Raw genomic sequence first — 57,671 nt, forward strand, 5'->3', positions numbered from 1 at the left:
TCTAGTTCATCTTCGTCAACTAGCGCGTTTTCATCAACTAGCTCGTCAACTTGAGGCTGGTCATCCTCTTTAGGCTCTTCACTGAGAGTTTGTTCTATTGCGGCTTCATCCATTGCAACGTCATCAAGTAATGAGTCAATGTCGTCAACATCGAGTGCATCGTCTAGTTCATCTTCACCAACCAATGCATCTTCATCAACTAGCTCGTCAACTTGAGGCTGCTCTTCAACTTCAGGCTCTTCACTGAGTGCTTGTTCGGTTGCAGCTTCATCCATTGCAACGTCATCAAGTAGTGAGTCAATGTCATCAACATCTAGCGCATCATCATCACTCGCTTCATCTAATAAAGCATCAATATCGTCAGCATCGACCGATTCATCTTCCAGTGTGTTCGATGAGTGTGCTGGCTGTTCATCCGTTTGCACGTCATCAATTAAGCTATCGATATCAAAGTCATCTTCATCGATTAATTCAGCATCAATAGTGCCTACAGGGGTCTCGTCCGCTTCATCGAGTAAGTCGTCAATGTCATCTAAATTAACATCTTCATTTTGCTCTGAGCTGGTAGTATTGTTTTGCTCGTCAATTAGGCTGTCAATATCAAAATCGTCTTCGGCAAGCTCTTCACTTAATGCCGCCATATCATCGTTTTTGTTGCTGTCTTGCGAATCATCGGTGTTGTCGCTGGCGAATAGATCATCAATATCATCCGCACTTAAAATATCGCCTGAAGAGTCGACTTGTGATTGTTCACCTTCTAAATCAATTTCATCGCCTAAGCTGTCGTCATCAGATTGATCAAAATCTTGCTGTAAAAATGCGTCTAAATCATCATCTTCACTGCCTTCTGACTCATCATTAAACACAATATCGTCACTTAAAAGCCCTTCGAGTTCATCTTGATTTAAAACACTGTCATCGTCGTCAAAACTATCATCAATACTGTCATCAAAGATAATGTCATCATCTGGCAGCATATCTTGGTCTAAGTCATCATCTAAGCGAACACTCAGATCATCGTTATCTTCAACGGGGTCAGGAATAAGCGGATCATTATCGACTAGAGGGTCTAACTCATCATTTTCAGTGTAAGTTGGGCTTTGTGGTAGAAACTCATCGTCATCGCTGGCTTCTGGCGCGTTGTTATTTCTTTTTTTCAAAAACAACACAACAGCCGCAATAATAAGTAACGCAGGAATGAACATTAAAGCACCGAGAACAAATGGGTTGCTTAAAATTGACGACACGTTAAGCCCACTGTCCTCTTCAATCTTTTTTGCTTTTTGCTGCTCTATAATCTCATTCTGTTTGGCAATTAACTCTTTAAGTTGCTTTTGAATTTCACTGTCTTGTCCGAGTTGGTCACGAACCGTTTCTAGCTCTTTCGAAATACCTGTTAGCTGTTGTTTTAACTTATTATTTTCGGCAAGAATTTCTTCAACATTATCGACCGATGTTTTAAATTGCTTTTGCAATTCAACAAGCTGCGTGCCTTGCTCAGTTTTGATTGTGTTTATTTCTTGTTTAAGCTCTTGCTTTGCTTCGTCTAAATCGACTTTACGAGCTTGCGTCACCTTTTTTTGCGATTCGTTTATTTCGGCGACTGTTAATGTGCCATTTTTCTTTTTCTCCCACAGCTCATCGTCTTGCTCAGATCGGGCTTTCGCTAGGGTCGGGTTAACAGCACGCATTTCTGCAATAGTCGGAATTTTAAGATACGCGCCATCACGCATGTGATTCAGGTTTTGATCTAAAAACGATGACGGGTTTTTGTCGTACAATGCTTGCATAACCTGATAAATGCTTACAGAGTTATCAGGTCGAATTTTAGCGGCAATACGCCACAGAGTATCAGTCGGTTTTATCGGACCAATTGATCGCCCCTGCGCACCATAATCGACGCCTTTAGGGCCTTTAAGAGTGGAGCCTTCATCAGAGTAAGTCGGTGTTACCACCAAGGCAGACGCTAATATGAAGAGTGTTGCTAAACCGCGCATGCTGATCCTTTATGTTTTAAATGTTAACGCAGCAACGTTGGTTGCTTAAACATCAAGTAATTCTTGCAGAATTGATTCTTAATTATGCTTTCTTGCAAGCTCTATTCCAGCTGCAAACTATAAACCAGTTGGTGAGCAATATCTATTGCAACACGTTGATAGTAAATAGCTTAAATATTAGCGGCTGAGAGACTTTTTTATTGTTATGTTAAGTTTATACGCTTTTACAGCGTATGCGGCAATAATTTGGCACTGAAAACATAAAAAAAGCGGCAATTAGCCGCTCTCTTTACTGAATGACTCAGTCAAAATCATCAGATTTAAAGGTAGTTTGCAATTAGCTCTTCAGCGATTTGCACACTGTTCGTTGCAGCCCCTTTACGCGTGTTGTCACTCACTACCCACATGTTTAAGCCGTGTGGATGAGAAATGTCTGCACGTAAACGACCAACATACACAGTGTCATTACCACTTGCATCAGATACCGCTGTTGGGTAATCACCCAAGTCATCAATCAGTTCTACACCCGGTGCATCATTCAGTAACTGTTTTACATGCTCAAGATCAACTGGCATACGTGTCTCAATATTAATCGCTTCACTGTGACCAAAGAAAACCGGAACACGAACACACGTTGGGTTTACCACGACACTCGTGTCACCTAAGATTTTTTGTGTCTCGTTCACCATTTTCATTTCTTCACGGGTATAACCGTTGTCTTCAAAAGTATCGATTTGTGGGATGACGTTAAAGGCAATCTGCTTAGGAAAAACAGCATTATCCATTGGACGCGCATTCATTAGGTTAGCGGTTTGCTTAGCAAGTTCATCAACGGCCTCTTTGCCCGCACCCGACACAGCCTGATAAGTCGATACATTAATACGGTCAATACCGTATGCATCGTAAATAGGCTTTAACGCGACCAACATTTGAATAGTTGAACAGTTAGGATTTGCAATGATATTGCGGTTTCTAAAATCCGCTAAGCTCGATGCATTCACTTCAGGTATCACTAATGGTACATCGAAGTCATTGCGAAAATGCGAGGTATTATCAATCACCACACACCCTGCGTCTGCAGCAATGGGGGCGTACTTTTCAGAAACATTTCCCCCAGCTGAAAATAAACCTATGTGTGCCTGGCTAAAGTCAAACCCTTCTACGTCGAGTACTTCAATCGATTCACCACGGAATTGTATTTCCTCACCCGCACTGCGGCTACTCGCAAGCAAGAACAACTCGCCAACCGGAAATTTACGATCTTCTAAAGTTTCGATAATTTGACGACCTACTAAACCTGTGGCGCCTAAGACAGCAACATTAAATTTTTGCGACATGTGTTTTCCTCATATGAATAAAGTACTGACTTTATTCGTTAATTCTAAATCCCAGTGCAGCTAAAGCGGCTTCACAGGCACTGTTTGCAGCCACCGACAGTGTATTAAACTCACGTCGTGGCGGGTAATTTTTCCGTAGGCTATCAAACCCTTCTTGATTTAACTTACTACGCAAGATGCCATCATCACGACGAACATCGTAAATAAGGTGTACTAAGCGGCCTATGTCATCTAACGTAAAGGTTTCACCGAGCGAGACAGCATGGCTAATTGGTTCAGGTAAAAAATCTTCCAGCGACTTCAGTGCTGCAACCCCCTCAAGTTCGCACACTTTTTGGTACAACATTTGAGTACCACGGGCTTTTCCTTCAAGGGTATGGCCTGCAATGTGCACACTCGCAAAACGCACATAATTAAGTAGCGGAGTGAGTATATTTGGCTCGTTTTCCCAAACATCAAGCACGCAATCAAGTTTCGCTCCTTGCTCAAATAACTCTAGCAAAGCCTGATTATCGATAACATCACCACGGCTTGCATTAATAAGCGTCGTGCCATCTTTAAGCTTCGCTAAACGTTGTTTGTTTAACATATGCAACGTTTTATGCGGCCCCTGCTTCACCAACGGCACGTGAAACGTAATAATATCGGCAGTGTCAAGAAGGGTATCAAAATCAGTATGTTCTACTAATTCACCCGTCTCATGCTTAGGAGGATCGCAGAGCAATACGTTCATACCCAGTAGGTTTAACTTATCGCGCAGACAACTACCAATGCTGCCTACCCCAACAATACCAATGGTTTTACCTTGCAGTGACTCAGCATTTTCTTGGCATAAAGCATATAAACTACTAATAACATATTCTGCTACAGCAACGGCATTACAGCCCGGCGCACTGCTAAATGCAATATTGCGCTCAGCCAGTAGTTCAGTATCAATGTGGTCAACACCTATGGTTGCCGTACCAACAAACTTCAACTTATCTGCCTGAGTTAATAACGCGTTATCAACATTTGTCACTGAACGAGTTAATAGTATATCAACCCCAGCCAACTGCTCAGGTTGTAAGTTACGGCCATCAAATCGCTCAACATCACCAAAATCGGCAAAGTACTGCTCAACCAATGGCATATTTTGATCTGCAAGAATTTTCATCTGTGTGTCCGAGAAGCAGAAAAGTGGCGCTATTGTAACGAAAATATAGCTATACGGATAGCGTAACTACTTATACAGACTCACGCTTAATAAATATAAAAGGCAAAGAATACAGTGCAGAGTTAGAAACGAAAAAGCCGAGCAAACGCTCGGCTTTGGCAAATACTGGAGAGGTTTAACCTTTATATTTGCTCATTACTAGTGTGGCGTTTGTGCCACCGAAACCAAAGCTGTTAGACATTACTGTATTCAGTTCAACGTCTTTACGCTCAGTAACAATGTTTAGACCTTCTGCTTGCTCATCTAACTCATCAATATTGATAGAAGGTGCAACAAAGTTGTGCTCTAGCATTAACAACGAGAAAATAGCCTCATGAACGCCTGCCGCACCTAATGCGTGACCCGTCATTGCTTTTGTTGCACTGATCATCGGTGAGTTACCGCCAAACACTTCTTGAATTGCGCCAAGCTCTTTAACATCACCAACTGGGGTTGAAGTACCGTGCGTATTTAAGTAATCAATGCCGCCTTCAAGACCTTGCATTGCTTGCTTCATACAACGTACCGCACCTTCACCTGATGGTGCTACCATGTCGTAACCGTCAGAAGTTGCACCATACCCTGTGATTTCAGCGTAGATGTGTGCGCCACGAGCAAGTGCATGCTCAAGTTCTTCAACGACAACGATACCGCCACCACCAGAGATAACAAAACCGTCACGGTTTGCATCGTAAGTGCGCGATGCTTTCTCAGGAGTTTCGTTATATTTAGTCGACAATGCGCCCATTGCATCGAATTCCATCGCCAGTGTCCAGTGAAGCTCTTCACCACCACCCGCAAAGATCACATCTTGCTTGCCAAGTTGAATTTGCTCAACCGCATGACCAATACAGTGTGCAGATGTTGCACAAGCAGAACTAATTGAGTAGTTAACACCTTTAATTTTGAATGGTGTTGCAAGACATGCCGACGTGGTGCTCGCCATCGTGCGCGGTACCATGTATGGACCTACACGCTTCACGCCTTTTTCACGCAGAATGTCAGCGGCTTCAACTTGCCATTTAGATGAACCACCACCCGAACCCACTAATAAACCAGTGCGTTCGTTTGAAACTTGCTCTTCATTAAGGCCTGCATCTTCAATTGCTTGTGCCATTGAAATATAAGCATATGCTGCTGCATCGCCCATAAAACGCATCGCTTTACGATCAACAAATTCTTTAACATCAATATCGATTTTGCCTGAAACGTTGCTACGTAGGTTGTAATCAGCAAACTCTTGGTTGAACGCGATACCACTACGGCCTTGTTTTAATGATTCTAATACTTCTTCTTTGTTGTTACCGATGCTTGAAACAACACCGATGCCCGTAATAACGGCTCTTCTCATGGGTAATTACCTTAGCTCTATACTAAATTGTGTTCTATTTTACGCTGAAAATACACGTTAAGTGGTCAGCTTTCTAGCGTACACATGTACTCTGAATGTGTAGCTTATAAATAACGCCAGACTATTTCAAAGAAAACACGTAAAATAATGAAAAAAAGTTGTAGTTATTTAGTTAAACCATGATCAAAAACGCAAATATACATTTTAATCACCTTGGTACACCCGTCGCCGATCAGTTTGACGATGTTTACTTCTCCAATGACGATGGCTTAGCTGAGTCGCATTATGTGTTTTATCAACAAAACAATATCTCGCAACGGTTACAAAATCATGACCGCGCGCATTTTGTTATTGCCGAGACGGGTTTTGGTACAGGGCTTAACTTTTTAAATACCTGGCAGCAATTTGCTGCTCACCTTGATAGGCAGCATGACAAGCAAGAAGTTCAAAATCAACATGACCTTAGTGTAAATAAAAGTGACAATAGCTCGGTTAGACGCTTGCATTTTATCTCGTTCGAAAAATTTCCAATTAAACGTGATGACCTTGCCCATGCACTAAAGGCGTGGCCTAGCTTACACACATTTAGTGCCCAGTTAATTGCTCAATACCCCATTAACCTTGCTGGCTGCCACAGATTAGAATTTGCCGACGGGCGAGTCGTACTCGACCTTTATTTTGGTGACGTACAAGACAGCATTGATGCCATGAGTTATCCATGTGAAGGCGTTGTTGATGCATGGTACTTAGACGGTTTCGCGCCGAGTAAAAACCCCGACATGTGGCAGCAAAGTGTGTTTAATAAGATGCGTGCAATTTCACGCGAACATGCCACCCTAGCTACGTTCACAGCTGCAGGATTTGTTAGACGCGGTTTAAATGAAGCCGGTTTCGCTATGGCCAAAGCCAAAGGCTACGGCAAAAAACGTGAAATGCTGATTGGCACCTTAACAACACCCACAGAGCAGCAATCTGGCCCTGCGTATTTTTCTCATCATGCAAGTACATTAAATAACGTTGCTGTTATTGGTGGCGGCATCGCCAGTAGTAGTGTGATGTACTCTTTAGCAAAAAGGGGCATTACAACGACACTTTTTTGCCAAGATGACGCACTTGCTATGGGGGCCTCACACAATGTTCAGGGCGCTGTTTACCCGCACCTGCAAGCTAAGAACTCACCGCACAGCGAAATGTTTGCGCATAGCTTTTTATACGCAAAACGCCTATATCAACAATTACTCGATGACGGCTTCGACTACCCTCACCAATGGTGTGGTGTATTGCAACACGCAGTAAAACAGGGCTTGGCTGATAAACACCAAAATTTAGCCGACAAAGCCCTTTGGCCAACTGAATTAATGCGCAATGTCAGTGCGACTGAAGGCGATGATATTGCGGGAGTAAACACAGGCTACTCTGGCGTATTCTTTGAACAAGGTGGCTGGGTAAACCCGCCTGCCTTAGTGACCGCCCTCTTTAATAAGGCATACTCACTCAATCCAATTAAAACCCATTTTAACTGCCATATTGAACAACTTGAAAAAACAGAATCAGGTTGGGTGTTACACACAAAAACACAGCAATTTGGTCCATTTAGCGATGTAATAATATGTGCGGGCGAGCATAGCGACCAATTTAAGCAAACCCAGGCATTGCCCGTTGTAGGTGTGCGTGGTCAGGTATCGCATGTTGAGGCAAGTGAGCAATCCAAACAATTAAAAACGGTGCTGTGTCATAAAGGATATTTTACCCCTGAGTTTCAAGAGCATCACTGCATGGGGGCAACATTTGAGAAAAACTCAAAAAGCCGCGAAGTGAAAGAGCAAGATAACCAAACAAACCGAGAACAACTGCTTAGCTTCTATAAAGACAGTGACTTTGCCACATCATTAGGCGAAATTACCGCAGCCAAAGCAGCAGTAAGATGCAGCTTTATTGATCACCTACCAATGGCTGGCGAGTGGGCGGAGCAAGACGATTATGTCAATGCCTTTGCGAATTTAAGACTCGGAAAACGTTACCAATATCAGCCCTTAGCAAAACCTCAACAAGGCTTGCATGTGCTTACAGGGTTTGGGGCAAGAGGTCTGTGCAGTGCGCCACTGTGTGCCGAACACTTGGTCGCCTGCTTAAACAATGAACCCAGACCTTTTAGCGAACGTGTTAGCCAAGCAATTCACCCTGCTCGCTTTATTATTCGCGACCTAATTCGTAATAAAATCTAAAAAGGCAGGGGGCTAAAAAGTCCCCCTTCTTTTTCAAGCCGATTACAAATTAGTTTAATTTGTCCCTTTAAAATTAAGATCACACCCCAAAGTAGTAAGTTACACGTAAAAGTTAACGCAACTGGAAGGAGTTTGGTATGAAAACCCTAATCATAGGTGCAAGCGGACAAATAGGTAAAATGACCACCCAAAAAATGCTCGCTCAAGAGCATGAAGTCGTGGCATTAGTACGTGATAAAAGCAAATTGACTGACATTGAGCACCCAAACCTGAGCATTGTTGAGCAGGATCTAGAAAATGATTTTAGTCACGCACTTACAGGGGTACAGCAAGTTATTTTTAGTGCCGGTTCTGGTGGTGCAACCGGTGCCGATAAAACCTTGCTCATTGATTTATGGGCTGCGGTAAAAGCAATTAACTATGCAGTTGATGCACAGGTTGAGCACTTTATCATGGTAAGCTCCATTGGCGCTGATGATCCCGATGGCATTGAAAGCAGCATCAAACCTTATTTAGTGGCTAAGCACATGGCCGATGAGCATCTACTACACAGTGGCTTACATTACAGCATAGTAAGACCAGGCACACTCCTTAACGAATCGGCGTCTGGATTATTCACCATAAATCGTCCTGCAACACGCCAAGATGCCGTGATAAACCGAGAAGATGTTGCTGATGCACTGGTTTATATCGCCAGTCATAAACCTGATAAATCGCAACTATTCGAGTTATTTAATGGTGACAAACCACTCGACGAACTATTAGCAGGTAACTAAGCAAACACAAAATAGATTCCCTGCCACGCAAGTTGCAGGGAAAGTAACGTCAGAACTAAACGAAAAATCTGTTTAAATTTATCTGATGAGATACGGTGCAATAGCTTCAAACCCAGCCAAGTGCCTATTGCACCACTCATAATCATCGACATTACAAGCGGCAACCACTGCCAAAATGCAAACCCGACAGCACCATACAAAATAGCCTTTAAAGTATGCTGCACCGTCATACAACTCGAAAATGTCGCGGTAAATTGCAGCTTATTGTAGTTATTTACATACAAACAACTACCAACCAGCGGCCCACTGGCACCCACAAACATCGAAATAAACGAGGTCCAAAGCCCTGCTAAAATGCGCCAAAGCGTTGATGTTTCTCTGATCTTAGGTGTCACACCCCAAAGCAAATAGAGCACAAAAGCTGCCACCACTATTTTCATTAACTCAAGCGGAATAGCGGTGACGATAGTTGACGCTACCAGTGCACCAAAGATTCCTCCCAACGAGAAATATAAAAACATAGCGCCATCGATATGCTTAAAAGTATATAAAAAGCGGTTCGCGTTAGAGCCCAGCTGCACTAAGCCGTGCACAGGGATCACCACACTCATAGGCATCATTGACGCCATAATGACTAACAACATTAACCCGCCACCAGCACCAAATGCAGCAGACACCATCGAGGTAAAACCTGCCAATATAATTAAGATAATTGTGCTGATCGGGCTTAACAACCCCCCACTAAAGAAATCCCAACTTACCAGTTCCATTATCGCGCTTTAAATAGAGTGTTTAGACTAAAATTACCATGGCAAGATAGTATTAGCGACTGTTTGAAACTGCATTTCGACTAAAAGCGGAGAACCCCCTCAGCACTCAAACTGGTCGGACTAGAGGTTTATTTTGTGCAACTGATGGTATATAACTATATCTATAACAAAAGAAAACGATAAAGGCACACCATGACCCCCATAACCGTAAGCACACAAGGCAGTGTTGCTATTCTCACAATGACCGCAGGTGAAAACCGCCATAATCCTACGTTTGCAGAAGCATTTTTAAATTGCCTTGATGGCATTGAAGCTAACTCAGAACACAAAGCACTGATTATTACCTCAAGTGATGAAAAATCGTGGAGTTTAGGTATAGACACCGACTGGCTAATGCCCGCTTTAAAAGCACAAAAATATGAAGAAGTAAGTGGTTTTATGCACGCTATGGATGCCGTATTTAAACGTTTGTTACTTTACCCAATGCCAGTTATTGCCGCTATTAATGGCCATGCATTTGGTAATGGGGCTATTTTAGCGTGCGCCTGCGATTTTAGATTTATGCAAAGTAACCGCGGCTTTTTCTGTTTTCCTGAAGTTGATTTATCGATTCCGTTTTTACCAGGCATGATTGAATTTGTAAAAAAATCGATGCCCTATTACCGCTTTAACGAAATGAAATTGACAGGACGCCGGGTTACTGCAAGCGAGCTTGTTGCAGACCATGTTATCGAACAAGCCTGCCCCGACAGCGAAAGCTTGTTTAATACCGCATTCGAATTTGCCAGCCAGTTCGATAAAAAACGCCCTATATTTGCCGAACATAAAAAGCGCCTTCATAAACACATCATCGAAACGATTGATGTTGAAAACAAACCCATCATCGATGCCGTTCAGTTGGTTGTGTGATTTAACGTGAATAACCCCTTCAGACTCAATGAATAAGGGGTGTATTTTAGGCAATAAAAAAGGCCGCTCTGAGAGCGGCCTTTTATGTTTGGTGGAGCTGGGGGGATTTGAACCCCCGTCCGAAAAGCCTCGACCTTTGGTACTACATGCTTAGTATCGTCTTTTAGTTAACCTTTACAGCTCGGACGAACACGATCTGCAAAGGCGAGGCCGCTTAGTTTTAACGCTTCAACCCCGGCCAGGGTTTCCGTCGCGATCATGTGTAAGGGTGACACTCCAAAATCCAGTCCACAAGAATACATGGAAGGAGCGCTAGCCAGCCTAAGCTGCTAGAGAGTAGTTATCGTCGTTTGCGATTACTTTAAATTGCGGCTTTTTTACGAGGCCAACCGCACCTCGACATGCACCTCGGGCGTCTTGAATTCCGTCGAATCCTAATCAGCCCCTGAATTTGGTATCTCATTCAGAGTGTATGTGAAGTATAACTGAGTAAACCCTTTATACTCAAGGCATTAATCAGGTTATTTTGGCATAACCCCTTTGAGTGCTGAAAAACCAAACAGGAAAAGTCAGTTTTTATACGAATTTTCACATATTAAGCATACAAGTTCTTAACATCATACAAAAGTTGTGCTGAAATGGGAGACGTTGTTACCTCTTCTTAAAACAATCCTGTAGCAACGAAAAAATAATAATAACAGGCCTCTTTTACAGGACTTACTTGATGTCGATGTTTTTGTTCGATGAGCAAAGTGGATATGTATCCTTGTGTGAGCATCCGCGCGATGCTGGCTTTCCCATAACGAGTTCACAACTCATTGAGTTAATTGAGCAATCGTCTTACGCAGACTGTGAACTTGTTGATGCAAATATTGGCAAACTTTTTACACCTAGCAGTCAATATCAAAATCAATCATTGGTTGTTGCAAAAGCCGTTGATGCACATATTGAAATCACCGTTGATGAAAAAAATATGATTGCAGAAGCGAGCCTGACAACAGCACGTGGTGGCAAAGTTGTGAGTATGGATGATGCACAAGCAGCGCTATCTGCTGCGGGAGTTAAGCGCGGCATAAGTCACTCTGCGCTTGATACTTTTTTAGGTCAGCAGTTTAAACAACCTGCTGGTGCGCACTACAGTGCTATTGTTGCGCATGGCCGTAACCCAAAAGATGGGAACGATGCACGGTTTGTCCGATTATGTTCAACAGCACAAGATCGCGTTCTTAGCCCACAAGCCACATCGGGTGGCAAAGTTGATATGCGAAACTTGGGCGCGATTATCACGGTTAAGCCCGGTGCGCCACTTATGCAACGTATTCCTGCAACTGCGGGTGAAAATGGCTTTACTGTATTTGGCGATACTTTACCCGCGCAAGCAGGTAAAGATTACCCCCTAGAGCCCTTTGAAGGGACCCGTCTTGATCCGATGAACAGTAATTTACTCATTGCCGACACCAAAGGAGTGCCCGTTGCACTGCCCCGCGGCATGCGCGTAGACGATGTGTTGTGCTTTCATCATGTTGATATCAGTACAGGCCATGTTGAGTTTGATGGCAGTGTTATCATTAGTGGCGATGTTAAAGATGGTATGTGCGTTAAAGCTACAGGTGATATTACAGTACTGGGATTTGTTGAATCAGCAACAATCGAAAGTAAAAGCGAAGTCACTATTATGCTCGGGGCCATTGGCCGGCACCGTGAAAATGAAGATCACTTTACATGCAATATAAGCGCAACACGCACTATTTCGGTTGGGTATGCACAGTTTTGCCATATTAAAAGTGAGCAAGATCTGTTTATAGAGCGTCAAGCTCTGCACTGTGATTTAAGTGCACGTCGTCTAATTCGTGTCGGTAAAGCGAATAACCCTCGCGGCAAAATTATTGGCGGGAATATTTTAGATGCAATGCGTATCGAAACCGGTGAGCTAGGTGCGCCATCAGGCACTAAAACCCGTGTCTTTATAGCGCAGTACTGGCATGATTTAAGACAAAAGCAACAACAAATCAATGACTTTGAAAAGCTGCTTGCCAGTAAAGCAGCCGCCTTACAACAAGCTCGAAAAAAAGCGAATAAAATAACCAATGCAGCTCAACGTGCGCATTACATCAATAAAATAACAGCCAGTGAACAACAAATAAAAATTAAAACCGCAAGCACTAAGAAAAAGAAATACCTTGTTAAGCAAAAGATTGCGCGTTTGTTGGCAACCAGTCGCTTAAAAGTGAATGAGTTAATGCATCCGGGCGTTGAGCTGAAAATAGCACAAGAGAGTAAACATTTTTCACGTATTTACCCTCCCCACTTAGTGCGATACTTCGAAGGGAAAATTACTCAGTCGTTTTAGCGGCTGAGTCTGGCTTTTCATTCTCTTCAGCTTGCTCTGGCAATGGCCATCCGCCTAGTTGTTGCCAACGATTAACAATTAGACAGAATAATTCTGCTGTGCGCTCTGTATCATAGAGCGCTGAGTGGGCTTGTTTATTATCAAACTCAATACCCGCTGCACGACAGGCTTTCGCTAATACAGTTTGCCCCAACGCAAGCCCCGCTAGTGAGGTCGTATCAAAACTCACGAACGGATGAAAAGGTGTGCGTTTAATTTTACAACGCTCAATCGCCGCATTTAAAAAGCCATGATCAAAAGCCGCATTATGCGCAACCACCACTGAGCGCTGACAACCTGCCGCTTTTTGTGCTTTACGTACGGCTTTACAGATTTCTTTAATGGCCTCTTCTTCAGGCACCGCACCGCGTAACGCCGAAAATGGGTCTATGCCATTAAAATCAATCGCGGCCTGCTCTATATTCGCGCCTTCAAATGGCTCAACATGAAAATGCACCGTATGGTCAATGCTTAACACTCCATCGTCATCCATTTTTAAAACAGAAGCAGCGATTTCAAGTAACGCATCAGTGTCTTTATTAAACCCTGCCGTTTCAACATCAATAACCACGGGGAAAAAGCCACGAAAGCGTTTTGCGAAAAGAGTTTGTTCAGTATTTTCCATAGTCTTCTTGGTTTGCCAGTGTAAGCTGGCTATTATGTCAAAAACCACAGCTGCTCTGCTAGAGCAAAAGCGATTAAATCACAGATTCTTACAGGGTTTTTAGGCACAATAATTGCTTTAACTTAATGAGCTAACACGCTGTCAGGCAGTTTTGGACTGCTTGCTATAAAACTTGCCAATTATTTGGCATTGATGATTTGTTGGAGATTTACTGTGATGAAGCTTTCATTACTTTCTTTAAGCCTCGGCCTTTTAACAACGTTTGCAGCCACGCATGCAAGCAGTGCCATGCGCGAATACACTGCTACCGCAGATACTTCAAATTGGCAAATGGTTAAAACATCGCGCTTAGAATGCCAATTAAATCATGAAGTTCCTTTTTATGGCGAAGCCATTTTTAGCACTTCTGCCAGCAAGAATAAAGACGTCAACTTTAATCTCGACATGGTTGTACGTCCAGAAAATTACAGTATTGCTGGTTTAAAAGCTGTGCCGCCCAGTTGGCGTGCAGGCCTACCAGCACGCGATATTGCGAATATGAAATTATTACGTAAATTTGACGGTGAGCTAGGCAATAAAACGGCTTGGGAAATGCTGACAGAGCTCGAAAAAGGCTATCAGCCTACTTTTTATTACCAAGATTGGCAAAACCGTGCCGATAAAATTGCCGTAGGCTTGTCGAGTGTTAATTTTAAACAAGCCTATTGGGCTTTTTTACAATGCCGAGATGCCATGCTGCCTTACAGCTTTGAAGATATCTCATTCACGGTAATGAACTATGAACCTAACTCCAGTAAGCTGACAAAATCATCTCAAAAACGCTTAGATAAAATAGCCGAATACCTCAAATATGACACCAGTATTTCTGCTATTTCAATTTCATCTTATACCGATAGCTACGGTGGTCGTTGGAATAACCTTGAGCTTTCTAAAAAGCGGGCTAAAGCAATCAAAGAGTATATTGTGAGCTTAGGCATCGATGAAAATAAAGTGGATACCGAAGGGTTTGGTGAAAAACGCCATGTTGCCACTAATGACAATATTTTAGGGCGAAATACAAACCGTCGCTTGGTTATTCAAATTGCAAAAATGTAGTCGCCGCTATACGGCGACTACACTGCTAATTCATTTTAATTGGCTTAACGCGTTTAAAGCGCTTAAGCCACTTGTCACCAAATTGAAAAAACGCCAAGCTAATCATAATGACAGTTGCGCCAACAATCAGTGCTTGATCAATCGGCTCATTATTAAATATGCCGCCAATTGCAATAGCAAAACTTGGTGTAATTAAGGTGGTCAAGGCTACCGTGCTGGCATTCAGTTTTTGCAAAACATGAAAATACGCCAATGCACCGATTAACGATCCAAACACCCCTAAGTACACAATCGAGTAAAGCGACTTTACGCTCCAAAGCTCGCTATTGAGTTGACCATCAACCAATAACCAGGTTATAAAAAATAAAGGCGTTACAAAGACTAAAGCACCGAATGTCGTCGCCATTGGGTGAATAGCGATTCGAACACGTTTGATCATCACCCCGCTTAGGCTGAAAAAACACACCGCCATAAATACATACAGCAACCCACTTAGCTGCTCTACCCCACCTTGAATATGACGCTGGCTTACTAAAAAAAGACCGATTAGTGCACACCCAAGTGAAGCGAGTTTTAGTGTGCTGAATTTTGGCTCATTTAAAATTTTCTGCGCCAGTAATCCCGATAAAATAGGTGCCAAACCAAACATTAACGATATTAAGCCAGAAGGCACTGTTTTGGCGGCCATATAGCTCAGTAGCATGCCCCCAAATATGCCGATACTCGAGTATGCATATAAGAATAAGGCGCGACGATGCCAAGGCACTCGGATATTAGCGATAGCAACCACCAATGCAGCAAGCACAAGACCCACCAGCATTCTTAACAAGACTGCCAATGTGGGCGCAACGGTTTCACTACTCCAAACAATACCTAGAGGGGTTGTAGACCAAATCACCACCATTAAAAAATATGAGGCTTTAACTGGCACAAGCTTATTCCTTTAATAAGGCGAAAAAAGCGGAGGAAAAAAACAAAGAATGGCCAACCGCTTTGAACGCGGTTAGTAAAACTTACTTAATTAACCGCAGCACATAACTGACCACACGGCTGGCGTTGCCAGACGCATACTGCGATTATTTGGTCGTTTATTTAGCTGCATCATCATCATAAAAAAGTAAGTAGAAGAGCGTTAAGAATCTGCCTATATGATTATTTTGTCAACTCAAAATTACGACAATGTAGAATAAAATTAAGCCTAATATTTACGCGCCTAACCGTGCTTGTAAATCATAAGTTACAATAAGTTTCTTTGATTTATAACAAAACTATTTAAGTTTTATTAAACAAGTTATATCTTGCATGCCTCTCACGAAGTTTAAGGGTCAAAAAGTGCTTAAAAATAAAACAATAGGTAGCATGTTAATTGTTGCTGGCACCACCATAGGAGCAGGGATGCTGGCATTGCCCATCGCCTCTGCGGGGCTTGGATTCACCACCGCGCTGTCACTCATTTTATTAATTTGGTTTTTAATGACTTACACGGCTCTATTAATGTTAGAGCTTCATCAATATGCAGACAGAGACGCGACACTCAACACCTTGGCTAAATCTTGGTTGGGCAAGCGAGGGCAATGGGTGGCTAACTTTTCAGTTATGTTCTTGTTCTATGCCCTATGCGCCGCATACATAGCAGGCGGTGGTGCACAGTTGCAAGAAAAGCTAAATAATGGCTTGTCACTCTCGCTGGCCCCCCAAGTTGGATCCGTTATTTTAGCCGTGGTCATTGGTACTGTAGTAACACTTGGCACAAGTAAGGTTGATAAGCTTAATAGAGTGCTTTTCACAATTAAAGTGTGTGTACTGGCAAGCTTATTTTATATGCTCACACCGTATGTGCATGGCCAGCACCTACTCGAAATGCCTATTGAGCAAGGTTTAATTCTTTCAGCTATTCCGGTGGTATTTACATCTTTTGGCTTTCATGGCTCCATTCCATCGATTGTTAAATATGTGGGTCTCGACATTAAGACTTTACGAAGAGTCATGGTGGCAGGTGCCGCATTACCGCTCGTCATTTACATTTTTTGGCAACTGTTGAGCCAAGGCATAATGAGCCAAAATGACTTAATGCAAAGCCAAGGTTTATCTGGCTTTGTTAGCAGTGTAGCAAGTATTGCACATAACCCTCATGTTGCGACTGCGGTCAATGTTTTCGCAGATTTAGCACTCGCCACGTCATTTTTAGGTGTGAGCTTGGGTTTATTTGATTTTTTTGCCGATGCCTTTAAAAAAGGTGATGGCAGCAAAGACCGTATTAAAACGGCATTAATTACCTTTGTACCGCCCCTTGGTTTTGCATTATTTTACCCACAAGGTTTTATTATGGCCCTTGGCTACGCTGCGATTGCTTTGGTTATTCTGGCCGTATTTTTGCCTGTCGCCATGGTTTACAAACAACGCCGAAGCCAACCTGAAACAGGTTACCAAGTAAAAGGGGGAAATGTTGGTTTAGCACTGGCGGCTTTATTTGGTGTGCTAATCATTAGCGCCCAAGGTTTACAGATGGCTGGTGTAATCCCTGCTATTGGTTAATAAAAATCACACACTGAAAAAGGCACCTTTGGTGCCTTTTTTCATTATTTTGAGGGATTAAACGGGTCGCTACCTGCGTTAAAAATTGCTCACTTAATTAGACGAATTAAGGGTATCAAATACCATCGCTTTACCACGACCAGATTCTTCAGATGCGGCATCGAGCTTGCCATCTTTATTGATGATCACATGCATATCACCAAAGTGACGCTCATCAAGTTTGTAGCCCATTTTTTCAAGCGCTTTAATAACCTTTGGCTCAAGCCCTTTATGGTGTCTTATCACGTTTTTAGGCCACAGTTGATGATGAAATCGCGGGCTATTTACGACTTGCTCAGCAGACATATTAAACTCTACCGCATTTAAGATTGATTCATACACTGAACTAATAATGGTGGTGCCGCCCGGTGAACCGGTTACCATTTTCACTTTATTGTCTTGTAATAAAATGGTGGGTGTCATTGAGCTTAACATCCGTTTGTGTGGTTGAATTTCGTTGGCCTCACCGCCTAATGCACCGAAAACATTCATAACACCTGGTTTAGCACTAAAGTCATCCATTTCATCATTAAGAATAAAGCCTGCTCCAGAAACAACCACACCGCTGCCAAAGCTTAAGTTGATTGTTGTTGTGTTTGCGACCGCATTACCCCACTGATCAATAATTGAAAAATGTGTTGTTTGCTCACTTTCATGTAAACCTGGTTTGATGTTTTCAGTTGTCGAAATTACATCATTACGAATACCCGTTGCACGTTTAGCGAGATAATCATCCGCGAGTAAGGCTGTTTTTGGTACATCGTAAAAATCAGGATCGCCTAAATACTCTGCTCTATCAGCAAAGACTCGTTTGCCGACTTCTGCAAGAATGTGCACATAGCGGGTCGAGTTATGCTCTAAAGGGCCTGTTGGTTTAGCAAGATCATACATTTTTAGCCATTGTAAAATAGCAATGCCCCCTGAACTGGGTGGCGGTGAAGTAAGCACTTCAAAACCACGCCAATGACCTTTAATAGGCATACGCGATTTGGCCTGATAGTCTTTAAGGTCTTGCTCTGAAATGATACCGCCATGCTGTTTCATAAACGTGGCAATTATTTTAGCTGTCTCGCCTTCATAAAAACCCGCCTTGCCATTATCACGAATGCGCTTAAGCGTTGCCGCAAGCTCTGGTTGCTTAAAGGTTTTATTAGCTTTAGCATCAGAAAAATAATCAGCAAAGTTAACTTTTATCGACTTTTTCTGCATTCGCGAAATATATTTTTGGATACTTGAAGCAAGTTTCGGGTGCACAATAAAACCGTCTTCTGCCAACTTTACCGCAGGATCTACGAGGGTTTTCCACTCTAAGCTGCCATGCTTTTGGTGTGCTAGCCACATTCCGGCAACACTGCCCGGCACACCACTTGCGTGAATACCATACACTGACATGTTGTCTATCACATTCCCTTTTTCATCGAGATACATATCGCGATGAGCTGCTGCGGGGGCAGTTTCACGGTAATCTATAAAGTCACCTTTGCCGTCTTTTTGAATCAGCATAAAACCGCCGCCCCCAATATTACCGGCCTCAGGTAACGTGACAGCCAACACAAATTGGGCTGCTATGGCTGCATCAATGGCATTCCCGCCTTGCTCTAAAATTGCCCGTGCAGTATCGCTACTGTAACTGTCTGGCATCGCCACAGCCGCTTGTTTGGCTAATAATGGCGGATGAAAAAATAATACAACGAGAAGCGAGACACTGACCGTGTATTTTATTAAAGTTCGCATACTAATTCCTTTTGACGTTTTTATACTCATTTATACATGCCAAACTACTAAGGTCAATTAGTTACGCTTAAGTGAGGTTAATTCTGTTTTCGGACATGAATAAAGCACCGCTGGTAATTCTCCGTGTTCATCTTGGTGCAGGTATTCTTTTATAAATTTTAGCCCTAGCTTTTTCATTACACTAATCGATGCAAGGTTATCTTTTAGGGCTGTTGCTGAGAGTGTTTTAACTTCGGGGTGTTGACTAACCGCCAATGCAACACTCAAAGCAGCTTCAGATGCATAACCCTGCCCCCAACTAACACGTTTAAAACGCGAACCAATTTCAAGGTCGCTATAATCTGGCTTATCAAAAAATCCCATTGGCCTCACTAACACCCAGCCAATAAACATGTTGTTGTCGGTAACGCTTACCTGCCAAAGCCCCCAGCCCTTTTGTTCATTGCGAAAAGCATTTAAACGGGGGATAAAAGTGTTTTTAATTGTTTGCATTGTTGATACTTTACCACGGGTTAAATATTTCATTACCTGAGGATCGTTATCAAGCTCGTATAATAATTCTGCATCATTTTCGTCCATTAAACGAAAACTTAGCCGTGTTGTTCTAGCTATATTCATTTTTAAATGCTTATACTGCTTATGGTGTTAATTAACCATTAGAGAAAAATATGAAAAAATTAGCAAGTTTAGTTTTACTAGGATGTATTGCCCTAACGGGGTGTGAAGATGCTGATGAAGCAAAAAAAGACGCAGCCGAAGCGAAAGAAGAAGTTAAGCAAGCTGTCAATGATGCATGGAAAGATGTAAAAGAGGCAACCAGTGAGTTTAACGATGACTCATTACAAGCACTGCTAGCAGAAAGCAAAGAAATGGGTTTAAGCATGTATGACGACGGTAAAGAAATTGCCATAGATGCATGGATCGAGAGTAAAGAAGCCGCTGGTGAACTTTCTGAAAAAACCAAGCAAAAAGCAAAAGAGTTGGCTGAAGAATTAAAAGCAGCCCGCGAAAAGCTTGAACAAGAAAAGAATTAAACTGTAAAAAATAAAAGGGTAAGCCATGCTTACCCTTTTTCATTCACCTTGCGATTAAAGCTCAAATTCTTTTTTGAACTTTAAGCCAAATTCACTGCGGTCATTACTGCGCATAACACCAACAAAACCTGACTGCTGTAAACGACCAACATCGTAAACTTCATTCAATACGTTTTCACCGTATAGCGTCACTTCAAAGTCGCCATTAGGGTTTAAATAAGAAATGTTAAACCCAACAAGTTCACGCGATTCAATATGTTCACTTTGGTTGTAAACTGATTGGCCTTGCATGTCACTGCGGTACGAATAGTTTGCGTTAATCGCCACCGTACCACCGTTGCTTAAGTCAACAAAGTACGATGGGGCAAGCATAACAGTCCAGCGCGGAGTTAATGCAGGTGAGTCACCTTTACCAATGCCTTGCACTCCTTCGTCAACCTCGGTGATCTCTGAATCTAAGTAGCCAATCGCACTACGCAGTGTAAAGTCATCCGTAAATGCTATCGTTGTTTCAAGCTCGATACCTTGTGCTTTTGACTCGCCAGCATTTTCAACAATCGTTACAAAACCACCCCCGGCTGTTGGATCAGAGAATGGCAGTGCTAAATCGGTATAATCTGTGACAAAAACAGCAAGCATCATAGAAATATCTTCATGCACTTGACCTTTAAGGCCTAGCTCATAGTTAATCGCTTTTGTTTCATCAAATGAGACAAATTGATCAGGACCACCAAATGGACGTGGCGGAAAGCCACCTGTTTGATAGCCTTTTTGAATTTGCCCATACAGGTTCATGTTATTGCTGAGCTGGTAAGACGCGTTTACGTCCCATGTTACCGCATCAAAGTCAGCACTTACGTATTTACGCGTTGCAAAGCTTGGAAATTGTGCATCGGCTTCTTTTTTGTCTTTTGAATAACGAAGACCACCGCCTACTGTTAAGTCGTCACTTAAATCGTAACTTGCGTTGATATACGCTGCGTATGAATTTGTTTCTTGGTTAATATCAAAATAACCATAATTACCAAATGAAGCCGTTGTACCATCATTCAATAATCCGTCTGGCGTGTTGAATGGGCTAAATACAAAAGGCCCTGAGCTTGTAAATCCATCTTCATTAAAGAAATACAAACCAGACACAAAATCCATATTATCGTAGCTACCGTTTAACTGGATTTCGAAAGAATACTGATCGGCCCCCCCCTCTTCTGGGAATTCAGATAAATTAAGTGCCACGGCATCATCATCAAGGCCGCCTTCATATTCTGAGCTGCGGTAACTGGTGATAAATTTAGTCGTGTAAGTATTATTAATGTCCCAATGAGCTGATAATGATGTCCCCCAGCCTGAGTAAGCCGTTGATTCGATTCCTGCGACAGTCGTTGCTAAATCATCTGGATTACTTGGTAGCATGTCTTCAGTTAAAAGTGGAAAATCACCATTAAATGGATCATTAGCGTCCAACGGTGCCGTTAACTCGATTGTGTAAGGTGATTGACCTGATTCATTGTCGACGCCATCAACAGAGAAAACAAAAAATAAGTCGCTGTTAGCTTGCCATTTCAACGCCATACGACCACTTAGCTCTTGCTCTTCACCAATTTCGTTTGCTGGATTAACAAGGTTAATTGCCTCACCGACTCCATCACGTTGTTTGTACGACACACTGGCCGACATGCTGACAGTGTCTGTAAGGCTGTTATTAAAATAAACATCACCCGCTAAACGATTGCGACTTCCAACTTTAGCCGTTGTGGTTACAATCCCTTCGTCACCAGGTTGTTTAGTAATAATGTTAACTGCACCACCAAGTGTATTACGGCCATATAAAGTACCTTGTGGGCCTCGCAACACCTCAACACGCTCTACATTCGGGAGTGATAAGTTTGAGCCCATTTGACGCCCAAGGTAGACACCATCTAAGTATACGCCTACGCCAGGATCTGTGGTGATCACGTGATCTTGTAAACCAATACCGCGAATAAACACAGAGGCATGCGCTGCATTACCCACACCATAACGGGTAATATTTAAATTAGGCACGTATTTACCAATATCTTCTAAGTTGCTCATATTGGCTTTATCAATCAGGTTTTCACCGATTGAAGTAACCGCTGTTGGCGACTCAAAAATACTTTCTGTGCGTTTGCGAGCTGTGACTTCTATTTTTTCGAATGCATCTTGTTTCGCGGTGGTTTTTTCTTGCTCAGCGAAAGCTGATGAAGATAAGGCAGCTACAACAGCCACACTTAATTGTGAGAAATGACGTAATTTCAATTAAAACTCCAAAGGATACCGTGTGTGTATTTTTACCTGTAAATCGCAGGCATAAAAAAAGACGCTTAGGTATAAGCATCTTTCCTCTGGAGGGACATTATATGTCAATTTTGTGAAAATACGTATAATTATTTTATATTTTATTATTTTTTATAAACTAAATGCATAATATGTATGACAAATTGGATAACTTTTTCACACAAACCCAATTTTTAAAGAAAAATAATTGCAGAAATTCAAAGAGTAACCCACTTTCCGTCTAAATAATCACCACGCTATGCGCATTATCATAGTTCCTTTAGAAAATATTAAAGTGCACTGCTTTTGATTGAATAATAAACAAAAAATAGTCTATGCTGTTACTTGACCCTATTTTGCAAGGAGCATACTTTGAAATTACTATCCCCATTACGCGCTGCGATTATTGTTGCTGTATCGACGGTGTCCCTCACGGGCTGCCAACTTACCTCCAATGAACTCCCCGCTATTAGTGACTCTGGTACAAAAAACACGGGCCATGTGGTGTGGCATGACTTGATTACGCCAAATTTAGCGGAGTCTAAAGCTTTTTATGGCAAGGTGTTCGGCTGGCAATTTGAACAGGTAAATGACAGCTACACTTTCGCCAAACTCGACGGTAAATTAATTGCAGGCATGGCACAGTTAGATAACACACAAAATGCAAGCCTCTGGTTAAGCCTTATCAGTAGCCAAGATATAACTGATGCCACGAATAAAACACTTGCTGCAGGCGGTAAAGTATTAGTAAAAAGCACTGAAATCAAAGGGCGAGGCACAATTGCCGTATTAGAAGACCCTCAAGGCGCTGTATTTTCATTAATTAATACTGTGAACGGCGACCCCACAGTGAGCACACATGACAATGGGTGGATTTGGCAAGAAGTATGGAGTGATGACCCAATACAAAGCAAAGCTTTTTACCAACGCCTCGGCAATTACTCTTCTAAGGAAAAATCACTGCAACAGCTCAATTACAGCTACCTCGCTGTCGAGGATAAACCTGCCATTGGCTTTGTTAAAAAGCCCGATGCTGAAATCGGTAACACATGGGTTAACTACATTAAAGTCGCCGATGTTGATGCAACATTACTTAAAGTAACGGCTGCAGGCGGGGTTATATTAATGGCACCAAATGAAACCGTTCGCAAAGGAAGTGTTGCTATTATTAGAGACCCAGCGGGTGCAGGTCTGGTCATTCAAGAGGAAATAAAATGAAAAAGCGTTTAATTAAAGTCATCACAGTAGTCGCAGCAGCTATTCTATTAAATGCATGTTCACCTTATGCAAGCCTTAATGTAAACGCCCCATTTAAAGTGGGCCCTGTTTATGTTAACCCAAGCATTGGTGTAGGTGGTTCGTTATAAAAACGACCGTCATAGGGCTCATGCGCCCTGTGACGGTATTGCTTTAAGTTATGTGTTTTTCGCCGTCTAATTATTGTAAAGAGGTATTAATTTTGGCACGCTGAACTTGGGTTAATATGCCTTCGGCTTTCGCACCTAAATAGACATAAATAGCCAATGCGATTAACAAACCCACCACCGCAAACATCATCAATACCGCAGGCATCACATATTCTGTTTGACCCAAAGCGGCTTTAAACATCGTAAGTAACGCCTCTATTGACACTGCAATAAGAATGGTTGAGATAAAACGGGTAATAGTGCGACGTGTTGAACTGTGACTAAAGATATCTTTGTGCATTAAAATCTCTTCTTCTAAAATCGTTTTTCCTAGGTCGAAAATAGCAAGGGCTAAGGTAACAAAGATAATAATAGTAAAGGGCTTTAGAGGATCTGAATGTGCCTGCTCGCTCGTAACCAAAGAAAACATGCCCTCGAATACTTTAAATAATAAATAAAATACCAAGCAAAATAAGCAAGCGACAATAAGCCCATACCCTACTTTAAAGTAAGCCGTCATATTCGCTCGTTTCGTATCCCCCATGATGAACTCGATAAGTTCGGTGAGGCACACATCAATAACGACGTAACACGGAGCGCCTTCTTTGAATTGAACAGACTTTATAACCGAAATACATAAATGCCTCGTGGCCGTTGATACATAGGGTGAGGTGAAATGTGCCTCTGTCGAGTTTGATATCGCTGTAAAGTAGGGTCGAGCGCTTAAATCTTGCCCTGCCCCTCTATTAGCTAAGTCTTTCTTATACTGGGGTTTAAAGCACACATTATTACCTAGCTGAATCCCCTGCTCATCTAAACAATACTGCAACTCTAAAAAGGGATACTGCTTAATGAGGGGTTGAACATCTTTTTTTTGAGCAAGCGCTGTATGCACACTTGCCAGAATTGAAAGCAATAAATTTTGAATCAGCCCTTGGTATTCTTCATATCGTTCTATTGCGCTTAAATAACTCATTCTTGCCATAATGGCATCCTCTGGTGAACACACACAAGATAACAAGCAAGGAGAGAACCAAGTTATATATATCTTACAAATCAATGAGGTAGAGTATTAACAGAGGGCGAACAGCACCAAAAAAGTGCAAAAACATACCGAAACGAAAAAAGCCGTGACTTTTAGGTCACGGCTTTTTAAATTTGGTGCGGATGGGGGGACTTGAACCCCCACGGCCGAAGCCACCACCCCCTCAAGATGGCGTGTCTACCAATTCCACCACATCCGCATACAATTCTGTATGATGTTAAGCTGTTTGATTTACTGAGGAGATAAATCGCTTAACAATAATTAGCAACGCTAATTAATTTGGTACGTCAGAGCTTTTCTCTTCTGTCACTGGCACATCAGTTTGTGCTGGAGTAACAGTTTCAACAGCTGGCGCAGCCTCTAGGTTTTCCCACTCGTCCGTCTTTTTAATTTGACCGGCAGTCAGGTTACCTAAAACAATACTTAACACGAAGAAAATCGTTGCAAGAATTGTTGTTGTTTTTGTCATGAAGTTGCCTGCACCTGATGAGCCAAACACTGTAGCAGACGCACCTGCTCCAAATGATGAACCCATATCAGCGCCTTTACCTTGCTGGATTAAAACCATACCAACAAGCGCTAAAGCAACAATTAAATAAACTACTAATAAAATTTCGTACATCTTATACGGTCCCTTTTGCACTTTCACAAATAGCAGTAAATGATTCTGCTTTTAGACTTGCGCCGCCTATTAGGCCGCCATCTATATCTGGTTGTGCAAATAATAATTCGCTATTTTTTTCATTCACGCTACCACCATATAAGATGGTTAGCTGTTCAGCTAAATCACTATCCGCAGAAGCAATTTTCTCACGGATAAATTTATGTACAGCTTGCGCTTGCTCAGGAGAAGCAGTCTTACCTGTGCCAATGGCCCAAACGGGCTCGTATGCTACCACAGAATTCTTCAGTGCTGCTACACCTAATTTGTTAATTACAGCATCAATTTGTGCTGCAACCACTAATTCGGTTTCATTCGCTTCACGTTGTTCTTCGCTTTCGCCAACACATAAGATAGGTGTTAAACCAACGTGTTGAGCGCGAGCAAATTTATCCGCAACTACCGCATCAGATTCACCATAAATACTGCGACGCTCTGAATGCCCTACTAAGGTATACGTTGCGCCTAAGTCTTTAATCAGCTGAGCATCTACTTCACCCGTAAACGCACCCGCTTGGTTTTCTGAGACCGTTTGCGAACCGACAACAACATTTTGTTGTTGCAGCGAACTTATCAACGGGAATGGTGGAAACACCACAATATCAAGTTCATCAGACTGAACATTTTTGATAGCGTTTGCTAATTGTTCAACAAGTTCTAACGAACCGTTCATTTTCCAATTGCCTGCTACCATTGGCTTACGTGTTGCCATATTTCCACTCCACATTAGAAAGCGTGCAAGATACTAACTCGACTTGCCCAAAGTTACAAGAGGTTATTGTTATCCCTCGGTTTGTTTGCTCACAGATTCGACAATTTCAGCAATTTTTTGTGCGCTGTCTAGTACTGTTTTCTCTTGATCAGCCTCTACCATTACGCGAACAACAGGTTCTGTCCCCGATTTGCGAAGTAGAACACGCCCTGTATCACCTAATTTTTCTTCGATTTGTGCCACAATATCGATAACAGCTTGTGCTTGCGTTGGATCCGTACCTTGAGGGTAACGAACATTGATCATTTTCATCGGGTATTTTGTAAAGCCAGCACCTAAGTCTTGCAGTGTTTTATTCTGTGCAACCATGGCAGCTAACACCTGCAAACTCGAAATAATACCGTCACCAGTACTAATTAAATCAAGATTCAATACATGGCCTGAGCTTTCGCCTCCGATTTTCCATCCTTTCTCTTGCAAAAGCTCCATGACATAACGATCGCCAACTTTACTGCGAGCAAAATCAATACCACGCGCTTTTAATGCATTTTCAAGCCCCATGTTCGACATAACAGTGCCAACAACACCCCCACCCAACATATCGTCGTTTGCGGCTTGGCATGCAATAATATAAACAATGTCATCACCATCGAAGACACGTCCGTTGTGGTCAACCATCATCACACGGTCACCATCACCGTCGTACGCAATACCAACATCGGCATCATGCTCAAGTACTTTGCGCTTGAGTGTTTCAACGTGAGTTGCACCGCATTCAAGGTTAATGTTGACACCATTTGGTTCACACGCATGACAAATGACTTCTGCACCAAGCTCACGCATAACAGACGGGGCTATATGATAAGTTGCGCCATTAGCACAATCTAATACGATTTTTAGACCCTCTAATGATAAACCTTGAGGGAATTGGCTTTTACAAAACTCAATATAACGGCCATCAGCCGTTTCTAAACGACGTGCTTTACCTAATTTATCTGAAGCTACGCAAGTCATTGGCTCTTCCATCATGGCTTCAATTTCAAGCTCAACTTCATCCGCTAGCTTCAAACCACGACTAGAGAAAAATTTAATCCCATTATCATGATAAGGGTTATGTGATGCACTAATAACGATGCCAGCTTCAGCACGGAAAGTTTGCGTTAAATAAGCAACCGCTGGGGTCGGCATAGGGCCAAGTAGGACAACATCAATGCCTGCAGCAATAAGACCTGCTTCCAGTGAAGTTTCTAACATATACCCAGAGATACGCGTGTCTTTACCAATAATAACCTTCTTGGTACCAATTTTTGATAATACGCGTCCAGCTGCCCAACCAAGTTTTAATGCAAACTCTGGAGTAATAGGGTATTCGCCCACCATGCCACGAACGCCATCCGTGCCAAAATATTTTCTTGTTTTACTCATTTATAATTCCTTTCTTACATGCTTGCCATACGGTCAACACATCTAAAGTTTCTGAAACATCATGCACACGAATGATTTTTGCCCCATTTTGGGCAGCAATTAAAGCACCTGCTAAACTGCCAGCTAAACGCTCATCCGTGCTTTTATTTAATAAATTACCAATCATGGATTTGCGTGATAAACCCGCAAGGACCGGTAAATTGAATTGATTAAACTCGTCAAACCTATCAAGAATTTCGTAGTTATGCGCGAGCGTTTTCCCAAAACCGAAACCGGGATCTAAAATAATACGTTGTTGCTGAATCCCCGCTTGCTCACATGCTGCGATACGCTCGGAAAAAAAGTCATTAATATCTGCAAATAAATCCTCATACTGTGGATTACTTTGCATCGTGCGAGGTTGTCCTTGCATATGCATCAAGCAAATTGCAACGTCAGGGTATGCAGATAATACTTCAATAGCACCGGGCTCTTGTAATGCCCTAACATCATTAATGATATCTGCACCCGCTAAAATAGCCTGACGCATGACCTCACTTTTGCTGGTATCAATTGAAATTATACAGTCGCTTGTTTTTCTGAGCGCTTTAACCAGAGGGATAACACGGTCAAGCTCATCTTCCAATGAAACGTCAGGGGCACCAGGGCGTGTCGATTCACCGCCAATATCAATGATTTTTGCGCCTTGTTCTAAGAGTGTATGAGCTTGTTTGACAGCGCTGTCTAGTTGGCAATAATTGCCGCCGTCTGAAAAAGAGTCAGGAGTGACATTTAAGATCCCCATCACAACAGGGCTATCGAGGTGTAAAGTGCGGCCTCGAGGTAAACTAACAGTGGTCATCTATCACCTATACTGCTTCCATGGCGAATGTTTAGGTGCTGCACCTAAACGATTTTTTATGTCGCTACAAAAAAGCCCCGGCAAGCGGGGCTTTTGCTAAACGTATTTTAACGATTATTCAGCTTTGTCATCAAGGTTTGTTTCATCCTTTTTTACTGAATCATCCGATTTTGACTCTTCAGCAACAGGTTCAGCCTTGGCAGCTGGTTTTTTATCATCTGGACGACGGTCATGCATATCACGCGGTTCACGCACTGGCTGACGAGCCATTAAATCGTCAATCTGACCCGCATCAATTGTTTCGTACTTCATTAATGCATCTTTCATCGCGTGTAAGATATCAATATTGTCTTTTAAGATTTGCTCAGCACGTTGGTAATTACGATCTGAGAACAAACGAATTTCGCTATCGATAACTTTTGCTGTTTCATCTGACATGCTCATGGCACGGCTTCCACCGCCACCCATGTACATCTCGTTTTGATCTTCAGCATACAGCAGTGGACCTAACTTTTCGCTTAAGCCCCATTGAGTAACCATTTTACGTGCGATGTCTGTCGCGCGCTCAATATCGTTACTTGCCCCTGTGGTTACTTTGTCTTCACCATAAATCAGAGCTTCTGCAATACGACCACCGTAAAGACTAGAAATCATTGACTCTAGTAACTCTTTAGAGTGACTCACACGGTCTTGTTCAGGCAAGTACATCGTAACACCTAGTGCACGACCACGTGGAATAATAGACACCTTATAAACAGGGTCGTGTTCTGGCACCATACGGCCCACAATCGCGTGACCTGCTTCATGATAAGCGGTCATCTCTTTTTCTTGTTCGCTCATCACCATGGTCTTACGCTCTGCGCCCATCATGATTTTATCTTTTGCTGCATCAAACTCAGCCATGCTAACAACACGCTTGTTGCCGCGCGCTGCATATAGCGCCGCTTCATTTACCAAGTTTGCAAGGTCAGCACCTGAGAAACCAGGTGTACCCCGTGCAATCACAGCGGCCTCAACGTTATCGCCTAATGGCACTTTACGCATGTGCACTTTCAAGATTTGCTCACGACCACGAATATCAGGTAAACCAACTACAACTTGGCGGTCAAAACGACCCGGACGTAATAACGCGGGGTCAAGTACATCTGGGCGGTTTGTCGCTGCAATAACGATAATACCTTCATTACCTTCAAAGCCGTCCATTTCTACTAGCATTTGGTTTAGAGTTTGCTCACGTTCATCGTGACCGCCCCCCATGCCTGCACCACGTTTACGACCTACCGCATCAATTTCGTCGATAAAGATGATACACGGGGCTGCTTTTTTCGCTTGTTCGAACATGTCACGGACACGTGATGCACCCACACCAACAAACATTTCTACGAAATCAGAACCTGAAATTGTAAAAAATGGTACTTTTGCTTCACCAGCAACCGCTTTCGCTAAAAGAGTTTTACCCGTACCCGGAGGACCTACCATAAGTACGCCTTTAGGGATACTACCACCCAGCTTTTGGAATTTTGATGGATCACGTAAGAAGTCCACTAACTCTGTGACATCTTCTTTCGCTTCATCACACCCGGCAACATCAGCAAACGTTGTTTTAACTTGATCTTCGCTCATTAGGCGGGCTTTGCTCTTACCGAAAGACATCGCCCCTTTGCCGCCACCGCCTTGCATTTGACGCATGAAGAAAATCCACACACCAATAAGCAGTAACATTGGGAACCAAGAGATTAAAATGCTGGCGAGGAAAGACTGCTCTTCAGGCTTAACACCTTTAACATTAACGTTATTTTTTAAAAGTTCGTTTAAAATATCATCATCACGCATTGGCATGATAGTTTCGAAACGTTCACCATTAGTTCTCGTTCCAATAATCGTTCCCGCTCTTGGGTCAATAGAGACCTCTTGAATAGCGCCGCTACGTGCGTCACTAACAAATTGAGTGTAACTTGTTTGGCGATCTGCTTGATCACCACCATTAAAGCTCTGAAACACTGACATTAGCACAACTGCAATGACCAGCCAGAGTATTAGATTTTTCGCCATATCGCTCAAGGGGTTAACCTCTTGTATCCAATTAATTTAAATTCAACTTAACGCAGCACAACTGTACTACAGTTTGTAGCCTGTCGCCACTATATAAACTTCCCGAGAACGGGCACGCGAAGCATCGGGCTTTCTAATTTTTACCGCCTTAAAGCTATTACGTACGTCCTGTAAGTATTGATCAAATCCTTCTCCTTGGAATACTTTGACACAAAAAGCGCCATTTTTCTTCAAAACTTGATGACACATGTCGAGCGCAAGTTCGACAAGATACATACTACCAGCTTGATCAACTGATGTATTGCCACTCATATTCGGTGCCATATCAGAAAAAACGACATCAACATTTTTACCGTCAATACGTGTTAATAGTGCATCAAGCACAGCTTCTTCACGGAAGTCACCTTGCAAAAAATCAACACCGGCTAAAGAATCCATCGGTAAGATATCACAGGCAATAACCTGCCCTTTATCACCTACTTTTTCAGCTAAATACTGAGACCAGCTGCCGGGTGCGGCCCCTAAGTCAACCACTGTCATAGCCGGTTTAATTAATTTATCTTTATTTTGAATTTCGTCTAATTTGAATACCGCACGAGAACGCCAACCTTTCTTTTGCGCTTCGTGAACATAAGGATCGTCGAAATGTTCCTTCAACCAACGCTTAGAACTGGCTGAATGTTTTTTGTTTGCCATAAAATTAATACGTAACTAATTAGTAATATTCTCTAGATGGCGTTAGAATACCCTTAATTCAAGCCATATTCAGCAAAATTTGTAACATCATGAAATTATCGAACAAACAAAAGCAGTTTTTAAAAGGTCAAGCACACAGTTTAAAACCGGTTGTATTACTTGGTGCAAATGGTTTAACAGAAGGCGTTTTAGTTGAAATCGAAAGCGCACTTAATATTCACGAGCTTATCAAAGTAAAAGTACCTACCGACGAGCGTGAGACTAAAGCATTGATTTTTGATGCAATTGTTCGCGAGACCGGCGCAGAAAAATTACAAACAATTGGTCATACAATTGTGCTTTATCGCCAAAGCGAAGAGAAAAAAATTCAGCTTCCTCGCGGCTAATTTTGCAACAAAGTCATGCAATAAACTAAAAGCCAGCGCAGAGCTGGCTTTTTTGTAACTAAATTTTATTACTTAAGCGTTTTATCTTCTCTAACGAACTTAAGCGTCCGATTTATAAATTCGGTTGTTAATTCGTTGATCAATCCTGTCTCGGCATTGAGTACTAAGCTAAAACCAATATTTAAATAAGGAAACACCACTAAATCACTTCGGTAACCTTGCACCCAGCCACTATGATAATAAAGTACTTCATCATCATAGTTGTATACCCGCCATCCAAGCCCGTAATATGCATCTTTAACATGACTGCGCCACACTCTTCGACGCGTCTCTTTTTTGGTATGTGTATACGGTCGGGTTTGTTTGATTAGTGCATCTAAAGGCAATACTTCGGGGTATTGACCTAGCTGCGCGTTAAGCCAAATAGCCATATCGTTTGCGCTGGCATTAACCCCTGCGGCAGCTGCAACCTTGTAGTAATTTTTCTTTAACCGAGATGTATACCACCGTTTTCGGCCACGAACATGAGGGTGAGCAAAATTATCGTCGCGGACCATGCCATCATAACCCACACTCGCATCGACCATTTTAAGGGGGGCAAAGATATATTCAGAAATCCAATGCGTGTAGTCCATTTGAGTCGACTTTAAAATCACCGAGTCAATTAAGCTAAACATCACATTTTGATAACCGTAACATTCACCCGGCTTACATATTGGTTGCACGCTCAGCAGTTGCTCGACGATATCAGGGTAACTCATTCGCGATTCAATCAGATTATCATACGCATTCGGCACTAAGCCGCTTGAATGACTTAAAATATGGTAAATTTTTAAATCATCTTTATAAACGGTATTGGAAAACTCAGGAATAAACTTACTCAGAGGATCATCGATATTAAACTCCCCCTGCGCAGCAAGTTTTGAGGTTAATGACCCTGCAAAAGTTTTTGATACGGATGCCAAACGAAAACGCGTGTGTTTATCAACCTTTCGGCCATTGTCTATTTTTGTGCGGCCTATCCCCCGCACAAAATCATCTTCTCCGACTTTAACAATTGAAAGCGCTCCACCTGGAATACCTTTACTTCTTAATTTTCGAGATAAGTACGTATTGTAATCGTCTAAAAATGTCTGCCATTGTGAACCGCTACCTGCAGCCTGACTGCTAAAAGAGAGCAGTAAAAGAAATGAAAATAGACAAATGATAATAGGTGCTGAGTACTTCATTATTTATTTTTTTAATCTGTTTCGGAAGTTTCTCATAACATAATATCATGAACTTTTGCTTCGACTAACGTACAATGCGCACAATCTTAACTTTTTTCATGGGTAGACTTATTTTTATGCGCTTACTTGTCGTTTTGCTTTTTACTTTAATTTCAGCCGGTTGTGCCCTAAGACCAGAACCAGCTCCGTTGTTAGTAATGCCAGAAAAGCCATTGCTACAAAGCCAACGTTATCAAATAAAGTATGAAACAGACCATGCAGCACCTAAAGTTAAGTCTGTGCAGTTACCGGCTCATACTGTCAGTAAAAATCAAACAGTGACGATTGTTGCCGACAAAACGAGCGTGACAGATACGCTTTATTCACAAATTTCTGAATCGTTAGTGGCAAAACAATTAAAGGTTGTTGATGAAGGTCAAGCGGATTACACGCTCTCAATCCATCAATTAGATTTAGAGTTGGTTGCTGACACTGAGTACACACTCGTAAAACCACAAAAACCATTTCCTTTATTCGATGATATCGCGGTTCAGTTCCCAACTAAGCAGTGTGCAACAATGCTTGGACAAGTGAGTATGCGTTTAACACATAAAAAAACCGGTGATGTAGTTTGGTTTGCAAAATCGTCTATCGATAGCGCAAGCTTTCACCGCGAGCCACTTATTTACAGCTTTGAACAGCAGCAAATGATTAAAAATGAACTCGAAGTTGCCAGTTTCATTCATGAGCAAAACACTGAGCAAGCTCGTCTTGAGCGCATTAACAAAAACATTGAGATACCTGCTTATCAAACTATTTCACGTATGACAGCTCTAACGAAAGAACAAGGCCCGTGTAATCGTACAGAGATAAGCGCGCTGACACCGATGATGCAATACTACCTCACCAGTATTTTAATCGACAAAATTAAAGTCCAGTGAGTCATCTATAAACGCTCACACTGTTAATGTGGCTGCTTTTCTTACCTACTACCCTCAAGGAAAGCAGCGTTTAATTTAAGCCACACTTTTTAACACACCTGATTACCCCCCTACATTTTTTTACAGATTTCGGGAACTCATTAACAATATACTATATCCTAGTACGAGCTTATTTTTATTAGTAACAAGGATGACAAACTTGCGAGCCTGCAGCGCCCTTTTATTTATCTACTTATGCATTTTTAGCACGTCGAGCCAAGCAAGTAATCGTTATTACGCCGACAATACACTCGAACCAAGCCAAGGTTTTGCCTGGGATTGGGGAATTGGTGCAGGGTATTATGCTGAAGATTCATACCTTGTTGGCATGGACTCCTATAATGATGGATTTGAGCCCGATATCCATCTTGCTGTCTCTTACGAGAAATTTTACCTCGATTACGACCAAAGCCAATTAAGTGGTGGCCTTTCTCTTGGCTACAGCATTATAGATAAATTTGAGTGGGGTCTTGATATTGTCGGGACGAATGTTCAATCAGGGTTTGACGAAACAGGTTTAACGTTTTACGGCGACGATGTTATCGCGGAACTTGAGGGAATAAAACGCCGTAATTATGATTTTGATGTTGGTCTTCGCCTGTCCCGCCGCTTTGAAAATTCACACATTTCTTTTGAATATTTACACGATGTATCTGGCACTCATAATGGCTGGGTAATGAATTCATTTTTTAGTCAGATCATTCCATGGCGAAACTGGGAATTTCGTTCAGGTGTTGGCCTAAGTGCCTACTCAAGTGACTTTACCAATTACTATTTTGGGATTTCGCAGCCCGAATCACGCGCTGACAGACCTCTGTATATCCCAGATACATCATACAGTCTCATTTTTGAGTTTCATGCGGAATACCCGCTTAATCAGCACTGGGTCTTTTTAACGGGTTGGTTATCAACTTGGTTTTCAAATGACATTCATCAAAGCCCTATTATATCGCAAGAGTATCAGCATAAAGCCAAGGTAGGCCTGCGCTATGTTTTTTAAATACTACTTTTTGTTCGCCTTACCCATTGCACCCGTCAATGCACAAGAACAGACAGCCGATAGCAATACTCTTGTTGCAATACCTGATACCTGTGTGGCACTGCGTGAAGGACGAAATTGTTACGCTGATGTTGAGGTTTCTTGGCGACAGCAGCAAATAGGAAACTACTGTTTACGTAATTCCGACAGCAAACATATTATTCAATGCTGGCTTATGCAGCACAAAGGGCTGTTTAGGTATGAGTTTGACTCTACAGAAACGGTCGGATTTGAGTTGATTAATAGTGATAATGGAAAAATTGTCGCCTCTACTGAAATACAGTTACAGTGGGTATATAAAAACCGTCAGAAAAAACGTCGTTGGCGACTGTTCTAATACCATTCTGCTTAATTAAGTGGTCTATTTTGAGGCAATAAAACCGCGTTGATAACAAGGCAAAAATTTAGTTATTTAGTTGTTCTAAATCAGAAATTTTTAACGCAGGTAGCGACTGGTTTGATCACTCAAAATGATTAAGTATTTTTGCGGATTGGTATAACTATTAGGAGTAGATAATGGAGCATTACGGAACAATTTTACTCGTTGAAGATGATATTTCTTTGGCGAATTGGGTAGCCGAATACTTAACAGAGCAAGGTTACAATACCACACTTTGCCAGCGTGGCGATCTCGTTGTTGAACAAGTTCGCACCTCACCGCCCGACCTCGTATTACTGGATATTATGCTACCAGGGCAAGATGGCATCAGCGTTTGTCGCGACTTAAGGCAGTTTTATCATGCCCCCATTATTATGCTGACCGCCCGAGATGATGAAATGGATGAGGTTATTGGTCTAGAAGTGGGTGCCAGTGATTACATGATGAAACCAGTGCGTCCTCGAGCATTACTCGCCCGTATTAAAGCGGCTCTTCGTTCTCAGTCTGACAAACAAGACTCAGCCACTGAATCGAGTATTATTACAGTAGGCAAGTTAGCGATTCATACCGATTCTCGCACGGTTTACTTTAATGATGAAGAAGTTCATATATCAAGTGCCGAATATTTATTACTGCACTACCTTGCGAGTAATGCAGGCCAAGTTGTTTCAAGAGACGCCGTTTTTAAAGCAACAAAAGGGCGAGAATACGACGGTTTGGACCGTAGCGTTGATGTGCTTATTTCATCATTGCGGAAAAAATTCAGTGATGACCCTCAACATCCCGAAAAAATAAAAACAATTTGGGGACGAGGTTATCTACTGGTCGCCACGGCTTGGCAATAGATTTAAACCTGTGAAAAAGTTTTATATTTCTCTTCTTGGCAGCGCACTTATCTCAATTATTGTATTGGGCTGGCTAATTGACGCCTTTAGTCAGCAAACTCATACGCCACAGGATGAGTTTTATAACCAAACACAAATGATTAAAGGCTTTGCTAAACAACTGGCTGCTATGGCCCCGACCGAGCGTGAACGGGCAATAAAACAGTTAAACAGCGACTTTAATGTGCAACTTGAATATAGACCCACCCAATCTCTCGCACTGCCTCATTCATTACTGCAGCAAATAACCCAACCTAACGGCTTAATTCTTGAAGATCAACAAGGTTACTATTTACTGTACAGTGAAGCCTCTCTTGGAGCACATCATCTAAAAATGCGCCTTGGTAAAGACCCTATACACGACCAAGGCAACGACGTGTTACTTACGCTTTTATTTTATGCTGGTTTGTGTGTTTTTATGGGCTTTATTATTACCCCTCTCGCAAAACGCTTAACAGTATTAAATGAAGCGGCAAAACGATTTGCTAAAGGAGACTTAAGCAGCCGTATTCATGTGTCTCATTTCACGTATATACGAGATGTTGAGCTGACATTTAACCGAATGGCGAGCCAAATTGAGAAGCTATTAGACGAAAATAAATTAATGGCGTCGAGCTTGTCTCATGATATCCGCACGCCTATTGCCTGTTTACGATTTGGTTTAGAAGCCGCACAAGACTGTCCAAATGAAGAAAAACGTCTTGAGTATTTAGCACGCATGGAACAAGACCTTGATCAAATGGAGTCTATGCTAAAAAGTTATCTCGCATTTGCAACGTTAGAACAAAAAGCGAACCAGTTAACTTTTAATGAATCAGATTTACACAGTTATTTACTGACTGTAATCCATCAAGTAGAGCCAAAGTTAGAGCAACGCGCTTTACGTTTAGAGCATGATATTAAGACAGGATATATTTGCGCTGATCTTCATTGGTTAGCTCGCGCAATTGTAAATTTATTAAGTAATGCATGCGATTTCGCACACTCAGACATCCTCATTACAGCGCACTGCTCACCAGAGCTCGTGGTGATAAACGTAGAAGATGACGGACCAGGGGTCAATGAGCAAAACTGGCATAAAGTATTTAGTCCCTTTTTCCAAGAACAAACTCACCGTAACCGTGATGGAGAAAGTTACGGGCTTGGCCTTGCAATCGCAGCCAAAGTCGCAGATTGGCACCACGGAACCATCAGTGTATCTAAGAGCAAAAAGCTCGGTGGCGCTTGCTTTACACTTTCAATTCAGAATAAAAGCCCCTAAAAATGTTTCAATTGTGTTAATTCTTTCGTATTGTTACGCCCAATAGATTGAAATCTACGCTGACACGACACACGGTAAGACATAGAGCAAAATTGCCCGTCATTAACCCTTTTTATTTAGCGTTAATTCAAGTAGATTGTCAGCGCCGTCACAAATAGAGAAGTAAAAATAATATGAGCGCATCACGCGGGGAGTTCAGCTCTCGCTTTGGATTTATTATGGCAGCTGCAGGCTCTGCGGTTGGCCTAGGAAACATTTGGGGTTTTCCCACTCAAACAGCAAGTAATGGCGGTGCCGCATTTTTAGTTGCTTATTTAATTTTAGCATTTTGTTTAGCCTATCCGGCGTTAATGGCAGAGCTTGTCATAGGACGTCATGGTCAAGCAAATGCGGTTAGCGCTTTGCGTAAGGTAACCAATCAAGCGTGGCAAAAGAAGTTTGCGTTTTTAGTTGGGTTTGGGGGCATTATCTGTGCAGGCTTAATCCTCAGTTTTTATGCCATTGTTGCCGGATGGATGTTAAGCGCAACACTTGAACCCATTGCTCAATTAACAGGGCAAGTGCAAGCCCAGACCTGGCTAAGTGAGCAGTCACTCTCAAGAAACATCATTTTTACCGCCGCGTTTATTATTTTAACGATTGCTATTATTTCAAAAGGTGTCGAAAACGGGATTGAAAAATGGTCAAAGCGCTTAATGCCTGCGTTACTGGGTATTCTGTTTATGTTGATCATTTACGTAATGACACAAGAAGGTGCTGTTGAAGGTCTTAAAGCTTATTTAGTGCCTGATTTTTCGTCTATTTTGAACCCTGAGTTGTTAGTCAACGCGCTAGGACAAGCCTTCTTTTCACTGTCTTTAGGCACCAGCGTAATGATCATTTACGGCTCGTATATAAGTAAAAAAGAAAACCTCGTTTCACTTGGCGCCTATGTCACGTTGATTGATGTATTTATTGCGTTTGTCGCGGGTTTATTAATTATTCCAGCCATGTATGTTGCGCAAGCGCAAGGTGTGCAAATTTTCTCAGCTGAGGGCACCCTGCTTTCTGAAGATACATTGGTATTCCAAGTGTTACCGGCCCTATTCACGAGCATGGGCTATGTGGGTATTTTTGTCGGCTTCGCCTTTTTTGCACTAATGAGTATTGCGGCATTAACATCGTCAATCTCGATGCTTGAGGCGCCGGTATCATACGCTGTTGAACGTTTTGCACTGAAACGTCTGCAAGCAACGTGGTTAATAGGCGGGTTAATTGCGCTCGTCAGTTTTACTATTGTGTTTAACCTTGGCTCATTATTTGGCTTTGTGATCACACTGACCACAAAAATAGCGCAACCACTGCTTGGCTTAATGTGCTGTATTTTTGTTGGCTGGATTTGGCATCGCAGTGCGTTACTAAAAGAGATTCAACAGGGCTGCCCAGAAGCCGGCAATAGCTTTTTTTGGAAAGTATGGCCTTGGTATATCAAGTTTGTATGCCCCATTGCCATCGCACTCGTGTTTGCAAACTCACTGTTAAGTTAACAAATTTTGCAGTAGCCCTGTGGCTACTGCAAACACATATCTTGGTGTGGTATTCCATCTTCAAGGTAATCTTCACCCACACACTTAAAACCTAACTGTTGGTAAAAATCGACTAAATAGCATTGCGCGCCAATTGTAATAGCTCGCTCAGGCCAATGTTGCTGGCAAGTATCAATGGCCGTTTGCACTAACTGTTTTGCCAGACCTTGACCGCGAAAATCAGCAGTCACTAACACCCGCCCAAATGCACTCAATTCAGTATTTTTTGGGTAACAACGAGCATAAGCCGCAAGCCTATTGTCCTTAAATAAACACAAGTGCAACGTTTCTTGATGGTTATCAATATCATCTATTTCAGGGTATGGACAGGTTTGCTCTACCACAAATACATCCACTCTGGCACGAAGTATACTCAATAACTCATCTTTGCTTAACGCACCATAAGTCTTAATTGAAAACATAACTCTCCCTTTAATAACAAAAAACCCAGCCAAAGCTGGGTTTCTAGGTTTTTAGCTTAGCGTATTATGCGAACAATCGCTCAAGCTGATCACACAATTGCGATAAATTCACATGATCATGTTCAATGGTTAAATCAACATATCCATCGCCTCTAAAGGCACGGTCAAGTTCAATCAACACATGTGTTTTATGGGCTTCAGGCACAAAAGACAATTCGATTTCTTGTAATCCAAATAAACTGCGGCTATTCGGTCTGTATTCTAGTTCTTGATAGCAACCTGAATGTGATTGAAAGGTAGGCGCTCGCAAGTACCCTTTTTCGACATCAGCCTTCACCAAATTAAAACCAAGCTTGTCCATTGCTTGCATTAAGGTGCTTACCGCATCATTCGGATACACATGGAGCGAATCACGGTCTGTTGGGTCAAGTGCCATATCAATATCTAAGCCTGTTTCAATCCAAACATGCGACTGATTATACCCTGCGTTGATCTCTGTCATTGGCGTTTCAGAATGTAAACGCGCCTCGAAAGGAATGTGCTTTTCTTCACCCGCGGCAATTGTACCAATCTCGTTAATACGCCACTTTTCTATAATGTGATTGGTGAAGTAATCTCCATCATCACTTTGTACCTTCACGCGCGTCATTAACGCTAAGTCTAAGCCCGCGATTTCCTGTTCAACATCCCCGCCTTTAATCACAATGACAGCGTTAAATTTTTGGCCGGGTTGTAAATGTTCTGTCTCTAGTACAGTGTCTACTTTTGCTGCACCAATACCAACTGATGCAAGGATTTTCTTAAACATCTTTTCTCCTTAAGCCAGGTTCTATAACAAATTGGCTTAAATTCCTTCGTTACTGCATCTTAACCACAATTAAAAGCTAATGTCAGCGAAAAAATGTTACTTTTGGCGCATTAATCAATAAATAACGCAAAAGTGTTTATTTTTTAAACTCTTTATATTCGTTAGTGTTTTCCAATATAGAATATTTCGCTACACTCATAACAAATGAAGTCAAAAGAAGAATTATGGAACTTATATACTTTGCTACCGCGTTTGTATGTGGCTTTGCTGTTTATCAGCTAAAGCTTCCTCCCCTTATTGGTTTTTTGTTGGCGGGCTTCGCCCTCAACTTATATGGCTACAAAACAACAGAACTACTCAATACTCTCGCAAGCTTAGGTGTAACACTTCTTCTGTTTAGCATCGGCCTAAAACTGAAAGTCTCTAACTTAATAAAACCCCAAGTGTGGGCACCAGCCTCAATTCACATTGTGCTTAGTAGCACGTTATTCAGTGCTTTTATGCTATTGCTGGGTGCGCTTGCACTGCCCCTTTTTGATCAGCTCACGTGGCAAAGTGCCTTACTCGTTGGCTTTGCATTTAGTTTCTCAAGTACTGTATTTGCAGTTAAAGTACTTGAAGAGCGCGGAGAAATGGCAAGCCTACACGGTAAAATCGCTATCGGTATCTTAGTGATGCAAGATATCTTCGCGGTTATTTTCTTAGCCATTAGTACGGGCAAAGCACCTAATATGTGGGCACTGGCACTATTAATAGGCTTACCTGTTTTACGCCCCCTTATGTTTTGGGTGCTCAACCGTTCAAAACACGGTGAACTATTGCCTTTATTTGGTTTTTTCTTTGCACTCGTACTTGGATATCAAGCATTTGAATTTGCAGGCCTTAAAGGTGATTTAGGCGCGCTTATCATCGGTATGATGTTTGCGTCGCACAAGAAAGCCGGTGAGTTATCAAAATCACTACTTAATTTGAAAGATATTCTTCTTGTAGGGTTTTTCTTAAATATTGGCTTAAATGCAGAACTAACGACTCATGCCGTGTTAGTTGCCATGGTGATTGTATTTGTATTACCTATCAAAGTGGCGCTTTATTATGTACTGACTAATCTCTTTAAACTACGCGCGCGTACCTCACTGTTAAGTGCTTTTAGCCTCTCTAACTACAGTGAGTTTGGGTTAATTGTGTGTGCTGTTGCAGCAAGTAGCAATATGATCACCAGTGAATGGCTCGCTGTAATGGCTATTGCCGTATCTGTTACCTTTATATTGGCGTCTCCTTTAAACAAACGTTCAAACGAAATTTATGTCAAACTAGAAAACTGGCTGCTCAAATTTGAAAGCGATACGCGACTTGCCGAAGAGTTACCAGTAAACCTAAATGACACAAAAATTGTTATTTTTGGCATGGGTCGTATTGGCACTGGTGCGTACGAAACGATTAGTCAAACACACCCTAATCTCGTTGCAGGTATTGATATTAAGCCCGATGTGGTAGAAAAACATATTAAGCGTGGCCGACGGGTACTCATAGCAGATGCGACTGACCCTGATTTTTGGCAACGCGTAAATCATTCTCATGTGGGCATGGTTATGCTCGCAATGCCAAAACATATGCAGAATATTTTTGCCCTTGAACAGTTACGTGCCTCGGGTTATCAAGGCCAAGTTACTGCTATTGCGAACTACCCAGATCAGCAAAAAGAACTAGAAGATATGGGCGTAGATTCAACCTATAACTTCTATTTAGAAGCCGGTAGTGGCTTTGCTGAACATGTAAAACAAAAACTTTTTTCTTGATGTAAAAAATAATTCTCAGCACCTAATTATGGTACTGAGAATTATTTTCATTATATTCATATACTTGCTTAGACATAGAAATTAACCCCATACCTGACGTACCCACCCTAGGTCATTCTTATTTACAAAGCTTTACATGCAAATTAGCAATCATTGTCAAAAAAGGAGTAAACTGGGCTTAGATACTACGCTAAGTATCTATTTTTAACACAAAAAAAGTTTATCAGTCTGCTTGCGTACTTCATGATTTATGCACTACTGTTAGACTGTTTAAGGTTGTTTAAATGAAAAATAAGTTTACCAGAGAATCTTTAGCAAACACGGATGATGCACATTCCGGGAAACTTGTAGATATTCAACAGCAGCTTGATGAGTTACAACAAAATGGCATGACAGCGATGGATATTAGAACTGTGCTATTCAACAAGATGCTCGATGTTTATCAAGTTCCGCGTGATCATTTTCTTCGTGACAGTGAAACACCTGAGCGAATTGACGACCCGACTATCGTAACGAGGCTCAAGCAGCTTGGGTTTTCGAAAAAGAGTCGCCAACAACTACATTAGCATTCAGTATTATTTTGCAGTAGTCATTCCGAGGGCCTACCTCCCTCACTAAATAGGCTGTTTCTTGCCCGTCACAGCCTATTTTCTCTTTCCTATTTGCCGTATCATTCATAATAAATATAAGTCCAATTGAGACAGTAATGGATACAGCCCAATTAAAGCTCGCGATAAATACAAAAATGCCGTTTGGAAAGTACGCTGGTCGCCCCCTCTTATTGCTACCTGAACCCTATCTTGTATGGTTTAAACAGCAAGGATTTCCAGACACACAACTTGGCGCGCAACTAGCAATGATGTACGAAGTAAAACTCAATGGTTTAGAGAAAATGCTGATGCCATTATTAGATGAAAAATAATTTCAATTTTCGTGAACTTTTACTTTTGAACGTAGTCTATTACTTTGCTACTTGTTTATTTTTGGTTTTAACCACAGAAAAAGCGCCTAAGGCGCTTTTTTTATGTCTGCTAATGAGTGACTACACGTTAGCTTAACGAAGAGAGTTATGCTGACGTAAAAAACCGTGTAATAACGAAGGTAATACTTTGTAATTGAGGTGCCTTGGCAATTGCTCCTGCACTATTCGGCCTCCTACAAGCATGCAGTCGCCAACCAGAAGTTTTTAACACAACTGACGTCAAGCGTTAGGTTTAGTCACTCAAAATGATGACCTATTAATGCACAGTGGTATAGTCGAGCTTATAGAGGCGAATAATAAATTTTGCCCCACCCAGCTCAGAATTACCCAGTTCTGATTGCCCTTGATGCCAGCTTACAATTTTTGCCACAATAGCAAGACCTAAACCAAATCCACCGGTTTTTTTATCTCGACTCTTATCTAAACGTGTAAATGGCTTAAATACACTCTGCCACTCACTTGGGGCAATACCGGGGCCATCATCTTCAACATTGAGCTGTATATAATCAGGAAATTCTTGCAAACTCACTTGAATTTTATGGGCTGCATACTTTTGAGCATTCCCCAGTAAATTTTGAATGCAGCGTGCCATAAAGTGCTCATCACATTCGTAGTAGAGCTCTGCCGGCGCATTCAATTGCACATCAATGTCAGTGGCAAACTCTAGTTTATTCACAACACTATTAATCAATGCCGTTAAATCACAAGGGCGACGCGTTAAACTTGGCTGATGGGAATCAAGGCGGGCATATTCAAGCATTTCTGACACTAAGGCTTCAAGCTCAGCAATGTCTGCTTGCATGTTATCGATGTAATCGAATGACTTTTCATTTTCTATTTGCTCTTCAAGCATAGCAACCGCAAATTTTAACCGTGCTAAAGGCGTTCTAAACTCATGAGAAACTGATGAAGTAAGCTCTTGTTGAGCTGCAAGCAAATATTGGATGCGTTCTTGCATCGCGCTTAAGGTATCGGTGATTGGTAAGAAAAATGATTTAGACGCATCATGAAGTTCAAAATCTTGTGCGCCACCGACCGCCTCACAAGCAAGTGTCAGCTTATTGAAGTCGCGCCACAGTAAGAAACTCCATAAGCCTACAGGCACACCAATCACGGTTAATAATAGAAAGTAAGGCCAAACCGAGCTAAAACTTGGATTGGACACTGAAAAAGGACCCACATGCAACAACTGCTTATCATTCAGTGCTATGTACCAAATGACTTCTTGTTGGTGATTAAAAAGATAAAGGTGTTTATCAGCGTTTAACTTGGCGTTTAATTCTTCAGGTAGAGCGACATCATTACGGTTAATGCGTTCGCTATTAAACGCTTGCTGTAATTTTTCTAGTCCCTCTTCTGTTTGACTTAAGAGCCAGAGAGATTTCCCAAACTCTTGGTCGAGGGCGATGTGTTGTTGAGTATCTTCATAGGGCCAAAGTTGCTCAATGACCCCACTAACCAGAAACAAAGAAACTATTATATAAAGGTATAAGCTTGCAAACAGTTTCCCCATTAATACTTACATTTCCCATGCATCAGATACGAACAAATAACCTTGTCCCCACACCGTTTTAATACGATAAGGCTTATCACTGTTATCACCCAGCTTTTTACGGATCCGTGATACACGTACGTCAACTGTACGGTCTAAACCATCGTATTGACGACCAATCATATGTTGATGAACATGCTCACGACTTAGCACCTCACCTGCATTTGACGCTAATAACCAAAGCAATTCAAATTCATGAGACGTAAGTGTAATTTCATTACCTTTGAGTGTAACAATGCGACTGGTTTTATCAATGCTTAAATCGCCAAAGGTAATTTCTTCAGGGATTTTGTTTGTTGCTTGGCCACGGCGAAGTAATGCATTAATTCGTGCAAGTAAAACACGCGGCTCAGCCGGCTTAATAACGTAGTCATCAGCACCAAGCTCAAGACCAATAACTTGGTCAAAGTCTTCACCTTTTGCTGTCAGCATTAAAATCGGTAGGCTATATTTATCGCGTACCTGACGGCATACACTAAAGCCATCTTTACCGGGTAACATAACGTCTAGAATCATTAAATCTACCGGGTTGTTTTCAAGGTAATCAAACACTTCATCGCCGCGTTCAAGGACCGCAACATCCAACCCGTTATGCTGAAGATAGTCCCGTGTTAACTGTTGTAAACCGAGATCATCTTCAACAAGTAAAATCTTTGCCATTGGTTGCTCCTGAATTAAAATAAGCTCCACGGTGAGCGTAATCTGCGTCTCGTTGTTTTTGCTTCAGTGCTTTGCACTTCAACTTTAGCTGTTGCAATTTTACTCCCCGTGTGCGGATTGATTAAGGAGTATATTGTTTCAACCTGAACACGCGCTTTATGATGTAACTGCGCTTTTCGAGTGTTCTTCCAGCATTGAATTTGCTGATTATTTTGGTACAAACACACATCTTCAGGCTGCGCCACTTGCCAACTTATTTTTAACTGAAGATCGCAAAAATCATGCTGCTGTAATACAACACACACTTTGGGTGAGATAGCTAAGTGAGTCGCTTGTGCGTGACTCGGGAACCCCCAAATAACAGCAACAAACACACACAGACTTAAAACAAAATACTTCATATTAAAAAATATGATTGAATCCTATAAAAGCAGTCATTGAATACGTGTGTTCAAAAAGCGGACTGTCATCCACGGCTGAGTAGTCGTAATATGCTAAATGAAAACGAAGAGAGTTGGTCTCACTCAGAGGCCAACGGGCGTCGATTTTAGCATAAGGTTGCCAGCTACTGCCAACACCAATTACCCCATTTGAAGACTCTTCGGCAGATAAACCATAAAAATAATCATTTAGTTTGGCTGATTTGTACCAAATGCCTACGCTCGGCATGATTTCAAGGTCATCGACTTGATAATGTGCTTGCCATTGTAATGCACTTCGCATTCCTTGGTAGACCCCAGATACATCAGCTAAAGCTTGAAAAGAGAAAATATGGTTATCACGTACGTAGTGGTAGCTCACGCCCGCATCAAGTGCCCAACGACGTTTACGTACATCGTCAATTGTCACCCTTTTCTTAACGAGTTCGTCACTGGTCGTTGATTCAACCATGAAGCTATTTGATGTTTGCAGTGCAAACACATTACTTGGATGAAAATCAATAAAAAAGCGAGTTTCAGGATTAAACTCGGTCACAAAATTAACAACGTGTGAAGCACTTTCATGAAAAGAATAACCGAGGCGACCATTATCAAAAAACCACTTTTCGCTGTAATAGGCTATTTCAGGTAGCACTACTAAGGGTAAATTTTTACCACCATGTAGCGGGTTCGTCATGACACCAATACCCGCATTAACACTTACGTGCCAGCGATTAATATCGATTTCTTGACTAGCCACACGGCTTTCACGTTCAGTGCGTGTTGATTCATCGGCATAGACTTTACTTGAAAGCAAAAGCAGCACAGAAAAAACGATTACGCACATCCTGATCGTCTGAGACTTCATTATTATTGTTACGACCAAAGAGAATTATGCAATGACTCCATACTACCAAGTTGTGAATAAACTGTCCTTAGCAAGTTACAACTATTCACAAATTTGATACATTTATACGCAGTAAGTCTGTCACTTTGTTACTCTTCAATAATTTCTATGCGATTACGACCGTGCTTTTTAGCGAGATAAAGTGCCTTATCAGCTTTTTTAATGAGTTGATTTGGTTGACTATTTGTTGATTTAATTGCAACACCAAAGCTTGCGGTAACATAACCCAGTACAGTCGTGGAAGCAGGATCTTTAATGTGTAATTTTGTGATGGCTAAACGCAGCTGTTGAGTAAAGTTAGTCATATCACTGATGCTGGTAAACTGCGCAGTGAAACAGAACTCTTCTCCCCCATAACGATAAACTTGGCCAACACTTGCGACATACTTCAGTAATTTTACCGCAACAGCACGTAAGACTTGATCACCTTTTTGGTGACCAAAAGTGTCGTTAAATACTTTAAAGTGGTCAATATCGACCATCACTAGCACAGCGATTTCGGCTAAATCATCACGCTGACAAAAAACGGTAATATCTTCATCAAATTTGCCGCGATTAAAAAGCCCAGTGAGCGTATCTTTTTCAGCCTTTCTTTTTGAATCAATCAGCTCTTGTTTTAGCGTTATAATTTTTGCATATGCTAGGGCTAGTTGATTTTGAAAATCTTGCGTGCGATTTTGTAATGCGGCTGATTCGTTAGTTAAACGCTCAACACAGTGAAGTACATCATCGAAGCCTCTTTCTTTACTAATATCAGCATCGTGTAACTTCTCCCTGCATGCATATAATACCTGATTAAACTGCGTTGATTGATTAAGCGCTGCAGTTAAATCATGTTGGACTTGCCCTACAACATCATCAAAACTATTCGAAAGCTGATTAAATAAGGATAGGTCATTGACTGAAAGGTACTTGTTGAATAAGTAGTTAGCTTGCTCATAACTACAGCCATTAAATCTGCTAATAAAGCCATCCAGCTCTTTATTTAAATCATGGTTCTTGTCACTAACATAGCAATACCAAATTGCATAATTAAGCGGCGTTATGGGAATTTTATATTTCACCATTAATGGAATGGCTAGCTTTAAACAGTGGCTAGAATAACCTAAAGAATGAGCGGCTTGAGCAGACAATGCCATGTGTCGTTGCCATGAATTTTTATTATTTTAAATTACGGTAGCAACACATTGAAAAAAATCAATAAAAAAGCAATTTCACAGATATAAACCAGTACAAACCACGAGTTAAACTTTTAAAAAACCATACTAAATAACTACAAAAAAATAATATACCTATACAAAAACAGAACAACCAAAAGAACCAAATCAAACTCATACAGCCAACCAAATAAGCGAACACAAAAGTATTAGATTGCCTGTTGAGTTAACGATTGCGCAATACTCCAAATCGCATTCAGTGCCGGGTCATGCCGCTCTTTGTTGAGTACCGCTAAACCAATATCAAAACCGGGAATAGTTTGTTCGGCATCACTAATAATTTGAACTTTATCTTTTAGCGGACTGTTGTCGAGCACGATCTTCGGCACCATTGCCACCCCTAAACCCAAACTCACCATTGATACCATGGCTTCATGTCCCGCTACTTGTGCATAAATTCGACCATGAATGTTTTTCTTACGCCACCACTGCTCTAAACGCTGTCGGGATAACCCCTGCTCTGCCACGATAAACTCAAGGTTTGACCAGGCAATATTATTTTCATCTTTAAGCTGCTCACTAATAGGACACACAATTTTAGGAGCAATAAGTACCAAAGGCGAGTAACCAATACTGGTGAATGCTATTTGCCCCGGTAACTTAGCAGGTTTTGCTGCAATGGCCATGGCTTCATGACCATCTAAAACCCGATTAATAGCCAGTGCTGGATCACCCGTATTTAAAGTTATTTCAATATAGGGATGCTGCATCCGTAGCTGTTCTAATATCTGATGTAAAAAACTATACGAGGCGGTGACCGAACAATAAATACTCACATTACCGTATATATGCTGCTGTGGCTCTTGTACATTCGCTTTGAAACGGTGCCAATTCGCTAACGTTGCGTTAGCATATTCAATAAAAGACTCACCCTCTCGAGTTAATTTAACCGTGCGATTATCTCGATTGAACAAGACGACGCCAACCTCCTCCTCAAGCTGCTTAATGTTTCGGCTCAGTGTCGGAGCACTGATATGGCAAAGCTCACTGGCCCTCGCAAAGTGTAATGTTTTCGCCAATGCTAAAAAGTAATGTAGATGCTTGTGATCCATAATTTCACCATTTCATTTTATGAAACACTTTAATGCAAATATATCATTTTACGCAAGGTTTAAAATTGCATACTGTTAACCCATACAAAGAACGACTCTTTGTTTTCTAACAAACTAGTATTAATAGGACACTAACAATGGCGAATTATTTCAACACTCTTCCTTTACGTGAGCAGTTAGCGCAATTAGCGCAATGTGAATTTATGGATCCATCAGAATTTACTGATGGCGTAGACGCTTTAAAAGGGAAAAAACTCGTTATTGTCGGTTGTGGCGCACAAGGTCTTAACCAAGGTTTAAATTTACGTGATTCAGGTTTAGATGTTTCATATACATTGCGCGAGTCGGCTATTGCTGAACGTCGTCAATCATTCTTAAATGCATCTGAAAACGGCTTTACTGTTGGTACATACGAAGAACTTATCCCAACTGCCGATGTAGTATTAAACTTAACACCTGATAAGCAACATACATCCGTTGTGAATGCCATCATGCCACTTATGAAACAAGGCGCGACCCTTGCCTACTCACATGGTTTCAACATTGTTGAAGAAGGTATGCAAATTCGCGAAGATTTAACGGTCATTATGGTAGCGCCTAAATGCCCAGGCTCTGAAGTACGCGAAGAGTACAAACGCGGCTTTGGTGTCCCTACGCTTATCGCTGTTCACCCTGAAAATGATCCGCAAGGACATGGCCTAGCACAAGCAAAAGCATACGCGGCTGGCACCGGTGGCCACCGCGCAGGTGTACTAAAATCATCATTTATTGCTGAAGTTAAGTCAGACCTAATGGGTGAGCAAACTATTTTATGCGGCATGTTACAAACCGGCTCATTACTGTGTTTTGACAAAATGGTTGAAAAAGGGATTGATCCTAGTTATGCCTCTAAATTGATTCAATACGGCTGGGAAGTAATCACCGAAGCACTAAAATATGGTGGTGTAACAAACATGTTAGACCGCTTATCGAACCCTGCGAAAGTAAAGGCATTTGAGTTAAGCGAGCAGCTAAAAACAATCATGCGCCCTCTTTATAATAAGCACATGGACGATATTATCAGCGGCGAGTTTTCTCGTGGCATGATGGCTGATTGGGCTGAAGATGATGCAAAATTACTCGCATGGCGCGCAGAAACAGCAGAAACAGCATTCGAAAAGCAACAAAATACTGATGAAGAGATCAATGAACAAACCTTCTTCGACCAAGGTATTCTAATGGTTGCAATGGTAAAAGCTGGCGTTGAACTGGCATTTGAAACCATGACAGCAGCGGGCATCATTGCTGAATCGGCTTACTATGAATCACTGCACGAAACGCCACTAATTGCTAATACGATTGCGCGTAAAAAACTTTTTGAAATGAACAGAACTATTTCCGATACCGCAGAATATGGCTGTTACTTATACAACCATGCGTGTTTACCACTGCTAAAAGACTTTATGCAAAACATGGATACTGATGTCATTGGTAAAGGCCTTGATAGCACCAGCAATCAGGTTGATAACCAAACGTTGATCGCTGTGAATAAAGCACTTCGAGAGCACCCTGTGGAAGTGGTAGGCAGTAAACTACGCGGTTACATGTCAGCAATGAAGAAAATTGTTTAACCCTGGAAAGTAAGTTTCGCTTGTTAGAAACAAAGCCCAATTGCATATGCTTTGGGCTTTTTTTTTGTCCCTACATTTATTCGTCATCTGCAAAGTGTATGCTAAAATTACTCTCTTATTTGTTGTAAACTAAGACACTTTCATGGCGTTAAATCAACTTACCATTACCAAAAAAATAACTCTACTAGGCAGTTCTATTGCTCTTATCGTTGCAGCACTTATCGGTGCAACAGCCCTTTACAGTGCAAAAAAAATCATCGAACACCGTATGATTGAATCTGAACTGCCAAGTAAATTGCAAGCAATTGATAACTATATCACCCACGATATAAACCAAATGATCAGCGCTGCAGAACAGCTTTCTAGCAACGAGTTCGTTTTAGAATGGGCTCGCTCAGGAAATAATAACGATAATACGCTGCTCAAAGAGCTCAACCGCCTTGTTAAACAGTATGATTTAGCCACGGCATCATGGGCCAATCGTGAAACTGCACAATATTGGAATCAAGATGGTTTTTTACGTGTGCTTACGAAAGAGCAAGACAGTTGGTTTTTTGACTTCACGCAATCATCAGTGCCTTTTTCTATCAGTATTTATCAAGAGTCGCCCACTGATGTAAAAATGTTTGTTAACCACCAGCAAACCAATGGTATTGGTCTTGCAGGATTGGCAAAAAGCATTGATGACATGCAAGCCATGCTACAAAGGTTTAAGATTGAAGAAACTGGGTTTGTGTTCATAGCAGATAAAAATGGCTTAATTCAATTACATAAAGATGCCAGTAAAGTGGCTAAGGCAAAACTAGATTCGGTGTACCAGCCAGGTATTACAGACTCTTTACTAACCAATCAAGATTTTAATTTACACGAACTCGACCTGAATGGCGAAGCAACACTGCTTGCTGCCAGCCCAATTAAAAATACCGATTTATTTGTCATTGCTCAAGTGCCCAAAAATGAGGTATTTGCCAGTATTCAAGTGTTACAATGGCAGATAATCAGCTTTGCAATTGTCATTGCGCTAGTTGCCAGCTTCGCAGGTTTCTTATTAGCAAAAACACTGTCATCCCCCCTATCAAAAATGGCAGAGCTGTTCATGCGTTTAGGCTCTGGTGATGCAAACTTAGCATACCGTTTGCCAGAATCTGAGCAGCCTGAACTGGCTAACTTAAGCACGGGCTTTAACCAATTCATTTCAAAAATTGAAACGGCCATCATGCAAGTAGCGCAAGAAAGTCGCGAAATAAGACAAAGCGCGGCCCATGTATTTAAGCAGGCCCAAAAGAACTCTGAAGCACTTGATAATCAAAAAGAACAGACAATTTCAGTTGCTGCCGCAATTAATCAAATGGGCGCGACGGTACAAGAAATTGCCTCCAGCGCCACGAATACCGCAAAACTGACAGAAACCAGTAAACACAGTACCGAACAAAGTCATACGCAGGTGACCCAAAGTAAAGAAGCAATAATTGAATTAGCAACCGACATCGACAACATTACGGAACAAGTTAACGAACTTGCAAACAAAACGCAGGCAATTGCCAGCATTGTTGATGCTATTCGTGGTATTTCTGAGCAAACAAACCTTTTAGCGCTTAACGCCGCGATTGAATCTGCTCGCGCTGGTGAGCATGGTCGTGGTTTTGCTGTTGTTGCAGATGAAGTACGCGCACTTGCCAGCAGAACCTCACAATCGACGAATGAAATCCAAACGATGATCAGTGAATTAACAAGCACATCCGATCTTGTTGTCGAACATATAAATCATTCTAAATCACGCGCTCAATTGAGTGTTAATGCCATGCAAAGCTCTGTTGAGTTGCTTAACACGATCACCAATGCAGCTAATGAGATTAATGATATGGCAACATTAATTGCGACGGCCACAGAGGAGCAAAGCAATGTCGTTGCTGATGTCGGACGCAATATTGAGCAAATTAGCGATATCAGCGATACCGTGATGCATGAGCAGATTGACACTGAGCAAGCAATAAAGGATTTAGCAAGCAGTGCGCAAACGCTAGACGATCTTGTTGCGACCTTTGATAAACGCTGACACCTTTTGTAACAGTAAACACTGACCCTTTTTTAATTACAGCCTATACTTACAGACATGTGATTCCCTAGGCTGTTAATTAAAGGGGGCCTTATGAACGCGCCTACGATTGCTCTATTATCAAGTCTTTGCTTTTTATCAGCATGTAATAATACACCTAAGCAGTTGGCCCCTGCGCCATTAGCACTCACTGAGCTTGATGAATTTAGGCTTTCAAAAGTCGAAAGTCAGGAAGAAATTTTTGCGCTAACTCCGCGTATTAAACGTCAGTTAGACAGTGCTTTTCCTGAAGACACTCGCTCACTCGAGACAACTAAACGCTTACTGCACTTTTTATTAGAAAATGGTGATGCCTCATTGTCTTATCAATCAGGCGCGACACTAACCGCGAATCAAGCCTATGCTGATTTAAATGCCAACTGCCTCTCTTTATCAATATTAGCGTACAGCTTAGCCGAGTATCTTGGTCTTGAAGGGCAATTTCAAAAGGTTCACATTCCAGAGTATTGGGCACGAAATAATGGCTTTAGCTTACTGACAGGACACATAAATTTAAAGGTAAGAGAACACGACAAACACGCCATAAACCGCACGATTATTTATCCTGGTTCGCGTTCATTAGTGATTGATTTTGATCCAAATAGCCGTCAGGCAGCATTTAAAACCAGTCATATTAATAAAGCACGTATCACCGCCATGTTTTATAACAACAAAGGGGTTTCGGCCATGCTTAGCCATGACTATGGTCGTGCATACAGTTATTACAAAGCTGCTATCAATACAGATAGCGCTTATTCAGGAGCTTGGGGGAACTTAGGTGTGCTCTTAAGGCTAACAAACCTCTACCCAGAGGCAGAAGTAGCCTACCAATATGCCATAACCTTAGATGCTGATAACAACACGGCTTTGGGCAACCTAGCACTGCTTTACAATTTGACGAATCGTGAACAACAGGGTGATGCCATCCTCACACAGCTAGATAAAAAGCGTCAAACTAATCCGTATTATCATATTTCGCTTGGCAATGATGCCTACGCAACTGGGCGCTATGAAGATGCGATAGCGCATTTTAAAAAAGCACGCACTTTAGATAGTAACTTACATGACAGTGACTTTGGCCTTGCACGTATATATTTTCAGCTAGGTGACTTGAAACTAGCCAAAAAATACCTGACCATGGCGAACAATAAAGCAGATTTTGATCATGATAAACAGCGTTATGAAAGTAAACTACAGGCACTGCGTTCGCATACTGCAAAGCTTACTGATTACCAGTAGCTTATTTTACTGTGATGCTGCGTTTGCCAGTGCTGACTCTCATTTAAAACAAGATGTCACAACGCTTACTTCAACGCAATTTTATGGTCGGAAAACCAATACAATCGGCGCAAAGCGTGCCGCTGATTACATTGCAAGCCGCTTAACCTCATTAGGCTATGAAGTTCAAGAACAAACATTTCAATACCCCGCAACTTTTTATCAAAAAGCCACTGCCCGCAATATCATTGCAACTAAACCATCCGCTTGCACTCAATGTAAAAAGATTATCTTTACTGCACATTATGACCATTTAGGGCAACGCGGGACTAAGCTCTATCCTGGCGCAAACGATAATGCCAGCGGTGTTGCTGCTTTACTCTATTTAGCAGCGTATTTCGCCGATAAGCCCCATCAGAACCAATTAATGTTCGTTGCCACCGATGCAGAAGAAAATGGCTTACATGGCAGTGACTATTTAGTGTCACAATTAAACAGCGCAGATATCGCATTAAATATTAATCTGGATATGCTCGTGGTTAACAAGCGAAAACCTCGCATTTATGCCTTTTTAGACGGCCAATCAATAGCGCAGTATAAAACAGTAATTACTGGACTTTCTGATGAAAACATTACATTTTTTGCAACCAGTTCATCTGCCCGACTTAATCGATTATTTGATCTTAACGTTGATTGGCGAAGAGCCAGCGATCACTATTCGTTTGCAAAAGCAGGTGTCCCTTATATTTATTTTGGCATGGGACACGATAAACACCATCATCAACCGAGTGATACCCTAGAGCACATTGACTTTAGGTTATTTGAACACGCAGTGAGCAAAATTGCAGAGTTTGTTAGTGCCCTAACCAGGTAACTTGGCTGTGATAACAAACTGCCTTTTTTGCGCTTTGTTTAACTTTTTAACCTGAATCTCAAGCTTACTAGCCTCGCTGCGAGAGCCAACCGGTTGCTGATAAATTAAGGTTAAAGGTCCTTTTCCTTTTAAATTTTTTGCCCCTTTGTCAGCTTGGTGAACTGCAAAACGTTTTTCAACATCGGTGCTGATCCCTGTATACCAGTGGCCAAAACGAGTCTGCACAATATACAAATGCCAGTGTGATTGAGAACTGTCGCGCTTTTTTATTGATTCAGGTAAACTTTTTGTCGTGTCGGTGGTCAAATCTGTGCCTCGTGAGCATTAATCATGTTTCAGTAAAACAATTATTGAAAAGGGTTTTACCTTCTGTGACTAATCGGTATCATGCAGTGTATAAAAAATAAGGATTCAAACAAATAATGCAGTCGTTTAAAACTTTTTCTTTTTGGTTAGTACTTACCCTTACTTTAAGTGCTACCGCTGGGTGTTCTAGTTGGGTTTATCGCATCAACATTCCTCAGGGTAACTTTTTAGAACAATCTGACGTTGATAAGCTTCGCGTTAATATGACTCGTGAGCAAGTGGTTTACGTACTTGGTAAACCGGTTGCAGAAGATTCATTCGACAAGAATACTTGGCATTATCTTTATGTTTTTAATCTAGGCCGTAGCAATGAACAACGCAAATCGTTAACGGTTAATTTTGAAGATAATAAGCTCGTGTCAATATCAGGTGATTATGAGCAACCAAGTGAGTTCAATACCCCACTTGAACAAGAGTAAATATAAAAACAAAGGGTAGCAAAAGCGACCCTTTTTTGTATGCTAAATAGATAAAACCACCGCTTAGAACGTGCAGTAAGTGATTCACTTTCAATAGGTTACTATGCTTTATTCAGTGGGCGCCCACCGGTAACTTTATTAGCTCTACCTTCTTCTTTGGCTTTCTCTGCACGACGTCTGCGTGCATCTTTGGGGTCTGCAATTAATGGGCGATAAATTTCAATTCTATCCCCTTGCTTAACCTCTTGTGTTAACTTGCAAGTGCGATTCCACACACCTAATGTGAGGTTATTTGCATCTATTTCGGGGCACTTTTCGATAATGCCCGATTTAATAACAGCTTGCTCAACAGTGGTTCCCTCTGGTACTTCGACAAGTAAACTTGTCGCGGTTGTAGGTAACGCAAATACAACTTCAACACTTATCATGAGCGGACTCCATACACCGTTTTCGCACGTTGGGTAAAAGCATTCACCATATTCTTTGCCACTTCGTTAAACACCTTACCAAAAGCAAGCTCAATTAGTTTACTCGCAAATTCAAACTCTAAGTGTAATTGCACTTTACACGCTTTATCGTCTAAAGGTAAAAAATGCCATTTCCCTTGCAAGCTTTTAAAAGGACCATCAACTAAACGTAAAGCAACGGTTTGCTCATCAATAAAGGTATTTTCTGTGGTAAACCACTTTTTTAAACCCGCTTTCGATATTTCTAAACTGGCCGTCATACCGCTGGGTTGTTGTGCAATAATTTTAGCGTCTGAACAATGTGGTAAAAACTCAGGGTACGCATCAACATCGTTCACTAAATCAAACATTTCTTTACTGCTGTACATTACCAGCGCACTTTTTTCTATTTGTGGCATATTCACTCCCAACTGTGTCGGCGAATTTTAGCAAGCTTTGGCTATTTCCCCAAATTTTAGTAACGGGATTATTTGTATAAAGCCTTAAAAAAGCGATGTAAAAACGCTGTTTTTACGTATAATATGAACCACTATGGCTAAGAAAAAATCATCTAAATCGACAAGCAATACTATCGCGCTTAACAAAAAAGCGCGTCATGAGTATTTTTTACACGATAAGTTTGAAGCAGGGGTTGAACTACAGGGCTGGGAAGTAAAAAGTATCCGAGCTGGTAAAGTAAACATCTCTGAGACTTATATTCACATTAAAAACGGCGAAGCATTTTTACTTGGCAGTCAAATTCAGCCTCTCAACAGTGCTTCAACACATGTAATTTGTGATCCGCTTAGGTATCGCAAATTACTTTTGAACAAACGTGAAATCGATCGTCTTATCGGTGCAACAGAGCGTGATGGTTATTCACTGATCGCCACTGCCATGTACTGGAAAAAATGCTGGGTGAAGTTGGAGTTCCACCTCGCTAAAGGTAAAAAGATGCACGATAAACGTGAAGATGGGAAAAACAAAGATTGGGCGCGTGAAAAAGAACGCCTGATGAAACATAAAGCATAAAATCCCTGCTTGAGCCTAACTTTCTGTTAGGCTCTGACCCCCTTACCCTACCTCACTCTTAACATTTTGAAACGTTTCCTCACAAGAAGTATCTGGTGTTGATGTCTCTGCTAATTACACGCATGCAATGAATGACTACGGGTTCTTAAAATTCAATCTTGAATGGGCATACCAAAATGAATTTAAGAAAGATGGCCGTGATTATACGGGTGAATATCGTTACCCAGAAAATCGTTGGATATTCAGCACTAACTGGGAAATGGGTGACTTTAATACGAATGTGAATGTGAGTTACATCGGTGAGTTTGAAGATACCCCTGATATCGACTTTGACGGTAACCTAGACTTTGATAGCAACACATCACGCATGGTTGACTCTCAAACACTGGTTGATTTACAGACTGCGTATAACTTCTCAGAAAAACTAAAACTCTCTGTGGGCGTTAATAACGTATTTGACGAAGATCCTCCATTTGCAATTGGTGATGGTGATAGCGACTTATATGGCTATGTATCAAGTGTGCATAACCCTCGTGGACGTTATTTCTATACAAAGCTAACAATGCGCTTTAACTAAACTCATACCAGATAAAACAAAACCCGCCAATTGGCTAATGCAGATCAGTTAAGCATATTTTTATGATCACTTGACTGATCTTTTCATAGCTTCACAATCCGATATTAGAAATAGTATCGGATTTTTTTTATGTCTCTAATTCAACACTTTGATGATATGTCCTCCTTTTTAGATGATGTACATACACTCGACAAACTTAAGCAGGTTCTTGACCCTGATATTCTTGAACAAGCATTTGAACATGCGGGAGTTGCCACTGTTCGTAAAAGGCGGTTACCGCTAGAAGCTATTATGTGGTCTGTAATTGGTATGAGTTTATTCCGAAACGAAACTGTGTGGGATATTGCTAACAGACTCGACATATCCTTGCCTGGAA

General features: G+C 41.6%; 55 protein-coding genes, 1 tRNA gene, 1 other RNA gene and 1 pseudogene (1 of these 58 running past the window's edge). 27 read left to right on the top strand and 31 right to left on the bottom strand.

Annotation, left to right across the window (positions count from 1 at the left end; translation table 11 throughout):
• The 4 genes from BM378_RS20360 to fabB form a co-directional block, all read right to left on the bottom strand.
• A partial coding sequence (locus BM378_RS20360) for a FimV/HubP family polar landmark protein (protein WP_305728397.1) occupies positions 1 to 1,997 on the bottom strand: 1,997 nt, incomplete at its 3' end.
• Positions 1,998 to 2,317: 320 nt separating this feature from the next.
• The gene (locus tag BM378_RS17695) at positions 2,318 to 3,334 is read right to left on the bottom strand and encodes an aspartate-semialdehyde dehydrogenase (RefSeq protein ID WP_036967318.1); all 1,017 of its coding nucleotides are present in this window, start codon (positions 3,332 to 3,334) and stop codon (positions 2,318 to 2,320) included.
• Positions 3,335 to 3,365: 31 nt separating this feature from the next.
• Positions 3,366 to 4,487, bottom strand: a complete 1,122-nt coding sequence (locus BM378_RS17700) for a 4-phosphoerythronate dehydrogenase (protein ID WP_036967315.1) — start codon at positions 4,485 to 4,487, stop codon at positions 3,366 to 3,368.
• A gap of 175 nt (positions 4,488 to 4,662) precedes the next feature.
• Complete coding sequence (gene fabB / locus BM378_RS17705; RefSeq protein WP_036967312.1) at positions 4,663 to 5,877, bottom strand: beta-ketoacyl-ACP synthase I; 1,215 nt, start codon at positions 5,875 to 5,877, stop codon at positions 4,663 to 4,665.
• A 179-nt stretch (positions 5,878 to 6,056) separates the two neighbouring features.
• Here fabB and mnmC point away from each other — a divergent pair, with 179 nt between their 5' ends.
• Both mnmC and BM378_RS17715 read left to right on the top strand, forming a co-directional pair.
• The gene (gene mnmC / locus BM378_RS17710; RefSeq protein WP_074989691.1) at positions 6,057 to 8,102 is read left to right on the top strand and encodes a bifunctional tRNA (5-methylaminomethyl-2-thiouridine)(34)-methyltransferase MnmC2/FAD-dependent 5-carboxymethylaminomethyl-2-thiouridine(34) oxidoreductase MnmC1; all 2,046 of its coding nucleotides are present in this window, start codon (positions 6,057 to 6,059) and stop codon (positions 8,100 to 8,102) included.
• A gap of 137 nt (positions 8,103 to 8,239) precedes the next feature.
• The gene (locus tag BM378_RS17715) at positions 8,240 to 8,878 is read left to right on the top strand and encodes an SDR family oxidoreductase (RefSeq protein WP_074989692.1); all 639 of its coding nucleotides are present in this window, start codon (positions 8,240 to 8,242) and stop codon (positions 8,876 to 8,878) included.
• Here BM378_RS17715 and BM378_RS17720 read toward each other — a convergent pair.
• Positions 8,875 to 9,648: a sulfite exporter TauE/SafE family protein gene (locus BM378_RS17720; protein ID WP_065978089.1), complete on the bottom strand. Its 774-nt coding sequence runs from the start codon at positions 9,646 to 9,648 to the stop codon at positions 8,875 to 8,877. The genes BM378_RS17715 and BM378_RS17720 overlap by 4 nt on opposite strands.
• Before the next feature lie 192 nt (positions 9,649 to 9,840).
• Between BM378_RS17720 and BM378_RS17725 the strand changes: the two genes are divergently transcribed.
• Positions 9,841 to 10,557: an enoyl-CoA hydratase/isomerase family protein gene (locus BM378_RS17725; RefSeq protein WP_074989693.1), complete on the top strand. Its 717-nt coding sequence runs from the start codon at positions 9,841 to 9,843 to the stop codon at positions 10,555 to 10,557.
• A gap of 89 nt (positions 10,558 to 10,646) precedes the next feature.
• Here the strand turns inward: BM378_RS17725 and ssrA are convergent.
• Positions 10,647 to 11,003: a transfer-messenger RNA gene (gene ssrA, locus BM378_RS17730) on the bottom strand.
• A gap of 278 nt (positions 11,004 to 11,281) precedes the next feature.
• On the opposite strand from ssrA, the gene BM378_RS17735 reads away from it, so the two are divergent.
• Positions 11,282 to 12,907, top strand: a complete 1,626-nt coding sequence (locus tag BM378_RS17735; protein WP_036967253.1) for a FapA family protein — start codon at positions 11,282 to 11,284, stop codon at positions 12,905 to 12,907.
• Here BM378_RS17735 and rnt read toward each other — a convergent pair.
• The gene (rnt, locus tag BM378_RS17740) at positions 12,891 to 13,571 is read right to left on the bottom strand and encodes a ribonuclease T (protein ID WP_036967250.1); all 681 of its coding nucleotides are present in this window, start codon (positions 13,569 to 13,571) and stop codon (positions 12,891 to 12,893) included. The genes BM378_RS17735 and rnt overlap by 17 nt on opposite strands.
• Positions 13,572 to 13,787: 216 nt before the next feature.
• On the opposite strand from rnt, the gene BM378_RS17745 reads away from it, so the two are divergent.
• Positions 13,788 to 14,666 carry a flagellar protein MotY gene (locus BM378_RS17745; protein ID WP_036967246.1) on the top strand — a complete coding sequence of 293 codons (879 nt, stop codon included), beginning with the start codon at positions 13,788 to 13,790 and terminating at the stop codon, positions 14,664 to 14,666.
• A 25-nt stretch (positions 14,667 to 14,691) separates the two neighbouring features.
• Here the strand turns inward: BM378_RS17745 and BM378_RS17750 are convergent, their stop codons facing one another.
• Positions 14,692 to 15,597, bottom strand: coding sequence for a DMT family transporter (locus BM378_RS17750; protein ID WP_036967245.1), 906 nt, complete (start codon positions 15,595 to 15,597; stop codon positions 14,692 to 14,694).
• A gap of 401 nt (positions 15,598 to 15,998) precedes the next feature.
• Between BM378_RS17750 and BM378_RS17755 the strand changes: the two genes are divergently transcribed.
• Positions 15,999 to 17,201 carry an aromatic amino acid transport family protein gene (locus tag BM378_RS17755; RefSeq protein ID WP_074989709.1) on the top strand — a complete coding sequence of 401 codons (1,203 nt, stop codon included), beginning with the start codon at positions 15,999 to 16,001 and terminating at the stop codon, positions 17,199 to 17,201.
• 93 nt (positions 17,202 to 17,294) lie between these two features.
• Here BM378_RS17755 and ggt read toward each other — a convergent pair whose 3' ends face one another.
• The gene (gene ggt, locus BM378_RS17760; protein ID WP_074989694.1) at positions 17,295 to 18,974 is read right to left on the bottom strand and encodes a gamma-glutamyltransferase; all 1,680 of its coding nucleotides are present in this window, start codon (positions 18,972 to 18,974) and stop codon (positions 17,295 to 17,297) included.
• Positions 18,975 to 19,031: 57 nt separating this feature from the next.
• On the bottom strand, positions 19,032 to 19,592 hold the full coding sequence (locus tag BM378_RS17765; RefSeq protein WP_074989695.1) for a GNAT family N-acetyltransferase: 561 nt from the start codon (positions 19,590 to 19,592) through the stop codon (positions 19,032 to 19,034).
• A gap of 50 nt (positions 19,593 to 19,642) precedes the next feature.
• Here BM378_RS17765 and BM378_RS17770 point away from each other — a divergent pair, with 50 nt between their 5' ends.
• Positions 19,643 to 20,008 carry a hypothetical protein gene (locus BM378_RS17770; protein ID WP_036967240.1) on the top strand — a complete coding sequence of 122 codons (366 nt, stop codon included), beginning with the start codon at positions 19,643 to 19,645 and terminating at the stop codon, positions 20,006 to 20,008.
• A gap of 54 nt (positions 20,009 to 20,062) precedes the next feature.
• Here BM378_RS17770 and BM378_RS17775 read toward each other — a convergent pair whose 3' ends face one another.
• Positions 20,063 to 22,285, bottom strand: a complete 2,223-nt coding sequence (locus BM378_RS17775) for a TonB-dependent receptor (RefSeq protein WP_074989696.1) — start codon at positions 22,283 to 22,285, stop codon at positions 20,063 to 20,065.
• 390 nt (positions 22,286 to 22,675) lie between these two features.
• Here BM378_RS17775 and BM378_RS17780 point away from each other — a divergent pair, with 390 nt between their 5' ends.
• Both BM378_RS17780 and BM378_RS20475 read left to right on the top strand, forming a co-directional pair.
• On the top strand, positions 22,676 to 23,521 hold the full coding sequence (locus BM378_RS17780) for a VOC family protein (protein ID WP_074989697.1): 846 nt from the start codon (positions 22,676 to 22,678) through the stop codon (positions 23,519 to 23,521).
• Entirely contained in the window at positions 23,518 to 23,670 is a 153-nt protein-coding gene (locus BM378_RS20475; protein WP_162898041.1) for a hypothetical protein, read from the top strand. Before BM378_RS17780 ends, BM378_RS20475 begins: the two co-directional genes overlap by 4 nt.
• 70 nt (positions 23,671 to 23,740) lie before the next feature.
• On the opposite strand, the gene BM378_RS17785 is transcribed toward BM378_RS20475, so the two are convergent.
• From BM378_RS17785 to rlmE, 8 genes are all read right to left on the bottom strand, one after another.
• Positions 23,741 to 24,694, bottom strand: coding sequence for a general glycosylation pathway protein (locus tag BM378_RS17785; RefSeq protein WP_074989698.1), 954 nt, complete (start codon positions 24,692 to 24,694; stop codon positions 23,741 to 23,743).
• 174 nt (positions 24,695 to 24,868) lie between these two features.
• Positions 24,869 to 24,953 (bottom strand) — tRNA-Leu (locus tag BM378_RS17790).
• 75 nt (positions 24,954 to 25,028) lie between these two features.
• Positions 25,029 to 25,376: a preprotein translocase subunit SecG gene (gene secG, locus BM378_RS17795; protein ID WP_036967228.1), complete on the bottom strand. Its 348-nt coding sequence runs from the start codon at positions 25,374 to 25,376 to the stop codon at positions 25,029 to 25,031.
• A 1-nt stretch (position 25,377) separates the two neighbouring features.
• Positions 25,378 to 26,127, bottom strand: a complete 750-nt coding sequence (gene tpiA / locus BM378_RS17800; protein WP_036967226.1) for a triose-phosphate isomerase — start codon at positions 26,125 to 26,127, stop codon at positions 25,378 to 25,380.
• A 69-nt stretch (positions 26,128 to 26,196) separates the two neighbouring features.
• Positions 26,197 to 27,552: a phosphoglucosamine mutase gene (glmM, locus tag BM378_RS17805; RefSeq protein ID WP_036967223.1), complete on the bottom strand. Its 1,356-nt coding sequence runs from the start codon at positions 27,550 to 27,552 to the stop codon at positions 26,197 to 26,199.
• Entirely contained in the window at positions 27,545 to 28,393 is an 849-nt protein-coding gene (gene folP / locus BM378_RS17810) for a dihydropteroate synthase (RefSeq protein ID WP_074989699.1), read from the bottom strand. The genes glmM and folP overlap by 8 nt, the downstream gene beginning before the upstream one ends.
• A 114-nt stretch (positions 28,394 to 28,507) precedes the next feature.
• Positions 28,508 to 30,445 (bottom strand): ATP-dependent zinc metalloprotease FtsH, encoded by a 1,938-nt coding sequence (gene ftsH, locus BM378_RS17815; protein WP_036967220.1) that lies wholly within the window; start codon positions 30,443 to 30,445, stop codon positions 28,508 to 28,510.
• Positions 30,446 to 30,511: 66 nt separating this feature from the next.
• Positions 30,512 to 31,141 carry a 23S rRNA (uridine(2552)-2'-O)-methyltransferase RlmE gene (rlmE, locus tag BM378_RS17820; protein ID WP_036967218.1) on the bottom strand — a complete coding sequence of 210 codons (630 nt, stop codon included), beginning with the start codon at positions 31,139 to 31,141 and terminating at the stop codon, positions 30,512 to 30,514.
• A gap of 89 nt (positions 31,142 to 31,230) precedes the next feature.
• Here rlmE and yhbY point away from each other — a divergent pair, with 89 nt between their 5' ends.
• Positions 31,231 to 31,527 (top strand): ribosome assembly RNA-binding protein YhbY, encoded by a 297-nt coding sequence (yhbY, locus tag BM378_RS17825; protein WP_036967216.1) that lies wholly within the window; start codon positions 31,231 to 31,233, stop codon positions 31,525 to 31,527.
• 68 nt (positions 31,528 to 31,595) lie between these two features.
• On the opposite strand, the gene BM378_RS17830 is transcribed toward yhbY, so the two are convergent.
• Positions 31,596 to 32,756 carry a serine hydrolase domain-containing protein gene (locus BM378_RS17830; RefSeq protein ID WP_036967213.1) on the bottom strand — a complete coding sequence of 387 codons (1,161 nt, stop codon included), beginning with the start codon at positions 32,754 to 32,756 and terminating at the stop codon, positions 31,596 to 31,598.
• A 116-nt stretch (positions 32,757 to 32,872) separates the two neighbouring features.
• Between BM378_RS17830 and BM378_RS17835 the strand changes: the two genes are divergently transcribed.
• The 6 genes from BM378_RS17835 to BM378_RS17860 all read left to right on the top strand — a co-directional run bounded on the left by BM378_RS17835 (position 32,873) and on the right by BM378_RS17860 (position 38,804).
• Positions 32,873 to 33,676, top strand: a complete 804-nt coding sequence (locus tag BM378_RS17835) for a hypothetical protein (protein ID WP_074989710.1) — start codon at positions 32,873 to 32,875, stop codon at positions 33,674 to 33,676.
• 190 nt (positions 33,677 to 33,866) lie between these two features.
• Entirely contained in the window at positions 33,867 to 34,715 is an 849-nt protein-coding gene (locus BM378_RS17840) for a MipA/OmpV family protein (RefSeq protein ID WP_036967207.1), read from the top strand.
• Complete coding sequence (locus BM378_RS17845; RefSeq protein WP_036967206.1) at positions 34,705 to 35,091, top strand: DUF3019 domain-containing protein; 387 nt, start codon at positions 34,705 to 34,707, stop codon at positions 35,089 to 35,091. The genes BM378_RS17840 and BM378_RS17845 overlap by 11 nt, the downstream gene beginning before the upstream one ends.
• A 179-nt stretch (positions 35,092 to 35,270) precedes the next feature.
• Complete coding sequence (locus tag BM378_RS17850; RefSeq protein ID WP_036967204.1) at positions 35,271 to 35,978, top strand: response regulator; 708 nt, start codon at positions 35,271 to 35,273, stop codon at positions 35,976 to 35,978.
• Positions 35,979 to 35,988: 10 nt separating this feature from the next.
• Positions 35,989 to 37,278: a sensor histidine kinase gene (locus BM378_RS17855; RefSeq protein WP_074989700.1), complete on the top strand. Its 1,290-nt coding sequence runs from the start codon at positions 35,989 to 35,991 to the stop codon at positions 37,276 to 37,278.
• Between the two features lie 173 nt (positions 37,279 to 37,451).
• Entirely contained in the window at positions 37,452 to 38,804 is a 1,353-nt protein-coding gene (locus BM378_RS17860) for a sodium-dependent transporter (RefSeq protein WP_074989701.1), read from the top strand.
• Positions 38,805 to 38,827: 23 nt separating this feature from the next.
• Here the strand turns inward: BM378_RS17860 and BM378_RS17865 are convergent, their stop codons facing one another.
• Together BM378_RS17865 and BM378_RS17870 are read right to left on the bottom strand one after the other, a co-directional pair.
• Positions 38,828 to 39,265: a GNAT family N-acetyltransferase gene (locus tag BM378_RS17865; protein ID WP_074989702.1), complete on the bottom strand. Its 438-nt coding sequence runs from the start codon at positions 39,263 to 39,265 to the stop codon at positions 38,828 to 38,830.
• Positions 39,266 to 39,329: 64 nt separating this feature from the next.
• Entirely contained in the window at positions 39,330 to 40,073 is a 744-nt protein-coding gene (locus BM378_RS17870; protein WP_036967192.1) for a sporulation protein, read from the bottom strand.
• 224 nt (positions 40,074 to 40,297) lie between these two features.
• On the opposite strand from BM378_RS17870, the gene BM378_RS17875 reads away from it, so the two are divergent.
• From BM378_RS17875 to BM378_RS17885, 3 genes are all read left to right on the top strand, one after another.
• Complete coding sequence (locus tag BM378_RS17875) at positions 40,298 to 41,869, top strand: cation:proton antiporter domain-containing protein (protein WP_036967189.1); 1,572 nt, start codon at positions 40,298 to 40,300, stop codon at positions 41,867 to 41,869.
• A 284-nt stretch (positions 41,870 to 42,153) separates the two neighbouring features.
• The gene (locus BM378_RS17880) at positions 42,154 to 42,435 is read left to right on the top strand and encodes a hypothetical protein (protein ID WP_036967185.1); all 282 of its coding nucleotides are present in this window, start codon (positions 42,154 to 42,156) and stop codon (positions 42,433 to 42,435) included.
• 140 nt (positions 42,436 to 42,575) lie between these two features.
• On the top strand, positions 42,576 to 42,791 hold the full coding sequence (locus BM378_RS17885) for a DUF3820 family protein (protein ID WP_065978107.1): 216 nt from the start codon (positions 42,576 to 42,578) through the stop codon (positions 42,789 to 42,791).
• 316 nt (positions 42,792 to 43,107) lie between these two features.
• On the opposite strand, the gene BM378_RS17890 is transcribed toward BM378_RS17885, so the two are convergent.
• The 6 genes from BM378_RS17890 to ilvY form a co-directional block, all read right to left on the bottom strand.
• Positions 43,108 to 44,364 (bottom strand): ATP-binding protein, encoded by a 1,257-nt coding sequence (locus tag BM378_RS17890; protein ID WP_074989703.1) that lies wholly within the window; start codon positions 44,362 to 44,364, stop codon positions 43,108 to 43,110.
• A gap of 6 nt (positions 44,365 to 44,370) precedes the next feature.
• A complete protein-coding gene (locus tag BM378_RS17895) occupies positions 44,371 to 45,063 on the bottom strand; it encodes a response regulator (protein ID WP_074989704.1) in 693 nt (230 codons plus the stop codon).
• 14 nt (positions 45,064 to 45,077) lie between these two features.
• On the bottom strand, positions 45,078 to 45,464 hold the full coding sequence (locus BM378_RS17900; RefSeq protein WP_036967167.1) for a DUF3019 domain-containing protein: 387 nt from the start codon (positions 45,462 to 45,464) through the stop codon (positions 45,078 to 45,080).
• A gap of 1 nt (position 45,465) precedes the next feature.
• Positions 45,466 to 46,329, bottom strand: coding sequence for a MipA/OmpV family protein (locus BM378_RS17905; RefSeq protein ID WP_065978109.1), 864 nt, complete (start codon positions 46,327 to 46,329; stop codon positions 45,466 to 45,468).
• A 149-nt stretch (positions 46,330 to 46,478) separates the two neighbouring features.
• Entirely contained in the window at positions 46,479 to 47,528 is a 1,050-nt protein-coding gene (locus BM378_RS17910) for a GGDEF domain-containing protein (protein ID WP_074989705.1), read from the bottom strand.
• Between the two features lie 227 nt (positions 47,529 to 47,755).
• The gene (gene ilvY, locus BM378_RS17915; RefSeq protein ID WP_036967158.1) at positions 47,756 to 48,658 is read right to left on the bottom strand and encodes an HTH-type transcriptional activator IlvY; all 903 of its coding nucleotides are present in this window, start codon (positions 48,656 to 48,658) and stop codon (positions 47,756 to 47,758) included.
• 137 nt (positions 48,659 to 48,795) lie between these two features.
• Here ilvY and ilvC point away from each other — a divergent pair, with 137 nt between their 5' ends.
• The 4 genes from ilvC to BM378_RS17935 all read left to right on the top strand — a co-directional run bounded on the left by ilvC (position 48,796) and on the right by BM378_RS17935 (position 54,455).
• A complete protein-coding gene (gene ilvC, locus BM378_RS17920; RefSeq protein ID WP_036967155.1) occupies positions 48,796 to 50,268 on the top strand; it encodes a ketol-acid reductoisomerase in 1,473 nt (490 codons plus the stop codon).
• Between the two features lie 142 nt (positions 50,269 to 50,410).
• A complete protein-coding gene (locus BM378_RS17925; RefSeq protein ID WP_036967152.1) occupies positions 50,411 to 52,324 on the top strand; it encodes a methyl-accepting chemotaxis protein in 1,914 nt (637 codons plus the stop codon).
• Positions 52,325 to 52,417: 93 nt separating this feature from the next.
• Complete coding sequence (locus BM378_RS17930; protein ID WP_074989706.1) at positions 52,418 to 53,602, top strand: tetratricopeptide repeat protein; 1,185 nt, start codon at positions 52,418 to 52,420, stop codon at positions 53,600 to 53,602.
• Positions 53,544 to 54,455: a M28 family peptidase gene (locus tag BM378_RS17935; RefSeq protein ID WP_177222594.1), complete on the top strand. Its 912-nt coding sequence runs from the start codon at positions 53,544 to 53,546 to the stop codon at positions 54,453 to 54,455. The genes BM378_RS17930 and BM378_RS17935 overlap by 59 nt, the downstream gene beginning before the upstream one ends.
• On the opposite strand, the gene BM378_RS17940 is transcribed toward BM378_RS17935, so the two are convergent.
• Positions 54,444 to 54,761 carry a GIY-YIG nuclease family protein gene (locus tag BM378_RS17940; RefSeq protein ID WP_074989707.1) on the bottom strand — a complete coding sequence of 106 codons (318 nt, stop codon included), beginning with the start codon at positions 54,759 to 54,761 and terminating at the stop codon, positions 54,444 to 54,446. The two genes, BM378_RS17935 and BM378_RS17940, sit on opposite strands and share 12 nt — an antisense overlap.
• Positions 54,762 to 54,877: 116 nt before the next feature.
• Here BM378_RS17940 and BM378_RS17945 point away from each other — a divergent pair, with 116 nt between their 5' ends.
• Positions 54,878 to 55,240, top strand: coding sequence for an outer membrane protein assembly factor BamE (locus BM378_RS17945; RefSeq protein WP_036967144.1), 363 nt, complete (start codon positions 54,878 to 54,880; stop codon positions 55,238 to 55,240).
• Positions 55,241 to 55,341: 101 nt separating this feature from the next.
• On the opposite strand, the gene BM378_RS17950 is transcribed toward BM378_RS17945, so the two are convergent.
• Positions 55,342 to 55,668, bottom strand: a complete 327-nt coding sequence (locus BM378_RS17950) for an RnfH family protein (protein ID WP_036967142.1) — start codon at positions 55,666 to 55,668, stop codon at positions 55,342 to 55,344.
• Entirely contained in the window at positions 55,665 to 56,105 is a 441-nt protein-coding gene (locus BM378_RS17955; RefSeq protein WP_036967139.1) for a type II toxin-antitoxin system RatA family toxin, read from the bottom strand. The genes BM378_RS17950 and BM378_RS17955 overlap by 4 nt, the downstream gene beginning before the upstream one ends.
• 133 nt (positions 56,106 to 56,238) lie before the next feature.
• Between BM378_RS17955 and smpB the strand changes: the two genes are divergently transcribed.
• The 3 genes and pseudogenes from smpB to BM378_RS17970 form a co-directional block, all read left to right on the top strand.
• Complete coding sequence (smpB, locus tag BM378_RS17960; protein ID WP_036967136.1) at positions 56,239 to 56,718, top strand: SsrA-binding protein SmpB; 480 nt, start codon at positions 56,239 to 56,241, stop codon at positions 56,716 to 56,718.
• 70 nt (positions 56,719 to 56,788) lie between these two features.
• Positions 56,789 to 57,295: pseudogene (locus BM378_RS17965) on the top strand (TonB-dependent receptor domain-containing protein); the annotation flags it as partial.
• 129 nt (positions 57,296 to 57,424) lie between these two features.
• Positions 57,425 to 57,671: part of a transposase domain-containing protein coding region (locus BM378_RS17970; RefSeq protein ID WP_177222595.1), annotated on the top strand (this coding region is incomplete at its 3' end). Its footprint extends 5 nt past the window's final position; the window shows 247 of its 252 annotated nt.

The organism is Pseudoalteromonas lipolytica, assembly GCF_900116435.1.
GTDB lineage: Bacteria > Pseudomonadota > Gammaproteobacteria > Enterobacterales > Alteromonadaceae > Pseudoalteromonas > Pseudoalteromonas lipolytica.

Excerpts from the sequence above, each read along its gene's own strand:
- BM378_RS17895 (WP_074989704.1), bottom strand. The coding sequence starts at position 45,063 with ATGGCAAAGATTTTACTTGTTGAAGATGATCTCGGTTTACAACAGTTA.
- BM378_RS17720 (WP_065978089.1), bottom strand. The coding sequence starts at position 9,648 with ATGGAACTGGTAAGTTGGGATTTCTTTAGTGGGGGGTTGTTAAGCCCG.
- BM378_RS17900 (WP_036967167.1), bottom strand. The coding sequence starts at position 45,464 with ATGAAGTATTTTGTTTTAAGTCTGTGTGTGTTTGTTGCTGTTATTTGG.
- ilvC (WP_036967155.1), top strand. The coding sequence starts at position 48,796 with ATGGCGAATTATTTCAACACTCTTCCTTTACGTGAGCAGTTAGCGCAA.
- BM378_RS17860 (WP_074989701.1), top strand. The coding sequence starts at position 37,452 with ATGAGCGCATCACGCGGGGAGTTCAGCTCTCGCTTTGGATTTATTATG.
- BM378_RS17885 (WP_065978107.1), top strand. The coding sequence starts at position 42,576 with ATGGATACAGCCCAATTAAAGCTCGCGATAAATACAAAAATGCCGTTT.
- tpiA (WP_036967226.1), bottom strand. The coding sequence starts at position 26,127 with ATGGCAACACGTAAGCCAATGGTAGCAGGCAATTGGAAAATGAACGGT.
- fabB (WP_036967312.1), bottom strand. The coding sequence starts at position 5,877 with ATGAGAAGAGCCGTTATTACGGGCATCGGTGTTGTTTCAAGCATCGGT.
- BM378_RS17725 (WP_074989693.1), top strand. The coding sequence starts at position 9,841 with ATGACCCCCATAACCGTAAGCACACAAGGCAGTGTTGCTATTCTCACA.
- BM378_RS17955 (WP_036967139.1), bottom strand. The coding sequence starts at position 56,105 with ATGCCACAAATAGAAAAAAGTGCGCTGGTAATGTACAGCAGTAAAGAA.
- BM378_RS17770 (WP_036967240.1), top strand. The coding sequence starts at position 19,643 with ATGAAAAAATTAGCAAGTTTAGTTTTACTAGGATGTATTGCCCTAACG.
- BM378_RS17875 (WP_036967189.1), top strand. The coding sequence starts at position 40,298 with ATGGAACTTATATACTTTGCTACCGCGTTTGTATGTGGCTTTGCTGTT.
- smpB (WP_036967136.1), top strand. The coding sequence starts at position 56,239 with ATGGCTAAGAAAAAATCATCTAAATCGACAAGCAATACTATCGCGCTT.
- BM378_RS17830 (WP_036967213.1), bottom strand. The coding sequence starts at position 32,756 with ATGAAGTACTCAGCACCTATTATCATTTGTCTATTTTCATTTCTTTTA.
- mnmC (WP_074989691.1), top strand. The coding sequence starts at position 6,057 with ATGATCAAAAACGCAAATATACATTTTAATCACCTTGGTACACCCGTC.
- BM378_RS17850 (WP_036967204.1), top strand. The coding sequence starts at position 35,271 with ATGGAGCATTACGGAACAATTTTACTCGTTGAAGATGATATTTCTTTG.
- BM378_RS17845 (WP_036967206.1), top strand. The coding sequence starts at position 34,705 with ATGTTTTTTAAATACTACTTTTTGTTCGCCTTACCCATTGCACCCGTC.
- rlmE (WP_036967218.1), bottom strand. The coding sequence starts at position 31,141 with ATGGCAAACAAAAAACATTCAGCCAGTTCTAAGCGTTGGTTGAAGGAA.
- BM378_RS17715 (WP_074989692.1), top strand. The coding sequence starts at position 8,240 with ATGAAAACCCTAATCATAGGTGCAAGCGGACAAATAGGTAAAATGACC.
- BM378_RS17890 (WP_074989703.1), bottom strand. The coding sequence starts at position 44,364 with ATGGGGAAACTGTTTGCAAGCTTATACCTTTATATAATAGTTTCTTTG.
- BM378_RS20475 (WP_162898041.1), top strand. The coding sequence starts at position 23,518 with ATGAAAAAGCGTTTAATTAAAGTCATCACAGTAGTCGCAGCAGCTATT.
- BM378_RS17925 (WP_036967152.1), top strand. The coding sequence starts at position 50,411 with ATGGCGTTAAATCAACTTACCATTACCAAAAAAATAACTCTACTAGGC.
- BM378_RS17870 (WP_036967192.1), bottom strand. The coding sequence starts at position 40,073 with ATGTTTAAGAAAATCCTTGCATCAGTTGGTATTGGTGCAGCAAAAGTA.
- BM378_RS17950 (WP_036967142.1), bottom strand. The coding sequence starts at position 55,668 with ATGATAAGTGTTGAAGTTGTATTTGCGTTACCTACAACCGCGACAAGT.
- BM378_RS17905 (WP_065978109.1), bottom strand. The coding sequence starts at position 46,329 with ATGTGCGTAATCGTTTTTTCTGTGCTGCTTTTGCTTTCAAGTAAAGTC.
- BM378_RS17935 (WP_177222594.1), top strand. The coding sequence starts at position 53,544 with ATGAAAGTAAACTACAGGCACTGCGTTCGCATACTGCAAAGCTTACTG.
- BM378_RS17835 (WP_074989710.1), top strand. The coding sequence starts at position 32,873 with ATGCGCTTACTTGTCGTTTTGCTTTTTACTTTAATTTCAGCCGGTTGT.
- yhbY (WP_036967216.1), top strand. The coding sequence starts at position 31,231 with ATGAAATTATCGAACAAACAAAAGCAGTTTTTAAAAGGTCAAGCACAC.
- BM378_RS17840 (WP_036967207.1), top strand. The coding sequence starts at position 33,867 with ATGACAAACTTGCGAGCCTGCAGCGCCCTTTTATTTATCTACTTATGC.
- BM378_RS17695 (WP_036967318.1), bottom strand. The coding sequence starts at position 3,334 with ATGTCGCAAAAATTTAATGTTGCTGTCTTAGGCGCCACAGGTTTAGTA.
- ilvY (WP_036967158.1), bottom strand. The coding sequence starts at position 48,658 with ATGGATCACAAGCATCTACATTACTTTTTAGCATTGGCGAAAACATTA.
- ggt (WP_074989694.1), bottom strand. The coding sequence starts at position 18,974 with ATGCGAACTTTAATAAAATACACGGTCAGTGTCTCGCTTCTCGTTGTA.
- secG (WP_036967228.1), bottom strand. The coding sequence starts at position 25,376 with ATGTACGAAATTTTATTAGTAGTTTATTTAATTGTTGCTTTAGCGCTT.
- BM378_RS17865 (WP_074989702.1), bottom strand. The coding sequence starts at position 39,265 with ATGTTTTCAATTAAGACTTATGGTGCGTTAAGCAAAGATGAGTTATTG.
- BM378_RS17945 (WP_036967144.1), top strand. The coding sequence starts at position 54,878 with ATGCAGTCGTTTAAAACTTTTTCTTTTTGGTTAGTACTTACCCTTACT.
- rnt (WP_036967250.1), bottom strand. The coding sequence starts at position 13,571 with ATGGAAAATACTGAACAAACTCTTTTCGCAAAACGCTTTCGTGGCTTT.
- BM378_RS17735 (WP_036967253.1), top strand. The coding sequence starts at position 11,282 with ATGTCGATGTTTTTGTTCGATGAGCAAAGTGGATATGTATCCTTGTGT.
- ftsH (WP_036967220.1), bottom strand. The coding sequence starts at position 30,445 with ATGGCGAAAAATCTAATACTCTGGCTGGTCATTGCAGTTGTGCTAATG.
- BM378_RS17880 (WP_036967185.1), top strand. The coding sequence starts at position 42,154 with ATGAAAAATAAGTTTACCAGAGAATCTTTAGCAAACACGGATGATGCA.
- BM378_RS17910 (WP_074989705.1), bottom strand. The coding sequence starts at position 47,528 with ATGGCATTGTCTGCTCAAGCCGCTCATTCTTTAGGTTATTCTAGCCAC.
- folP (WP_074989699.1), bottom strand. The coding sequence starts at position 28,393 with ATGACCACTGTTAGTTTACCTCGAGGCCGCACTTTACACCTCGATAGC.
- BM378_RS17765 (WP_074989695.1), bottom strand. The coding sequence starts at position 19,592 with ATGAATATAGCTAGAACAACACGGCTAAGTTTTCGTTTAATGGACGAA.
- BM378_RS17745 (WP_036967246.1), top strand. The coding sequence starts at position 13,788 with ATGAAGCTTTCATTACTTTCTTTAAGCCTCGGCCTTTTAACAACGTTT.
- glmM (WP_036967223.1), bottom strand. The coding sequence starts at position 27,552 with ATGAGTAAAACAAGAAAATATTTTGGCACGGATGGCGTTCGTGGCATG.
- BM378_RS17785 (WP_074989698.1), bottom strand. The coding sequence starts at position 24,694 with ATGGCAAGAATGAGTTATTTAAGCGCAATAGAACGATATGAAGAATAC.
- BM378_RS17700 (WP_036967315.1), bottom strand. The coding sequence starts at position 4,487 with ATGAAAATTCTTGCAGATCAAAATATGCCATTGGTTGAGCAGTACTTT.
- BM378_RS17930 (WP_074989706.1), top strand. The coding sequence starts at position 52,418 with ATGAACGCGCCTACGATTGCTCTATTATCAAGTCTTTGCTTTTTATCA.